The sequence below is a fragment of the Rhodanobacter spathiphylli B39 genome (assembly GCF_000264295.1).
GTDB lineage: Bacteria > Pseudomonadota > Gammaproteobacteria > Xanthomonadales > Rhodanobacteraceae > Rhodanobacter > Rhodanobacter spathiphylli.
Window position 1 is genome coordinate 1 of sequence record NZ_AJXT01000034.1, and the last position, 57671, is coordinate 57671.

At 67.4% G+C, this 57671-nt stretch carries 49 protein-coding genes and 1 tRNA gene (1 of these 50 running past the window's edge); 32 read left to right on the forward strand and 18 right to left on the reverse strand.

Annotated elements, in window-relative coordinates; translation table 11 throughout:
* Positions 1–165 precede the first annotated feature (165 nt).
* Positions 166–1161, forward strand: a complete 996-nt coding sequence (locus UU7_RS11275) for an integron integrase (RefSeq protein ID WP_050981448.1) — start codon at positions 166–168, stop codon at positions 1159–1161.
* Between the two features lie 161 nt (positions 1162–1322).
* On the opposite strand, the gene UU7_RS11280 is transcribed toward UU7_RS11275, so the two are convergent.
* From UU7_RS11280 to UU7_RS11305, 6 genes are all read right to left on the reverse strand, one after another.
* Entirely contained in the window at positions 1323–1568 is a 246-nt protein-coding gene (locus UU7_RS11280; RefSeq protein WP_007808351.1) for a hypothetical protein, read from the reverse strand.
* Between the two features lie 253 nt (positions 1569–1821).
* On the reverse strand, positions 1822–3792 hold the full coding sequence (locus UU7_RS11285) for a M1 family metallopeptidase (RefSeq protein ID WP_007808352.1): 1971 nt from the start codon (positions 3790–3792) through the stop codon (positions 1822–1824).
* A 28-nt stretch (positions 3793–3820) separates the two neighbouring features.
* Complete coding sequence (locus UU7_RS11290) at positions 3821–5062, reverse strand: AGE family epimerase/isomerase (protein WP_007808353.1); 1242 nt, start codon at positions 5060–5062, stop codon at positions 3821–3823.
* Complete coding sequence (locus UU7_RS11295; RefSeq protein WP_007808355.1) at positions 5059–6039, reverse strand: carbohydrate kinase family protein; 981 nt, start codon at positions 6037–6039, stop codon at positions 5059–5061. Before UU7_RS11295 ends, UU7_RS11290 begins: the two co-directional genes overlap by 4 nt.
* Entirely contained in the window at positions 6040–7368 is a 1329-nt protein-coding gene (fucP, locus tag UU7_RS11300; RefSeq protein WP_007808357.1) for an L-fucose:H+ symporter permease, read from the reverse strand.
* 21 nt (positions 7369–7389) lie between these two features.
* A complete protein-coding gene (locus tag UU7_RS11305; RefSeq protein WP_007808359.1) occupies positions 7390–8442 on the reverse strand; it encodes a LacI family DNA-binding transcriptional regulator in 1053 nt (350 codons plus the stop codon).
* 137 nt (positions 8443–8579) lie between these two features.
* Between UU7_RS11305 and UU7_RS11310 the strand changes: the two genes are divergently transcribed.
* The 4 genes from UU7_RS11310 (at position 8580) to UU7_RS11325 (ending at position 14863) form a co-directional block, all read left to right on the forward strand.
* Positions 8580–10865 (forward strand): GH92 family glycosyl hydrolase, encoded by a 2286-nt coding sequence (locus UU7_RS11310; protein ID WP_007808361.1) that lies wholly within the window; start codon positions 8580–8582, stop codon positions 10863–10865.
* Between the two features lie 116 nt (positions 10866–10981).
* Positions 10982–12775, forward strand: a complete 1794-nt coding sequence (locus UU7_RS11315) for a sensor histidine kinase (protein WP_007808363.1) — start codon at positions 10982–10984, stop codon at positions 12773–12775.
* Complete coding sequence (locus UU7_RS11320; RefSeq protein ID WP_007808365.1) at positions 12772–13218, forward strand: response regulator; 447 nt, start codon at positions 12772–12774, stop codon at positions 13216–13218. The genes UU7_RS11315 and UU7_RS11320 overlap by 4 nt, the downstream gene beginning before the upstream one ends.
* A 103-nt stretch (positions 13219–13321) precedes the next feature.
* Positions 13322–14863 carry a hybrid sensor histidine kinase/response regulator gene (locus UU7_RS11325; protein WP_040673330.1) on the forward strand — a complete coding sequence of 514 codons (1542 nt, stop codon included), beginning with the start codon at positions 13322–13324 and terminating at the stop codon, positions 14861–14863.
* A gap of 121 nt (positions 14864–14984) precedes the next feature.
* Here UU7_RS11325 and UU7_RS11330 read toward each other — a convergent pair whose 3' ends face one another.
* Both UU7_RS11330 and UU7_RS11335 read right to left on the reverse strand, forming a co-directional pair.
* On the reverse strand, positions 14985–16382 hold the full coding sequence (locus UU7_RS11330; RefSeq protein WP_007808368.1) for a sigma-54-dependent transcriptional regulator: 1398 nt from the start codon (positions 16380–16382) through the stop codon (positions 14985–14987).
* A gap of 57 nt (positions 16383–16439) precedes the next feature.
* A complete protein-coding gene (locus UU7_RS11335) occupies positions 16440–18089 on the reverse strand; it encodes a sensor histidine kinase (protein ID WP_007808370.1) in 1650 nt (549 codons plus the stop codon).
* A 224-nt stretch (positions 18090–18313) separates the two neighbouring features.
* Here UU7_RS11335 and sucC point away from each other — a divergent pair, with 224 nt between their 5' ends.
* From sucC to UU7_RS11350, 3 genes are all read left to right on the forward strand, one after another.
* Positions 18314–19540, forward strand: coding sequence for an ADP-forming succinate--CoA ligase subunit beta (gene sucC / locus UU7_RS11340; RefSeq protein ID WP_274378295.1), 1227 nt, complete (start codon positions 18314–18316; stop codon positions 19538–19540).
* A gap of 14 nt (positions 19541–19554) precedes the next feature.
* Complete coding sequence (gene sucD, locus UU7_RS11345) at positions 19555–20427, forward strand: succinate--CoA ligase subunit alpha (RefSeq protein ID WP_007808373.1); 873 nt, start codon at positions 19555–19557, stop codon at positions 20425–20427.
* Positions 20428–20503: 76 nt separating this feature from the next.
* Positions 20504–22255 carry an NAD+ synthase gene (locus UU7_RS11350; protein WP_007808375.1) on the forward strand — a complete coding sequence of 584 codons (1752 nt, stop codon included), beginning with the start codon at positions 20504–20506 and terminating at the stop codon, positions 22253–22255.
* Between the two features lie 58 nt (positions 22256–22313).
* Here UU7_RS11350 and UU7_RS11355 read toward each other — a convergent pair whose 3' ends face one another.
* Positions 22314–23144: an outer membrane protein assembly factor BamD gene (locus UU7_RS11355; RefSeq protein WP_157582180.1), complete on the reverse strand. Its 831-nt coding sequence runs from the start codon at positions 23142–23144 to the stop codon at positions 22314–22316.
* A gap of 104 nt (positions 23145–23248) precedes the next feature.
* Between UU7_RS11355 and rluD the strand changes: the two genes are divergently transcribed.
* Both rluD and pgeF read left to right on the forward strand, forming a co-directional pair.
* Positions 23249–24223: a 23S rRNA pseudouridine(1911/1915/1917) synthase RluD gene (gene rluD, locus UU7_RS11360; protein ID WP_007808378.1), complete on the forward strand. Its 975-nt coding sequence runs from the start codon at positions 23249–23251 to the stop codon at positions 24221–24223.
* A 70-nt stretch (positions 24224–24293) separates the two neighbouring features.
* On the forward strand, positions 24294–25043 hold the full coding sequence (gene pgeF / locus UU7_RS11365) for a peptidoglycan editing factor PgeF (protein ID WP_007808379.1): 750 nt from the start codon (positions 24294–24296) through the stop codon (positions 25041–25043).
* 3 nt (positions 25044–25046) lie between these two features.
* Here pgeF and otsA read toward each other — a convergent pair whose 3' ends face one another.
* From otsA to otsB, 3 genes are read right to left on the reverse strand one after another with little or no spacing between them, the layout of a single operon-like run.
* Positions 25047–26429 (reverse strand): alpha,alpha-trehalose-phosphate synthase (UDP-forming), encoded by a 1383-nt coding sequence (otsA, locus tag UU7_RS11370; protein ID WP_007808381.1) that lies wholly within the window; start codon positions 26427–26429, stop codon positions 25047–25049.
* Complete coding sequence (locus UU7_RS11375; protein ID WP_007808383.1) at positions 26429–28234, reverse strand: glycoside hydrolase family 15 protein; 1806 nt, start codon at positions 28232–28234, stop codon at positions 26429–26431. Before UU7_RS11375 ends, otsA begins: the two co-directional genes overlap by 1 nt.
* A complete protein-coding gene (gene otsB / locus UU7_RS11380; protein ID WP_007808385.1) occupies positions 28194–29033 on the reverse strand; it encodes a trehalose-phosphatase in 840 nt (279 codons plus the stop codon). Before otsB ends, UU7_RS11375 begins: the two co-directional genes overlap by 41 nt.
* Positions 29034–29181: 148 nt before the next feature.
* Between otsB and clpB the strand changes: the two genes are divergently transcribed.
* Positions 29182–31773, forward strand: coding sequence for an ATP-dependent chaperone ClpB (gene clpB, locus UU7_RS11385; RefSeq protein ID WP_007808386.1), 2592 nt, complete (start codon positions 29182–29184; stop codon positions 31771–31773).
* Positions 31774–31882: 109 nt separating this feature from the next.
* Here the strand turns inward: clpB and UU7_RS11390 are convergent, their stop codons facing one another.
* Complete coding sequence (locus UU7_RS11390; RefSeq protein WP_007808388.1) at positions 31883–32614, reverse strand: CsgG/HfaB family protein; 732 nt, start codon at positions 32612–32614, stop codon at positions 31883–31885.
* A 489-nt stretch (positions 32615–33103) separates the two neighbouring features.
* Positions 33104–35587: a TonB-dependent receptor plug domain-containing protein gene (locus UU7_RS11395; protein WP_007808390.1), complete on the reverse strand. Its 2484-nt coding sequence runs from the start codon at positions 35585–35587 to the stop codon at positions 33104–33106.
* A 277-nt stretch (positions 35588–35864) separates the two neighbouring features.
* On the opposite strand from UU7_RS11395, the gene UU7_RS11400 reads away from it, so the two are divergent.
* From UU7_RS11400 to UU7_RS11490, 19 genes are all read left to right on the forward strand, one after another.
* Complete coding sequence (locus tag UU7_RS11400; protein WP_007808392.1) at positions 35865–36191, forward strand: FmdB family zinc ribbon protein; 327 nt, start codon at positions 35865–35867, stop codon at positions 36189–36191.
* A gap of 105 nt (positions 36192–36296) precedes the next feature.
* Complete coding sequence (locus tag UU7_RS11405; RefSeq protein WP_007808395.1) at positions 36297–36860, forward strand: DUF3011 domain-containing protein; 564 nt, start codon at positions 36297–36299, stop codon at positions 36858–36860.
* Positions 36861–36980: 120 nt separating this feature from the next.
* Positions 36981–38735 (forward strand): aspartate--tRNA ligase, encoded by a 1755-nt coding sequence (gene aspS, locus UU7_RS11410; protein ID WP_007808396.1) that lies wholly within the window; start codon positions 36981–36983, stop codon positions 38733–38735.
* A gap of 89 nt (positions 38736–38824) precedes the next feature.
* The gene (locus UU7_RS11415) at positions 38825–39472 is read left to right on the forward strand and encodes an esterase/lipase family protein (RefSeq protein WP_040673331.1); all 648 of its coding nucleotides are present in this window, start codon (positions 38825–38827) and stop codon (positions 39470–39472) included.
* A gap of 84 nt (positions 39473–39556) precedes the next feature.
* Positions 39557–40279, forward strand: coding sequence for a YebC/PmpR family DNA-binding transcriptional regulator (locus UU7_RS11420; protein WP_007808398.1), 723 nt, complete (start codon positions 39557–39559; stop codon positions 40277–40279).
* A 151-nt stretch (positions 40280–40430) separates the two neighbouring features.
* The gene (gene ruvC / locus UU7_RS11425) at positions 40431–40949 is read left to right on the forward strand and encodes a crossover junction endodeoxyribonuclease RuvC (protein ID WP_007808400.1); all 519 of its coding nucleotides are present in this window, start codon (positions 40431–40433) and stop codon (positions 40947–40949) included.
* A gap of 37 nt (positions 40950–40986) precedes the next feature.
* On the forward strand, positions 40987–41583 hold the full coding sequence (ruvA, locus tag UU7_RS11430) for a Holliday junction branch migration protein RuvA (protein ID WP_007808402.1): 597 nt from the start codon (positions 40987–40989) through the stop codon (positions 41581–41583).
* Between the two features lie 15 nt (positions 41584–41598).
* Complete coding sequence (locus UU7_RS11435; protein WP_007808404.1) at positions 41599–43530, forward strand: potassium transporter Kup; 1932 nt, start codon at positions 41599–41601, stop codon at positions 43528–43530.
* A 203-nt stretch (positions 43531–43733) separates the two neighbouring features.
* Positions 43734–44783, forward strand: coding sequence for a Holliday junction branch migration DNA helicase RuvB (gene ruvB / locus UU7_RS11440; RefSeq protein ID WP_007808406.1), 1050 nt, complete (start codon positions 43734–43736; stop codon positions 44781–44783).
* Positions 44776–45189: a tol-pal system-associated acyl-CoA thioesterase gene (ybgC, locus tag UU7_RS11445; RefSeq protein ID WP_007808407.1), complete on the forward strand. Its 414-nt coding sequence runs from the start codon at positions 44776–44778 to the stop codon at positions 45187–45189. Before ruvB ends, ybgC begins: the two co-directional genes overlap by 8 nt.
* Before the next feature lie 31 nt (positions 45190–45220).
* Complete coding sequence (gene tolQ, locus UU7_RS11450) at positions 45221–45907, forward strand: protein TolQ (protein WP_007808409.1); 687 nt, start codon at positions 45221–45223, stop codon at positions 45905–45907.
* Between the two features lie 13 nt (positions 45908–45920).
* A complete protein-coding gene (tolR, locus tag UU7_RS11455) occupies positions 45921–46373 on the forward strand; it encodes a protein TolR (protein ID WP_007808412.1) in 453 nt (150 codons plus the stop codon).
* On the forward strand, positions 46360–47304 hold the full coding sequence (gene tolA, locus UU7_RS11460; RefSeq protein ID WP_007808413.1) for a cell envelope integrity protein TolA: 945 nt from the start codon (positions 46360–46362) through the stop codon (positions 47302–47304). The genes tolR and tolA overlap by 14 nt, the downstream gene beginning before the upstream one ends.
* A gap of 8 nt (positions 47305–47312) precedes the next feature.
* The gene (gene tolB, locus UU7_RS11465; protein ID WP_007808415.1) at positions 47313–48632 is read left to right on the forward strand and encodes a Tol-Pal system beta propeller repeat protein TolB; all 1320 of its coding nucleotides are present in this window, start codon (positions 47313–47315) and stop codon (positions 48630–48632) included.
* Positions 48633–48882: 250 nt separating this feature from the next.
* On the forward strand, positions 48883–49389 hold the full coding sequence (gene pal, locus UU7_RS11470; protein WP_007808417.1) for a peptidoglycan-associated lipoprotein Pal: 507 nt from the start codon (positions 48883–48885) through the stop codon (positions 49387–49389).
* Positions 49389–50252 (forward strand): tol-pal system protein YbgF, encoded by an 864-nt coding sequence (ybgF, locus tag UU7_RS11475; RefSeq protein WP_007808418.1) that lies wholly within the window; start codon positions 49389–49391, stop codon positions 50250–50252. The genes pal and ybgF overlap by 1 nt, the downstream gene beginning before the upstream one ends.
* Before the next feature lie 11 nt (positions 50253–50263).
* Positions 50264–50956 (forward strand): 7-carboxy-7-deazaguanine synthase QueE, encoded by a 693-nt coding sequence (gene queE, locus UU7_RS11480; RefSeq protein ID WP_007808420.1) that lies wholly within the window; start codon positions 50264–50266, stop codon positions 50954–50956.
* A 135-nt stretch (positions 50957–51091) separates the two neighbouring features.
* Entirely contained in the window at positions 51092–51778 is a 687-nt protein-coding gene (queC, locus tag UU7_RS11485) for a 7-cyano-7-deazaguanine synthase QueC (RefSeq protein WP_007808423.1), read from the forward strand.
* A gap of 72 nt (positions 51779–51850) precedes the next feature.
* A tRNA-Lys gene (locus tag UU7_RS11490) sits at positions 51851–51926 on the forward strand.
* Between the two features lie 49 nt (positions 51927–51975).
* Here UU7_RS11490 and UU7_RS11495 read toward each other — a convergent pair.
* The 4 genes from UU7_RS11495 to UU7_RS11510 form a co-directional block, all read right to left on the reverse strand.
* Entirely contained in the window at positions 51976–53874 is a 1899-nt protein-coding gene (locus UU7_RS11495) for an ATP-binding response regulator (protein WP_238530930.1), read from the reverse strand.
* A 130-nt stretch (positions 53875–54004) separates the two neighbouring features.
* Complete coding sequence (locus UU7_RS11500) at positions 54005–54721, reverse strand: TVP38/TMEM64 family protein (RefSeq protein ID WP_007808427.1); 717 nt, start codon at positions 54719–54721, stop codon at positions 54005–54007.
* Complete coding sequence (locus tag UU7_RS11505) at positions 54718–55278, reverse strand: nucleoside deaminase (protein WP_007808429.1); 561 nt, start codon at positions 55276–55278, stop codon at positions 54718–54720. Before UU7_RS11505 ends, UU7_RS11500 begins: the two co-directional genes overlap by 4 nt.
* Positions 55279–55290: 12 nt before the next feature.
* A complete protein-coding gene (locus tag UU7_RS11510; RefSeq protein WP_007808431.1) occupies positions 55291–57051 on the reverse strand; it encodes a glutamine--tRNA ligase/YqeY domain fusion protein in 1761 nt (586 codons plus the stop codon).
* Positions 57052–57161: 110 nt separating this feature from the next.
* On the opposite strand from UU7_RS11510, the gene UU7_RS11515 reads away from it, so the two are divergent.
* Together UU7_RS11515 and UU7_RS11520 are read left to right on the forward strand one after the other, a co-directional pair.
* Positions 57162–57437, forward strand: a complete 276-nt coding sequence (locus UU7_RS11515) for a putative signal transducing protein (RefSeq protein WP_007808433.1) — start codon at positions 57162–57164, stop codon at positions 57435–57437.
* A 36-nt stretch (positions 57438–57473) separates the two neighbouring features.
* Positions 57474–57671, forward strand: partial view of an adenine phosphoribosyltransferase gene (locus UU7_RS11520; RefSeq protein ID WP_007808435.1) — the beginning only. Its footprint extends 321 nt past the window's final position; 198 of the gene's 519 nt are visible here — the first part of the coding sequence; its start codon is at positions 57474–57476; the stop codon falls past the right edge of the window.

Consider the following 57671-nt stretch of genomic DNA (forward strand, 5'->3'; position numbering starts at 1 on the left):
TTCAACGCTAAGTAGACCCCAATAGTGGGGTGTTGCGCCGAGTATGCGGCGCCACTCCCGACCGCACAAGCGGCGAATTCCTACGTCCGATCATGGTCTTGCGCGGCTGCCTGGTGCGTGACGGGCGGGCATCCTGCCGTTGTTATCAGCGACTTTTGAGGGTGTATGAGTTACCGGGGCGAAAGTGAGGGTGTAACGGGGGCAAAAACACCGCGGTTGCTGGATCAGGTGCATGCGCGGTTGCGCTTGAAGCATTACAGCTTGCGGACAGAGCGGGCGTATGTCGGATGGATTCGGCGGTTCATCCTGGCCACCGGCAAACGACACCCACGCGACATGGGGGTGGCCGAGGTCGAGGGCTTCCTGAGCACACTGGCCGTCGAGGGCAAGGTTGCGGCGGGCACGCAGAACCAGGCGTTGTCGGCGCTGTTGTTTCTGTACAAGGAAGTGCTGTCGATCGAGCTGCCGTGGATGGAAACGGTGGTGCGGGCGAAGCGGCCGCAGCGGGTGCCGGTGGTGCTCTCGCGTGAGGAGGTGAATCGGCTGCTGGCGATGATGGATGGCCGCTTCGGCCTGATGGCCTCGTTGTTGTACGGGTCGGGCATGCGGCTGATGGAGTGCGTGCGCCTGCGCGTGAAGGATGTGGATTTCGAGCTCAATCAGATTTGCGTGCGCGACGGCAAGGGCGGCAAGGATAGGCATGTACCGTTGCCGCGGCGCCTGCGCGAGGCACTGCAGACACAACTGGAGCGGGTGCGCCTGATCCACCAGCAGGACCTGGCGGCGGGCCTGGGTGCGGTGTGGCTGCCGCATGCGCTGGCGCGCAAGTATCCGTCCGCACCACGCGAGCCGGGATGGCAGTACGTGTTTCCGTCAGATCAACTATCGCGCGACCCGCGTGACGGCGAGCAGCGGCGTCACCACCTGGATGAGGCCGGTCTGCAGCGAGCGGTGCGCAACGCGCGGATCAGGGCCGGCATCGTCAAGCCCGCCACCTGCCACACCTTGCGCCATTCGTTCGCCACGCACCTGCTTGAAGCCGGACACGACATTCGCACCATCCAGGAACTGCTCGGCCACAAAGATGTGGCTACCACCCAGATCTACACGCATGTGCTGAACCGCGGCGGCCATGGCGTGCTGAGCCCGCTGGATCGTTGATCGCCTGGGGAGCGCTTCGGTGCGCGATCAGCCTGCCCAGGGCCAGTTGAGTTCCACTTCGTGCTGCACGCCGTCGTCGGCCAGCGTGAGTTGTCCGTTGGGCTGCGGTTTGCCAGCGCAAGAACAGGGTCGTGCTCATTTGGTCGATGTTGGCGGCAAGCTCACTCCCCGTTGGATCCAGTGGCGTGGCCATCGACCACTGCACCGGGGTTTTGCCGGTCCACCGGGACCTGCACAACGTCGACGCCGAGGTTCCGCACGTCCCCGTCGAGGTTCCGAGCCTCCTCGCCGAGGTTGCACACGTCCTCGTTGACGTTCCGAACCTCCTCGTCGAGGTTCCAGACCTCCCCGTCGGGACTCCGGACCTCCCCTTTGAGGCTCAGGACGTTCCCGTCGAGGTTGGCCATGTCCTCGTTGAGGTTCCAGACCTCCCTGGGCAACGGGAGCGAAGAGCATCGCGCACAGAGTGCGCTCCTACAGATGGCACCGAAGGGAATATTGGAAGTATCGCCGAGCTGAACATCAGCACCCACGCATCGGCACCGCAGCAACCGACCAGAATAAACCTCGTCACGCCAGGGGCAACCGCGGAAAAGTTGTCAGGGACAATTCGTGGCCAGCTGCCACGACCAAAACTGTCCACCGACACCTTGGCTCCCCCTACGGCATTGCGAAACTGTTGTTGCCGCGATTGCCGTCAGGCAAAGCCCGCACCGGATCGATCGTGACGGACTTCAGCTTGCGCGTGCCATCCACGTGGACCACGTAGCTGCGGTGTTGCTGCCAGGTTTCCACCGGCACGCGCACGTCCTGCTTGCTGTCGTCGTCGTAGACCAGTTGCAGGGTGGCGGGCATGACCAACTGGTCCAGGTTGGCCACGGTGACGTCGACGCCCTTGCGGTAGTCGCCGTCGGTGTAGGCGGCTTTCTGCACGGCCAGGTCGAGCTGCCAGTTGTGGTCGAACCACCCGCGCCAGAACCAGCCCAGATCCTCGCCGGTCTCGCTTTCCATGAAGCGGAAGAAGTCGGACGGGCTGGGGTGCTTGTAGGCCCAGGTGGCGATGTAGCGGCGGAAGGCGGGGTCGAAGCGTTCCGGGCCGATGATCTGCTCGCGCAGCAGCACCAGGCCGAACGCGCCCTTGAAGTAGCTGATCGGGTGGCGGTATTTCTCCGGCACCATGTCGGCGCCCAGCAGCAGCGGCGGGGCGTCCTGGTCCTGCAGCACCTTGGCGATCTCGTCGGCCGGATTGCCCTTGCCCGGCGCGTATTCGCCGTCGCGCTTGGGCGCGTATTCGCCATGGTTGAACGCGTCGGCCTCGTAGACGTCGATGAAGGTGTTGAAGCCTTCGTCCATCCACGCATCGCGGCGCTCGTTGCTGCCCACGATCATCGGGAACCAGATGTGCCCGATCTCGTGGGCGATCACCATGTGCAGGCTGCGGCCCTTGGCCAGCTTGTGGTCGAAGGTGATGCCGGGATACTCCATCCCGCCGGCGGTGCCGGCTTCGTTGATCGCCACCGGCCAGGGGTACGGATACCACTGTTTCGAGAAGTATTCGGTGGAGGCCTTGAGGTATTCGGTGGCGCGGCCCCAGGCGGCGTCGCCGCCGCTTTCGGCCGGATAGACCGACATCGCCAGCGCGCTCTTGCCTGCGGGCAGGTTGATTCGCGCCGCGTCCCACACGAAGGCCTTCGAGGCGCCGAACGCCACGTCGCGGGTGTCGTGCATGGCGAAGTGCCAGGTCAGCGTGCCGCTCTGCTTTGGACGGCTGGACGGCTGGGTGACTTCGTCCGCGCTGCGAATCATCACGGTCTTGTCGCTGCGGCGCGCCTGTTCCAGTCGCTGCTGCTCGGTCCTGGTCAGCACGTCCTGCGGGTTCAGCAGTTCGCCGGAGCCGGCCACGATCATGTCCCACGGCACGGTGATCGCGTAGTCGAAATCACCGTACTCCAGATAGAACTCGCTGTTGAGGTAGGGCGCCGTGTCCCACCCGCGCAGGTCGTCGTAGACGGCCATGCGCGGATACCACTGGGCGATCTCGAAGATCTCGCCGTTCTTGCTGGGGTTGACGTCCATCCGCCCGCCGAACTCGCCGGGCACGGTGAAGCTCCAGGCGATGTGCAGTTTCAGCTGCCCGTCCTGCGCCTTCAGCGCGGTCGGCAGCTGCACCTGCATGCGCGTGTCGGAGACGATCCACTTCACCGGTTGCGTGCGGCCATGCGCGTCTTCGACCTCGACCGAGCTGATCCTGTAGCCGTCGGTGAATTCGGTGGGGAACGTGCTGGTGAAAGCGCCACGGGCGTCCTTGCGATAGCGGTTCTGGTCCAGCTGCAGCCACAGCACGTCGAGCGCGTCGGGGCTGTGGTTGGTGTAGCTGATTACCTCGCTGCCGCTCAGCAGCCGGGTGGCGGGATCGAGCGTGGCCTTGATCCGGTAGTCGGCGCGGTTCTGCCAGTACATCGGGCCGGGCTTGCCGCTGGCGGAGCGGTAGGCGTTGGCCGGTTGCGGGTAGCTGTACGGCGCGAACGTCTGCGCGGGATCGAAGCGCGCAGGCGCGGTGTCGGCGGCGAAGGCGGGCGCCAGCGAAAGCGCGGCGAAGGTGGCGGCCAGAGTGAGCGTGAGGTTGTTCATGCGAAGCCTTTGGGGAAGGGAAGACGCCTTACGGCTGGCCACCGCGACGGATCAGCGCCAGCAACTCGTGGCAGGCGCCCATCGTGTGGTAGTCGGTCTTGCCGGCGGGACTCTTTTCGTCGTCGTACTTGCGGTTGTCGCGGGTGAGGATGCGGTACCAGGCACCGTGGCGGTGATCGACGAAATGCTGCCACGCGTAGGCCCACAGCTTCACGTACCAGTCGTCATGGACAGCCAGTCCGCTGCGCTCGTGCAGCAGGGCGGCGGCGGCCAGCGATTCGGCCTGCACCCAGAAATACTTGTCGTCGTCGCAGACGCTGCCGTCCGGCGCGAAGCCGTAACAGATGCCGCCGTATGCGTTGTCCCAGGCGCGGGCCAGCGCGGTGTCGAACAGGTGCTGCGCGGTGGGCAGCATCCAGTCCGGCGCGGAGCCGCGTTCGCGCAACAGAGGCTCCATGATCAGCAGCAGCTTGGCCCATTCGGTCTGGTGGCCGGGCTGGAAGCCCCACGGGCGAAACAGGTGCTTCGGGTCGTCGCGGTGGTAGTCCCAGTCGATCGCCCAGTCGCGGTCGTGGTGTTCCCACACCAGGCCGCCGGCCAGCGCGGCCTGGCGACGGGTCATGTGATCGGCGAGGGTGTATGCGCGATCGAGGTAGCGTGGCTCGCGGCTGGCCTGGTAGGCGGCCAGCATCGCCTCGCACAGGTGCATGTTCGCGTTCTGGCCGCGGTAGTCGCTGAAGTGCCAGTCGGCGTCGGCCTCGTCGCGGTACAGCCCGGCGTCGGCATCCCAGTAGCGCTGTTCGAGCAGGTTCCAGGTTTCGTCCATCCAGGCGGCGGCTTCGGCGATGCCGGCTTTCACCGCGCTGGCGCAGGCGAGCAGCACGAAGGCGACGCCGTAGGCATGGTTGGTGCGGTCTTCCGGCTGGCCGTCGCGGATGGTCCAGGCGTAGCCGCCGCTGGCCGGATCGCGATGCACCTCGCGCAGGTAGCGCAGGCCGTGGCGGACGGCGTCGAGGTACTCGCCTCGAAGCGTCGCGTCGTCGCCGAACTCGATCGCCGCCATCGCGTAGTTGAAGACGAAGCGGGTGCTGCTGACCAGGTGCCGGTGGCTGCGGTCGTAGATCGTGCCGTCGTCGCGGAAGTAGTGGAAGAAGCCGCCCTGCGGGTCGATCGCGCGCGGGTGGTAGAAGGCCATCGTCTGCGCGATGTGTCCGCGCAGGAACCCGGCGGAACGGAAATCGGCGGAAGGGAGATCGGGACTGCCGTTCATGCCTGCTGTTCCATGAAGGCCAGCACCTCGTCGCCCCGCGGCATCGCGGCGAACGAACCCTGGCGGGTGACGGTCAGCGCGCCGCAGGCGGCGGCGAAGCGCAACATCGCGTGCAGGCGCGGCAGTTCGGTCACCAGGTGATCGAGTCGTTCGGCGCCCGCTTCGAGTTCGGCCAGGCAGCACAGCAGGCCGCCGACGAAGGCATCGCCGGCGGCGGTGCTGTCGACCACCTCGACCGGGTAGCACGGCAGCTCGCCCTCGGCGTCCGGGTGGAACCAGCGCAGCGGCTGCCCGCCGTCGGTCACCACCACCAGCCGGGTGCGGCCCAGCCACAGGCGGTCCAGCGCGGCCTGTTCGCCGTCGACCGCCAGCCAGGCGAATTCCTCGGCCGACAGCTTCACCACGTCGGCCAGGTGCAACGCGGGCCACAGCAGCGGGCGGGGATCGCTGTCGCGCGGCCACAGCGCCGGACGCAGGTTGAGGTCGAAGCTGACCAGGGCGCCGACGCCGTGTGCGCGCTGCATGCCTTCGCGGGTGGTTCCGGCCAGCGCGGGGTCGGTCATGCTGTTGGAGCAGACGTGGAACACGGCGATGTCGCGGAACGTGTCGGCGCGGAAATGCGCCGGCCGGAACAGCAGGTCGGCCGAGTTGTCGCGGTAGAAGCTGAAGCTGCGTTCGCCGCGGGCGTCGAGGGTGACGAAGGCCAGCGCGCTGTTCGCCGCATCGGTGCGCACGATGTCGTCGGTGCCGACACCGGCCTGCTGCAGGCTGTCCAGCAGGAAGTCGCCGAAGCGGTCGCGCCCCAGCATGCCGGCGAAACGGGCGGCGCCGCCGAGACGCGCCGCGGCGACCGCGACGTTGGCCGGCGCACCGCCCGCGAACGGCACGAAGCGGGCGGCGAAACCGTGGTCGTCGAAGCCGTCGGCGTGCAGGTCGATCAGCGCCTCGCCGAAGCACAGGATGGGATGGACGGCCATTCAGGCGCCCTTTTGCGAGGCGTCGACGGGCAGGCTGCGGATGCGCGAGCCGCGCAGGCCGTAAAACACGATGTACAGGTAGCACAGCAGCGGCAGGAAGAACGCGTGCTGCAAGCCGATGTGGTCGGCGAGCAGGCCCTGCAGCGGGGGGATGATCGCGCCGCCGACGATGGCCATGATCAGCAGGCTGGAGGCCTTGCTGGTCATCGACCCCAGTCCTTCGATGCCGAGCGCGAAGATGGTCGGGAACATGATCGAATTGAACAGGCCGATGGCGATGATGCTGAGCATCGCCACGTCGCCCGAGGTGAGCATGGTGGTCAGCACCAGCAACGCATTGATCGCGGCGAAGCCGGCCAGCAGCTTGCGCGGCGAGAACTTCGCCATCAGCGCCGAGCCGATGAAGCGGCCGATCATCGCGCCCAGCCAGTAGTACGACACGTACTTCGCGGCCTGCTGCTCGCTGACGTGGCCGATCTCGGGCATCGACAGGTAGTTCACCATGAAGCTGCCGATCGAAACCTCGGCGCCCACGTAGAAGAAGATGCCCAGCACGCCGAACAGCACGTGCGGGTGGCGCAACACCTCGGCGAAGCTGTGACGGTCGTGGTCGCCCCTGTCGGTGGCCTCGCTCAGCGCGGGCAGGCGGAACAGCCAGACGAAGACGGCGAGCAGGAACAGCACCACGGCCAGGCCGATGTACGGACCCTGCACGGCCTGCGCCTGCTGTGCCTGGTAGGCCAGGTGTTCGGCCGGCGGCAACGCGGCCAGTTCGGCCGGACTCTTCACCACGCTGGAGAGAATCAGCATGCCGCCGAACAGCGGCGCCAGGAAGGTGCCGAACGAGTTCAGCGCCTGGGCCAGGGTCAGCCGGCTGGAACTGGTGCGCTCCGGCCCCAGCAGCGCCACGTAGGGATTGGCCGCCACCTGCAGCACGGTGATGCCGGTGGCCAGCACGAACAACGCGGCGAGGAAGGCGGGATACAGTTGCAGCGTGGCGGCGGGCCAGAAGCCCAGCGCGCCCACGCCGGCAATCGCCAGTCCCGCCACGATGCCCTTCTTGTAGCCCAGCGCGGCGACCATCCATCCGGCCGGCAGCGCCATCAGGAAGTACGCGCCGAAGAAGGTGAACTGCACCAGCATCGCCTGGAAGTAGCCGAGCTGGAACACCGACTTCAGATGCGGGATCAGGATGTCGTTGAGGCAGGTGAGGAAGCCCCACATGAAGAAGATGGTGGTGAGCACGCCCAGCGCCATCGGGTAGGGGGTGTAGGGCTCGCGTTTCCCGCCGGGACTGGCGGCGGCTTGGGTCGGGGCGGCAAGGGCCATGGCGTTTCCTGAGGGCTGGGGTCAGATGGAAGGTGGCGGGCAACTGCTGGCGCGGGTGACCAGTTGCACGGAGGCGATGGTGCGACGTGTTTCGGCGCCCGGTTCGCGCAGGCGTTGCAACAGCATGTCGGCCGCTTGCCGGCCCCGCGCCCGCGGCATGGCGGTGAGCGTGGTCAGCGCAGGCATGCACAGCGCGGCTTCGGCGATGTCGTCGAAGCCGGTCAGCGCCACGTCGTGGCCGGGCCGCAGGCCGCGACGGTTCAGCCCGAGCATCAGGCCCATCGCCACCGCGTCGTTGTAGCAAACCACGGCGGTGGGCGCCGGTTCGGCAGCGAACAGGCTGGCGGTGGCGGCGGCCGCATCGACGCGCGTGGGAGCGCACTCGACTCGCCATGACGGCGCCATCGACAGCTTGGCCGCCTGCAGCGCATCGACGTAGCCGGCATGGCGTTGCCGGCAGGAACTGGAATCCTTGTGGCCGCCGAAGAAGGCGATCCGGCGATGGCCCTGGGCAATCAGGTGTTCGGTGGCCAGTTGCGCACCGTGGCGGTTGTCCAGCGCCAGCGAGTCCCAGTGGGCGTATTCAGGCAGGTCGCCGCCGAGTTCGCGGTTGAACAGCAGCACCGGCGTGCGCGCACCCACCGCGGCCAGCACCTGGGCGGCGCTGCTGCCTTCGGCGGGCGACAGGATGATCCCGGCCGGGCCGTGTTCGATCAGCGATTCCAGCACGGCCTGCTCGCGCTGCGGCGATTCGCTGGTGCAGCCGAGCAGGGTGACGAAGCCGGCGGCGGCCAGCGCCTCGTCCACGCCGGCGGCGAATTCGGCGAAGAACGGGTTGGCCAGGTCGTTCAACACCAGGGCGATGCTCGATGAGGTCTGTCGACGCAGGTTGGCGGCCGCGCGGTTGTAGACATAGCCCTGCTTGCGCAGCTCCTCTTCGACGCGGGCGCGGGTGCGCTTGTTCACCAGCGGGCTGTTGCGCAAGACCAGCGATACGGTGGCGCGCGACACGCCGCAGCCGGCGGCGATGTCGACCAGGGTGATCTTGCGGCGGATCGGGGTGGCGCGGTCCATCGGAGGCCCTGGTTTGGAACGATCCAAATGTAGCCGATTCTCCCGCTCCGCCATCCTGCGCCGCAGCATGCGCGGAGGCCGCTGCGATGCTAGCGTGCCGCATTTGGAACGATCCAAATTTTCCGGAGAGCCGCCCCATGCCCCGTCCCTGGCTGATTCCGCTGGTCGTCGCGACCGCCTTCGCTCCGGCTCTTGCCATGGCCACGCCGGGCCACGCCGGCGCGGTCGATCCACGCATCGGCACCGGCGGCGACGGCCACACCTTTCCCGGCGCCACGGTGCCGTTCGGGATGATCCAGCTGTCGCCGGACACCGCGATGCCGGACTTCAAGCATGCGTACAAATGGGCCGCCGGCTACCAGTACGGCGACAGCAGCATCCTGGGTTTCTCGCACACCCACTTCTCCGGTTCCGGCCATTCGGACCTGGGCGACGCGCTGGTGATGCCGATCGCCGGCGACGTGCGGCTGGACCCCGGCGATCCGGCCACGCCCGGCAGCGGCTACCGCTCGCGCTTCTCGCACGACAGCGAAGTGGTGCAGGCCGGCTACTACGCGGTGACCCTGAGCGATTACGGCGTGCGCGCCGAACTCACCGCGGGGCGCCGGATCGGCTGGCATCGCTACACCTTCCCGGCCGGCAAGCCGGCGCACCTGCTGCTGGACCTGCGCCCGAGCATCTACGACTACGCCGGCAAGGTCCTCTGGGCCAGTCTGCGCGTGCGTGACGACGGCACGGTCACCGGCTGCCGCACCACCCACGGCTGGGCGCCGGGACGCGAGTTGTGTTTCGCGATGCGTTTCTCGCAGCCGATGACCTCGCGCGAGTTGTTGAACCGCGAGACCGACGCGACCTACAAGGGCTTCGCCGGCCCGGGCAACCAGGCCGCGGATCACGACGCGCAGAACGGCCGCGCCCTGGTCGGCGTGTTCGACTTCGGCAAGCTGAAGCGGCCGCTGGAAGTGAAGGTGGCGATCTCCACGGTGAGCGAGGCGAACGCGATCGGCAACCTCGACCACGACGGCGCAGGCTGGGATTTCGATGCCCGCCGCGCGGAGGCCACGGCCGCGTGGGACAAGGCGCTGGCGGTGGTCGACATCGACGCGCCGAAGACCGCCCGCACGCAGTTCTACACCGCGCTGTACCACGCCATGCTGTCGCCCACGTTGAGCATGGACGTCAACGGCGACTACCGCGGCCCCGACCACGCCGTGCACAAGGCGGACGGCTACGAGTTCTACTCGACCTGGTCGCTGTGGGACGTGTATCGGGCGCAGCAGCCGCTGATGGTGCTGCTCAATCCCCAGCGCAGCACCGACTTCATCCGCTCGCTGATCGCCGCGCGCGAGGCCAGCCCGTTCGGCATCCTGCCGGTGTGGGCGTACCAGGGCCTGGAGACCTGGTGCATGATCGGCTACCACGCGGTGCCGGTGATCGCCGACGCGTACATCAAGGGCGTGCGCGGCTTCGATGCGGACAAGGCGCTGCAGGCGATGGTGGCCAGCGCCACCTACGCGCCATACGGGGATCTGGCCGATTACATGAAGCTCGGTTACGTGCCGATCGACAGGGAACCCGAAGGCGCCTCGAAGACGCTCGAATACGCCTACGACGACTGGTCGCTGGCGCAGATGGCGAAGGCGATGGGCAAGACTGATGTCGCGGCCACCTTCGAACGACGCGCCGGCAACTGGAAGAACGCGTGGGACCCGCAGACCGGCTTCATGCGTGCCCGGCTTGCCGACGGCACGTTCCGCGCGCCATTCGACCCCACCGCGGCGGGCTACGGCAGCGACTTCACCGAAGGCAACGCCTGGCAGTATTCGTGGTACGTGCCGCAGGACGTGCCCGGCCTGGTCGCCGCGATGGGCGGCGAGGCGAAGTTCGTGGACAAGCTCGATGCGCTGTTCGACGCCAGGGTCGATCCGGCGCACTTCAAGCATGTCGAGGACATCACCGGCCTGATCGGCTGGTATGCCCACGGCAACGAACCCAGCCATCACATCGCCTACCTGTACGACTACGCGGGCGCGCCGTGGAAGACCCAGCAGCGGCTGAAGCAGATCATGGACAGCCAGTACGCGGCGCGACCGGATGGCCTCTCCGGCAACGACGATCTTGGCCAGATGTCGGCCTGGTACGTGTTCACCGCGCTGGGTTTCTATCCGGTCACGCCGGGCAGCGACGAGTACGCACTCGGCCGGCCATTCGTGGCGCGCGCGACGATCCACCTGGGTGGCGGCCGAACCTTCACGGTCACCGCCGCGCCGCTGGATGACGCGCATCCCTACGTGGGCTCGGTGACGTTGAACGGCCGGCCGCTGGACCGGCCGATGCTGCGCCACGGCCAGATCGTGGCCGGCGGCGAACTGCACTTCACCATGCAGGCCCGGCCCGCCGGACAGTCGTCTGCAACACACTGATTGTCGTGCCAATGTGAAGCGCGGCAGGGCGCATCGGCGGCGCTCTGGTCGTCGCGCAAACATGCAAGAATGACCGGAATGCCCAGCGGTGGCGGTCGATCGAGGTTGCTGGCCGGATGAAAGAAAGTGCACTTCCGCGCTGGCGCACGGCCGGCCTGCTGCTGGCCGTACTGGTCATCGTGGCGCTGCCCTATGCGGTGACCCGGACCAGCATCGAGGACACGCAGCGGGCGGCCGCGTGGGTCGCCCATTCCAGCGAGATCAAGGCGGTGACCTATCAGCTGGCGTATCTGGCGCGCGATGGCGAGAGCGCCAGTTATCGCCTGCTGGCCGGTGATGCCGACCAGCCGACGCAACGGCGTGCGCTGGCCGCCGACCAGCAGATTCCCGCGTTGATCCGCCAGTTGCGGGCGATGACGCGGGACAACCCGGACCAGCAGGCGCTGATCGGCGCGCTCGACAATGCGCTGACCGGTCGCATCGTCCTGATGAAGGAAGCCCGGGCAAGAATTGCCCGCGGCGATGTTGAAGGCGCGCGGCAGTCGCTGCGCAGTGCCGGCGATCTGTTCGGGGTCAGCGCGGAGATCGACGAAATCGTGCACACGGAAGACGGCCTGCTCGCCAGTCGCCAGGCGGCCGCGCGGGAGAAGGCCGCGGACGGTCGCGTGGTGCTTGCGGTGACCGCGCTGGCGCAGCTGTTCCTGCTTGCCGTGATCGTGTGGATGTCGGAGCGGCAGATCGGCCAGCGCCGGCTGGCGGAGAGTCGCGAAGGGCGGGCCGTGCAGCGCTCGCGGATGATCTTCCAGGCCGTGCGCGAGCCGATCGCGCTGTTCGACGGCAATCTCAAGTCGCTGCTGGTCAACAATGCCTTCGGCGAACTGTACGGACTGGACCCGGCGGAAAGCGCCGTGCCGTTGACCGAGATCGGCGACGGCGCGTGGCGCGACAGCGTGCTGCTGCAGCGCCTGAACGACGTGCTGCTGCGTGACCGCGAACTGTGGGACTACGACATGATCCAGCGCACCGCCGACGGCATGGAGCGGAACGTGGTGATCAATGCGCGGCGCCTGCAGCAGCAGGACAGCGACGTGCCGGCGCTGCTGCTGACGGTCAGCGACGTCACCACCCGTGCGCTGGCCGAGCACCAGGTGAACGAGCTCAACCGCCAGCTCGAGGGCAAGGTCACCCAGATTTCCGATGTCAACCGCGAGCTGGAGGCGTTCAGCTATTCGGTTTCCCACGACCTGCGCGCGCCGCTGCGCCACATCGCCGGTTTTGCGCGCAAGCTGGAGCAGCAACTGGGCGAGCGCATCGACGAGAAATCGGCGCATTATCTGGCCGTCATCGGCGACTCGGCGCAGCGCATGGCGCTGCTGATCGACGACCTGCTGGTGTTCTCGCGACTCGGCCGCGGCGCCTTGCGGCTGCAGGGGGTGGACATGCAGTCGCTGGTCGACGAGGCCCGCGCGCTGGCCGAGTCGGGCACCGAGGGGCGGCGCATCGTGTGGACGATCGCGCCGTTGCCGATGGTGATCGGTGACGAGAACATGTTGCGCACGGTGTGGCAGAACCTGCTTGGCAATGCGGTGAAATACACCGGACAGTGCGAGGTGGCGAAGATCGAGGTGAGCGTGCGGCAGGGGCGCCACGGCAATTACGAATTCACCGTGAGCGACAACGGCGCGGGCTTCGACATGCAGTACGCGGACAAGCTGTTTGGCGTGTTCCAGCGCCTGCATCGCGCTTCGGAGTTTCCGGGCAACGGCATCGGGCTGGCCAACGTGCGGCGCATCGTGGCCCGCCACGGTGGCCGGGTCTGGGCCGAGGCCGAGCCAGGCCAGGGCGCCCATTTTCATTTTTCCCTGCCGGCTACCGACGCGGCAGGCGCAAGCACCGGGAGTGAAGCATGAACAGGAAAGACCTGCGCACGATTCTTCTGGTCGAAGACAGCATGGCGGACGCCGAGATGGCGATGGATGCACTGGGCGAGGCGCATCTGGCCAACCCGGTGGTGCACGTCGAGGACGGCGTGGAATGCATGGACTATCTGTTCCAGCGCGGCGCGTGGGCCGGGCGCGAACCGGGCAACCCGGCGGTGGTGCTGCTGGACATCAAGATGCCCCGGATGAACGGGCTGGACGTGCTGACCGCGATGCGCGCCGACGAGCGGGTGCGACGCATCCCGGTGGTGATCCTGTCCTCGTCGCGCGAGGAAAGCGACCTGGCGCGCAGTTGGGATCTTGGCGCCAACGCCTACGTGATCAAGCCGGTCGACGTCGACCAGTTTTTCGATGCGGTGCGCACGCTGGGCCAGTTCTGGGCCCTGTTGAACCAGGCGCCGGAAAACGGCTGAACGAAACCGTGGAGCGATACCCCCGTGACGGCCGAACGGCCGTCGCGATGTCAGGGCAAGGAAAGGAACGAGGAACACCATGCCAAACCGGCAGCAGCGAAACATGCCGACCGTGCGCATCCTGCAGGTCGAGGACAGCGAGCTCGATGCCGAGCTGGTGCTGGCCGAGCTCGACGCCGACGCGATCGCCTACGAGGTGCGCCTGGTCGACGACGAGGAGCGCTATCTTGCGGCGCTCGAAGAATTCCACCCGGACATCGTGCTGTCCGATCTGAGCATGCCCGGGTTTTCCGGCATGCGTGCGCTGGAGCTGCTGCGTCAGCGCGACGAGGACACCCCCTTCATCTTCGTTTCGGCGACGCTGGGCGAGGAGGCGGCGATCGGTGCGCTGCGCAACGGCGCGACGGATTACATCCTGAAGCAGAATCCGGCGCGGCTGGCGAGCGCGGTGCGGCGCGCGCTGGACGAGGCGGAGGCGCATCGGGCCAATCGTCGCGCCGAGTCGGAGCTGATCCGGGCGCAGCGCTTCGAGAGCCTGGCGATGCTGGCCGGCGGCCTCAGCCACGACCTGCGCAACCTGTTGCAACCCCTGTTGCTGGCCGGCGACAGCCTGCAGGACTACCAGGACGATCCGCGCCTGGCACGACTGGGCAAGCTGGTGCGCGATTGCGGCCGGCGCGGGCTGGACATGGTGCACTCGATGCTGTCGTTCGCCCGCGGCGCCCGTCGCGCGGAGCAGGTGAAGCTGGGCACCCTGTTCAGCGCGTTCGATCTGCTGATGCAGGGCAGCGTGCCCCGCAGCGTGGCGATGGAACTGGTCATCGACGACCCGGAACTGTCGTTCGAGGGCAATCACACCGAGCTGCAGCAATGCCTGCTCAATCTTTGCCTGAATGCGATCCAGGCGATGCCCGATGGCGGCAAGCTGCACATCGAGACGTCGCAGACCACGCTGGACGATGACTTCTTCCTGCCCGAGGAGCAGCCGCGCAATGGACGCTACCTGTGCATCAGCGTGAAGGATGACGGACCGGGCATGGAGCCGGCCGTGCTGGAGCACATGTTCGAGCCGTTCTTCACCACCAAGGAAACCGGCACCGGCCTCGGGCTGCTGTCATGCAAGCGCATCGTGGGCAGCCACGGCGGCGTGATGCGGGTGGAGAGCGAGCCGGGCCGCGGCACCCGCTTCGACCTGTATATCCCGCTGGAGGAAGTCGTGTCCGACGCATTGGGCGCCGGGGACGACGACGAGCTGGAAGGCGCGGCCGAGCGGGTCCTGGTGGTGGTGGAGGAGGCTGGCCAGTTGTCCCTGCTGGCCGACACGCTGGACGCCTATGGCTACCAGGCGCACGCCAGCCAGAGCGGTACGGCTGCATTGCAGTGGATCGAGGCTGGCGGCCTGCCCGACCTGGTGGTGCTGGATGCGGACATGAACCTGTTCACCGGCGTGCGCACGCTGTCGGCGCTGATCGATCAGGGCTATGCCGGCCCGGTGATCCTGCTGACCCGTCCGGGCGCGGTGCCGGACATGCAGGAACTGCCGCCGCTGCAACACCTGCACCTGGTCGAGAAGCCGGTCACCACCCAGGTGTTGCTGCGCAGCCTGCGCAAGGCGCTCAATGCGGCGAGCTCCGGCACCGCTTGAGCGCGTCCGCCGGTCGCGGTTCCCGTGCTCGTGAGTGGCGCTTGCGGAAACGTTTGCGGAGCGAACCCGCGCAACGCGCGGGTTCATCGCGCACCGGGCGCGCTCGCGCGGTCTCCAGCCTTCAGTCGATACCCAGCTTCTTGAGCTTGTAGCGCAGCGCGCGGAAGGTGATGCCGAGTTTGCGGGCGGCCGCGGTCTTGTTGTACCGGGATTCTTCCAGCGCCTTGACGATCGCGGTCCGCTCGAGGTTGCTGATGTAGTCGTCCAGGCCGCCATCCGCGCCCGCGGCAGCGGGAACCGGGGTGGCCGCCGTCGCCGTGGTGGTGCCGGCCAGTGGCTCGGTGCCGACGCGGGCGCTGCGCTGGGGCAGCATCAGGTCGACCGCCTCGATGGTGTGGCCGTCGCACATCGCCATCGCGCGTTCGAGCACGTTCTCCAGCTCGCGCACGTTGCCGGGGAAGTCGTAGGCGGCCAGTGCATCGCGTGCGGCCGGCGCCAGCTGGCCCACCGGCTCGCCGCTCTTGCCGGCCAGCGCCTTGAGGATGAAGGCCGACAGCTGCGGCACGTCGCCACGGCGCTCGCGCAGCGGCGGCACGCGCAGTTCGATCACGTTGATGCGGTAGAACAGGTCCTGGCGGAACTGGCCCTGCTCGACCAGCTGGCCCAGGTTCTTGTGGGTGGCCGAGAGGATGCGCACGTCGACCGGGATCTCGTCGCGGCCGCCGATCGGGCGCACCGCCTTTTCCTGGATGGCGCGCAGCAGTTTCACCTGCATGTGCAGCGGCAGCTCGGCCACCTCGTCGAGGAACAGCGTGCCGCCCTGGGCGGCCTGGAACAGGCCTTCCTTGTCGGCGCTGGCGCCGGTGAAGCTGCCCTTGCGATGGCCGAAGAACTCGCTTTCCATCAGTTCGGACGGAATCGCGCCGCAGTTGACCGGCACGAACGGGCCGCTGGCGCGGGGACCCTGCTCGTGGATCAGCCGGGCAACCAGTTCCTTGCCCACGCCGGATTCGCCGGCGATGTAGACCGGCGCCTGGTTGCGCGCGAGCTTGCCGATGGTGGCGCGCACCTGCTGCATCGCCGCCGAATCGCCGATCAACCGGTTGCCGCCATCGCCGGGCGCGGCAGTCGCGCCGCCGTTGCGCTTTTCCTCGGCCAGGCGCAGGGCGGTGCGGACCAGTCCGCGCAGCATCTGGATGTCGACCGGCTTGGAGACGAAGTCGAAGGCACCGGCCTTCAGTGCGTTGACTGCGGCGTCGACGTTGCCATAGGCAGTGATCATCGCCACCGGCATGTCCGGATGTTCGCTGGCGATCAGCTCGATCACTTCCTGTCCGTTGCCGTCGGGAAGGCGCATGTCGGTGAAGCAGAGATCGTACGTGCGCTCGGCCAGGGCGCGGCGTGCATCGCCGACCGTACCCACTGCGTCGACCTGCAGGTCCATGCGGCCCAGCGTGATCGTCAGCAGCTCGCGAATGTCGCGTTCATCGTCGATGACCAGTACGGTCTGTGCGGTCATAGGAGATCCATGTTTCCCGAAGCAGGCTGTTGAAGGGTACTAGGGCGGGGCAAAAGGTCAACGCGTGGCGGTCTGCGCCACCTCGCTGGTTTCCGCCGGGCTGCGGGCCGGCGGCGTCAGCACCAGCCGGAAGCAGCTGCCGCCACCGGCCACCCGCACGTACTCCAGCGCCGCCTGGTTCGCATCACTCATCTGTCGCGCGAGATACAGGCCCAGCCCGGTGCCGTATTCGTGGGTGGTGTAGAACGGCTCGAAGATCTGCGCGGCCACCTTGGGCGCGATGCCGGGGCCGCGGTCGATCACTTCCAGGATCGGCACGCCGTGTTCGCCCTGGCGGGTCACCACCATCACCCGCGCCGGCTCGCCGGGCAGGCGGCCGTAGCGCAGCGCGTTCTGCACCAGGTTCCACACCACCTGCTGCAACTGCTGCGGGTCGGCCACCGCAGCCACCGGCGTGCCGCTGCTGGCGATCGCCCGCAGCGAATCGGCGCCCAGGTCGTTGCCCTGCACGTACTCCTCGACGAAGGCCTGGGCCCAGTGGCCCAGGTCCAGCGTTTCCGGCCGCGAGCGCTCGCGGCGCGACAGCTGCAGTATGTTCTCGATGATCTCGTTGAGCCGGATGCAGTGGTTGTTGATGATCTCCACCATGCGCTGGTCGGTGGCATCCATGCTGTCCGATTCGGCCAGCAGCTGCGCGGAGTAGCGGATCGCCGCCAGCGGGTTGCGGATTTCGTGCGCGATCGAGGCGGACAGCCGGCCCAGCGAAGTCAGCGTGAGCTCCTCGGCGCGCCGCGACAGCAGCGAGGTGTCGTCGAGGAAGATCAGCACGTGGGAGTCGTCGTTCGGCGCCAGCCGGGTGAAGCGCGGCACCACCTCGGGCACGCCGTCGGCGAGCTGGGTGGCGGTCTCGTCCAGCTTGCCCGAGGTCATCCAGTGGTACAGGCGGCGCGACAGCTCGGGCGCCAGCTGGCCCAGGTCGCGCTGGTCGGCGCCGGGGTTGCCCATCAGCATCCAGGCGGACTCGTTGATCTGGTGGATGCGGTTGGCATCGTCGACCAGCAGCACGCCGGTCTTCATGCGACGGATGATCAGCTCGTTGACCTGGGCCAGGTTGGCCAGGTCGGTGCTGCGCTGCTCGGCCAGCGCCTCGGTGGCGCGCAGCTGGCGGCCCAGCACGTTGCACAGGCTGGTGGTGGCGAAATAGGCCAGGCCGAACAGCCCTGCCTCCAGCAGGTCCCGGTCGCCGGGATTGCTCGCCGAATCGCCGAAAAAGGTGTGGCCCAGAATGCCCAGCGTGGCCAGCGCGGCGAAGAAGCTGGACAGTCGCAGCGGCAGGATCAGGGCGCCGGCACTGAGGTTCACCGCCAGCATCATCGCGATGCCGATGCGGGCGTCGTGCATGGCGGCGATCGCCATCACCGCCACGGCGATGTCCACCACCAGCGTTGCACCCACCACGACCAGGGCGTGGGGCATGCTGCGCCGGTTCAACAGCAGCATGACCAGGGCGAACACCAGATACAGGGTGACCATGCCATGGGCGAGGTCGGGGGCGTTCAGTTGCGGCCAGCCCAGCCCCGGCGGACTGAAGGCCAGGCCCGCGTAGACCAGCGCCTGCACCACCCGGAACGCGTTGAGGAACGACAGCTCGTGGCGAATCGTCGCAGTGGCGGCAGGGGTGGCGACGAACGGGGCGCTGTTGGGCACTTGGGCTACTCCCTGGCGATTCCGGGCGAGTATAGACGGGCTGATTGGCGCTGTGAGCCACCGCGAAAGCGCGTGGGAGCGGGCCGCGCGGCCGTTTCGGGCAGGCGGCCCTTTCCATCGGGGCCGGCTTCCGCGAAAATGGGCGGCCGCATGGCGCGGTATGCCCGGCTCCATCCGGCAGGCGCACTGCCTCCGGCAGCGCACTCCTCCGCCGTCCGACCTTCCTGACCCACGCATCACGACACGCGTGCGGCCGCCATCGTTTTTCCGTTCGCTCGAGGTATCGAATGAATTTCCACGAATACCAGGCCAAAGAACTGTTCGCGCAGTACGGCATTGCCGTGCCGCCGGGCAAGGTCGCCAACTCCCCCGACGCCGCCGTCGATGCCGCCAAGGCGCTCGGCGGTTCCCAGTGGATGGTCAAGGCGCAGATCCACGCCGGCGGCCGCGGCAAGTCCGGCGGCGTCAAGTTCTGCCGCAGCTTCGACGACGTGCGCGCCGCCGCCAAGGGCATGCTGGGCACCCACATGGAAACCTACCAGTCGGCCGGCCGCGCGCTGCCGGTGAACCTGGTGCTGGTGACCGACGCGACCGACATCGCCCGCGAGCTGTACCTGTCGATCCTGGTCGATCGCGATTCCAAGGCCGTCTCGTTCATCGCCTCCAAGCACGGCGGCGTGGACATCGAGCAGGTGGCGAAAGAGACCCCCGAAGACATCCACACCATCGTGGTCGACTTCGTCGAAGGGCTGCAGCCGTACCAGTGCCGCCAGCTCGGTTTCGCGATGGACCTCAACAACAAGCAGGTCAACCAGCTGACCAAGATCATGCTGGGCCTGTACAAGCTGTTCAACGAGCAGGACCTGGCCCTGGTCGAGCTGAACCCGCTGGCCGTGCTGGAAGACGGCAACCTGGCCGCGCTGGATGGCAAGGTCAACTCCGACGACAACGCCGAATACCGTCACCCGAACCTGGCCGCGATGCGCGACCTGACCCAGGAAGACGCCGCCGAAGCCGCCGCGCAGCAGAGCAACCTCAACTACGTGACGATGGACGGCAACATCGGCTGCATGGTCAACGGCGCCGGCCTGGCGATGGCCACCATGGACGTGATCAAGCTGGCGGGCGGCGAGCCGGCCAACTTCCTCGACGTGGGCGGCGGCGCTACCAAGGAGCGGGTGACCGAGGCGTTCAAGCTGATCACCTCCTCGGACAAGGTCAACTGCATCCTGGTCAACATCTTCGGCGGCATCGTCCGCTGCGACATGATCGCCGAGGGCATCATCGCCGCGGTCAAGGAAGTGGGCCTGAAGATTCCCGTGGTGGTGCGCCTGCAGGGCACCAATGTCGATCAGGGCCGCGAACTGCTGGCCAACTCCGGCCTGGCGATCACGCCGGCGGATGATCTCAACGACGCGGCGCAGAAAGCCGTGGCTGCGGCCAAGGCCTGAGGAGCAATCGAAACATGAGCGTTCTCGTAAACAAAGACACCAAGGTGCTGGTGCAGGGCTTCACCGGCCAGCAAGGCACCTTCCATGCACAGCAGTGCATCGACTATGGCACCAAGGTTGTCGGTGGCGTGACCCCGGGCAAGGGCGGTTCCGAGCACATCGGCCTGCCGGTGTTCAACTCGGTCGATGAAGCGGTGCTGGAAACCGGCGCCGACGCCTCCGTCATCTTCGTGCCGCCGCCGTTCGCGGCCGACTCGATCCTCGAGGCGATCGACGCGGGCATCAAGACCATCGTGGCGATCACCGAAGGCATCCCGGTGCTGGACATGCTGCGCGTGAAGAACGTGCTGCAGCAGCATCCGGAGATCGTGCTGATCGGGCCGAACTGCCCCGGCATCATCACCCCCGGCGAATGCAAGATCGGCATCATGCCCGGTCACATCCACAGCAAGGGCCGGGTCGGCGTGGTCTCGCGCTCCGGCACGCTGACCTATGAGGCGGTGTTCCAGACCACCAACGAAGGCCTCGGCCAGAGCACGGTGATCGGCATCGGCGGCGACCCGATCAACGGCCTCAACTTCATCGACTGCCTGAAGCTGTTCCAGGACGATCCGCAGACCGAAGGCATCATCATGGTCGGCGAGATCGGCGGCAGTGCCGAGGAAGACGCCGCCGAGTTCATCGGCGAATACGTCAAGAAGCCGGTGGTCTCGTTCATCGCCGGCGCCTCGGCCCCGGCCGGCAAGCGCATGGGCCATGCCGGCGCGATCATCTCCGGCGGCAAGGGCACCGCCGCGGCGAAGTTCGCCGCGCTGGAGAAGGCCGGCGTCACCACGGTGAAGTCGCCGGCCGACCTGGGCAAGACGCTCGCGAAGCTGATGAAGTAAGTCAGTACCGACTGCTCTAAAATGCGAAGGCCGCGACCCATGTCGCGGCCTTCGTCATTTCAGGAGCACACGCTACATGGCAAGGCTGCGTCTGGCACTGGCCCAACACGATTTTTCGGTCGGTGCGGTGGCGGCGAATGCCGCCAGGGTCGGCGAGCTCATCGCCAGCGCACGCGCTGGCGGCGCCGCACTGGTGGCGTTTCCCGAGCTGACCCTGAGCGGCTATCCACCCGAGGATCTGCTGCTGCGGCCGAGTTTCCTCGCCGCCTGCGACAGCGAGCTGGCGGCGCTGGCGACAGCGACCCACGGCGTCGCCGCCCTGGTCGGTCATCCGCACAGCGAGGGCGAGGTGTTCAACGCCGCCAGCGTGCTGCGTGACGGCCGGGTCGAGTGCACCGCGCACAAGCAGGCGCTGCCGAATTACGGCGTGTTTGACGACAAGCGCTATTTCCGCCCGGGTCATGCCTCGACCACCACGGTGATCGAGGGGATCTGCGTCGGCCTGCTGATCTGCGAGGACGTGTGGCAAGCCGAGCCGGCGGCGCAGGCCGCCGCCGCGGGCGCCGAGCTGATCGTGGTGATCAACGCCTCGCCGTGGGACGCGCGCAAGCAGGTGGAGCGCGAGGCAGTGCTGCAGGCGCGGGCGCGGGAAACCGGTTGCGCGATCGCCTACCTGAACCTGGTGGGCGGGCAGGACGAGGTGGTCTACGACGGCAGTTCGATGCTGGTCAATGGCGACGGTTCGATTGCCGCGCGCGCCCCGGCTTTCGTCGATGCGTTGCTGTGGGCCGAATTCGATCCGGCCACGCGCACGCTTGCGGCGCAGGACTGGCCGGCCGCGGTCGACGAATCACCGGAGGCCACGCTGTACGCCGCCCTGGTGCGCGGCACCCGCGACTACATCGACAAGAACCGCTTTGCCGGCGTGCTGCTGGGGTTGTCCGGCGGCATCGACTCGGCGCTGACATTGGCACTGGCGGTGGACGCGCTGGGCGCCGACCGTGTCACCGCGGTGATGATGCCCACGCGCTACACCTCGCAGCTGTCGCTGGACGGCGCGCGCGTGCAGGCGGAGAAACTCGGCGTCGACTATCACGTGATCGACATCGAACCGACCTACCGCTCGTTCGTCGACGCGCTGACTCCCGCGTTCTCCGGCAAGCCCGCGGACACCACCGAGGAAAACCTGCAGTCGCGCACCCGCGGCGTGATGCTGATGGCGCTGAGCAACAAGCATGGCCGGCTGCTGCTGGCCACCGGCAACAAGAGCGAGATGGCGGTGGGCTACGCCACCTTGTACGGCGACATGTGCGGTGCCTATGCACCGCTGAAGGATGTCTACAAGACCGTGGTGTATCGGCTGGCCCGGTGGCGCAATGAGGCGGGGAACAGGGAGCGGGGAACGGGGAACGTGAGCTATCCGGGACTATCTGGCGGACGCGCTTCGGGTGCGGATTCCAGCCGGGTTGTCCCGGATCGCATCACCGCCGATGTTCCCCGTTCCCCGTTCCCTGTTTCCCGCTCCTGGACCATTCCCCCCGAGGTCATCGAACGCCCGCCCTCCGCCGAGTTGCGCGACAACCAGACCGACCAGGACTCGCTGCCGGCCTATGACGAACTGGACGCGATCCTCGAGCGTTTCATCGAGCGCGAGCAGTCGCAGGCGGAGATCGTGGCGCAGGGCTTTGCGGCCGAGACGGTGCGCCGGGTGGTGCGGCTGGTGCTGCTGAACGAGTTCAAGCGCCGGCAATCCGCTCCGGGGCCCCGCGTGACCACCCGCGCGTTTGGGCGCGAACGACGTTATCCGATCACTTCCGGCTGGCATTGAGCGGGCATGAAAAAAGCCGGCGATCGCTCGCCGGCTTTCCTGCTGCATTCGCCTCGACTCAGTGATGGCCCGAGAACGGCACCATCTTGCGCAGGGTGGACGGTGCATGCGGCCACTTGGCGTCGGTGAGGTAGGGGTGATTCGGGTAGTTCATGGCCAGCACCTGGCGGCTCTGCTCGGCCAGCGCCTTCTGGTCCAGCGCCAGGTAGCTGCGGGTAAGGATGGCCAGGGCGTCGCCGGTCTGCGGCGCCTGCTGGTAATGCTCGACCACGTACTGGGCACGGTCGGCGGAGGCGACGTACGCCTTGTTGCGCAGGTAGAACTCGGCCACGTTGATCTCGTACTGGGCCAGGATGTTGCGCAGGTAGATCATCCGCTGGCGGGCATCGGCGGTATAGGCGCTGTCCGGGAAACGACGCGACAGCTCGGAAAAGTCGTCGAACGACTGCAGGTTGTAGCCCTGGTCGCGGCGCGAATCCTTGTCCGAGCGGGGGAACCAGCGCTCCAGCACGGTGCCGGTGCGATCGAAATTGATCAGACCGCGCAGGTAATAGGCATAATCGACGTGTTTGTTGGCCGGATAGGTCTTGATGAAGCGGTTCACCGTCGACAGGGCATCATCGGGCTGGTTGTCCTTGTACTGCGAGTAGGCCAGGTCCAGCTGGGCCTGTTCGTTGTACTCGCCGGACGGGAAGCGGGCGATCAGGCGCTGGTAAGCCTTGGTGGCCGCAGCGTAATCTGCGTTTTCCAGCGAGTTGTGCGCGTTGTCGTACAGCGCCTCCAGCGGCATCGTGTCGATGTTCTGCTTCGACTTGAACATCGAGCATGCGCTCATCGACATCGCGGCCACCAGCAGCACGAGCAATTTCATCACGGTCATTTTGGACATCGGCAGCTTCGGCGAGTCGATTGTTGGGCGCATAAGGAAGGAATTCAGATGTTTGAGCGAACAGGCATGATAGCCGAAACCGGCCGTCCCCCGCGGATGCCCGCATGACCACGATCCGGCACGAGGCACAGGTCCCGCTGACTGCGGCAGGACGCAGGTTCGACCAGGCTTTGGCCGAGATGTTCCCCGACTACTCGCGCTCGCGGCTCAGCGGCTGGATCAAGTCCGGCGCGGTCAGTCTCGACGGTGCGCAGGTGGCGGCGCGACAGCTGCTGCGGGGCGGCGAACTGGTGCGGCTGGAGGTGGAACTGGAGAACGAGGTGTCGAGCGCCCCCGAGGCGATGGCGCTGGAGATCGTGCACGAGGACGAGCACCTGCTGGTGCTGGACAAGCCGGCCGGGCTGGTCGTCCATCCGGGCGCGGGCAACCCGGTGGGAACCCTGCTCAACGGACTGCTGCACCATGATCCGAAGCTGGCCGAGCTGCCCCGTGCGGGCATCGTGCATCGGCTGGACAAGGACACTTCCGGCCTGATGGTGGTGGCCAGGACCCTGCCCACCTACACCGCGCTGGTCGACCTGCTGTCGCGGCACGAGGTGGAGCGCCAGTACGAGGCGGTGGTGCTGGGCACGATGGTGGCCGGCGGCACGGTGGACGAACCGATCGGCCGCAGCATGGGTGACCGGCTGCGCCAGGCGGTGCGCGACGAGGAAGACGGCAAGCGGGCGGTCACCCATTACCGGCTGCGCGAGCGCTTCCGCGCCCACAGCCTGCTGCAATGCCAGCTGGAGACCGGCCGCACCCACCAGATCCGGGTGCACATGGCGCATATCGGCCACCCGCTGATCGGCGATCCGCTTTACGGCGGCGGCCTGAAGCTGCCCAGGGGAGCCAGCGCGGAACTGATCGCCACCTTGCGCGGTTTTCGCCGGCAGGCACTGCACGCCGAAAAGCTGTCCTTCATCCACCCGGCCACGGGCGAGGACATGTCCTTCAGCGCCGAACGTCCCGCTGACCAGCGCCAGCTGATCGAGGCCTTGCGGGAGGATCTGGCCGTGCACGGGTCGGAGCACTATTGAGCAGCCGCGGGAACGGGTGCGGCGAGTATGCGATGCTTCATGGCTCCCCCGTTTCCCGATACCTGGCCCGATGACTGAAAGCTGGATCTTCCCTGATTGGCCCGCGCCACCCCAGGTGCGGGCCGCGATCACCACCCGGCTTGGTCCCGGCATCTCGGCGCCGCCGTTCGATCGCTTCAATCTCGGCTTGCGCAGCGGCGACGCCGCCGACGCGGTGACTGCCAACCGCAGCGCCTTGCTGCAGTCGCTGCGCCTGCCGGCCGAGCCGCGCTGGCTGCAGCAGGTGCACGGCTGCGAGGTCGCCGAGCTGGGGCCGCTGCCCGGCAAGGCCGAACCCCAGGCGGACGCGGCGGTTTCGCACATCCCCGGCACCGTGCTTTCGATCCTCACCGCCGACTGTCTGCCGGTGCTGTTCTGTGCCGAGGATAGCAGCGAGATCGGCGCCGCCCACGCGGGCTGGCGTGGCCTGGCCGGCGGCGTGCTGGAGGCCACGCTGGGCCAGATGATCATGCCGTCGTCGCGACTGCTGGCATGGCTGGGGCCGTGCATCGGCGCCGCCTCGTACGAGGTGGGGGCCGAAGTGCGCGCCGCCTTCGTGGCGCACGATGCGGCCGCGGCCGGATGCTTCGTGGCGACGCGGCCCGGCCACTGGCTGTGCGACCTGGCCGGCCTGGCGCGCCAGCGGCTGGCCGCGGCCGGCGTGGCACGCATCCACGGCGGCGGGTTCGACACCTTCGCCGATGCGCGGTTCTACTCGTACCGTCGCGACGGCGCGCGCAGCGGGCGCTTCGCCAGCCTGGTCTGGCTCGACCGCAGCTGATCGCTAGGCGCGCAGCGTGCCCAGAAAATTCCTGCGCCACAGCGTGATGTCGTTGGTGCGCAGCACGTCCATCATCGCCTCCCAGCGGCGGCGACGCTCGGCCAGCGGCATCTTCAGGGCCAGTGCCAGCGCGTCGGCGACTTCCTCGGTGTCGGCGGGGTTCACCAGCAGGGCGTCTTCCAGTTCCAGCGCGGCGCCGGCGAAGCGGGACAGCACCAGCACGCCGGGATCGGCCGGGTCCTGGCAGGCCACGTATTCCTTGGCCACCAGGTTCATGCCGTCGCGCAGCGGCGTCACCAGGCCGACCCGGGCGCTGCGGTAATAGCCGGCCAGCAATCGGTGCGGAAACGACTTGTTGATGTAGCGGATCGGCGCCCAGTCGGGCGTGGCGTACTTCCCGTTGATGTGGCCGGCGCTGCGCTCGAGTTCGTGGCGGATCGCGCGATACTCCAGCACGGCGCCGCGCGAGGGTGGCGCGATCTGCAGGAAGGTCACCTGCTGGTGCAGTTCGGGATGGCGCTCCAGCAGCCGCGCATAACCCTCGAATCGTTGCGGCAGGCCCTTGGAGTAGTCCAGCCGATCCACGCCGATGATCAGCGCGCGTCCTTCGAGGCTGTGTTGCAGCTGGGTGATCTCGCGGATCGAGGCCGCCTTGGCCGCCACGTCGGCGATGCCCCGGGTGTCGATGCTGATCGGGAACGCACCGGCGCGGAACTGGCGGCCGTTCGGCATGCGCATGCGCCCGGCCAGGCGCATCACCGCGCCGGCTTCATGCAGGAAATAGTCTTCCAGCGCGCGCAGGTCGCGGCGGGTGTGCACGCCGACCAGGTCGTAGCTGGCCAGGGTTTCCAGCAGCTCGCGGTGATTCGGCAGGGCGATCAGCAGGCCGGCGGCGGGCAGTGGCGTGTGCAGGAAGAATCCGATGCGGTTGTGCACGCCCCGGGCCCGCAGCATCGAGGCGAGCGGGATCAGGTGGTAGTCGTGCACCCAGATGACATCGTCCGGCTTGATCAGCTGCTGCAGTTTTTCCGCGAACATCTCGTTGACGCGCAGGTAGCCGGCCAGGTGGCTGCGCCGGTAGTCGACCACGTCGGGCCGGTAGTGCAGCAGCGGCCACAGCGCGCCGTTGGCGAAGCCGGTGTAGAAATCGTCATGGTCGGTGCGGGAAAGATCGATGGTGGCGTAGTCGATCTTGCCCTCCTGCTGCTGATGCAGTTCCGCGGCCGTCTCGCCGGCCACCTTGCCGCTCCAGCCGAACCACAGGCCACCATGCTCGTCGAGCGCCGCATGCAGCGCCGATGCCAGCCCGCCGGGCGCGCCCTGGCGCGGCAGCGCCACCCGGTTGGAAACGACCACCAGCCGGCCGCCAGCCTTGCGCGCCGTCATCACAGGGCCTCCTCCCAGCGCCGCGACAGGCGCATCGCCGCCTGGATCAGGCCGACCAGGGAATACGTCTGCGGGTAGTTGCCCCAGTGTTCGCCGGTGGCCGGGGCGAGGTCCTCCGACAGCAGGCCCAGTACGTTCCGCTGTTTCAGCATGTGCTCGAACAGCGCCCGTGCCCGTTCCCTGCGTCCGGTGGCGGCCAGCGCCTCGATGTACCAGAACGTGCAGATGTTGAAGCTGGTTTCCGGCGCGCCGAAATCATCCGGTGCGATGTAGCGGAACAGGTAGTCGCCACGGCCCAGTGCCACGCCGATCGCGTCGACCGTGGCCACGAAGCGCGGATCGGCAGCCTCGATGAAGCCGATGTCGGCCAGCAGCAGCAGGCTGGCGTCCAGGTGCTCGCCATCGTAGGCGTCGACGAAGTGGCCGAGCTTTTCGTTCCAGGCGCGAGCCTCGATGCGTCCGTGCAATTGCACGGCCTCCTCGTGCCAGTAGCGCGCGCGCTCGGCCAGCCCCAGCTCGGTGGCGATATGCGCCAGCCGGTCGCAGGCCGCCCAGCACATCGCCGCCGAGTAGGTGTGGACGGCTGCCCGGCCGCGATATTCCCACAGCCCGGCGTCGGGCTGTTCGGCCACCCGCAGCGCCATCTCGCCCATCCGCTCGAGCCGGCGAAAGGTCACTTCGTCGCCGCGATGTTCCAGCCGGCGGTCGAAGAACAGCTGGGTCGACGCGAGTACCACCGAGCCGTAGACATCGTTCTGGCGCTGCCGCCACGCATCGTTGCCCACCCGTACCGGGCCCATGCCGCGGTAGCCGGCGAGCGTCTCCACCTGGCGCTCGGGCAGCTCGCTCTCGAAGGTGATGCCGAACACCGGGCCGAGTTCGCCTTCATCGAGCTGGGCGACCAGGTTGAAGGTGTAGCGGATGTACTCCTCCATCGTGCGGGTCGCGCCGAGGCGGTTCAGCGCGCGCACGGTGAAGGCGGCGTCGCGCAGCCAGCAGTAGCGGTAATCCCAGTTGCGCGCGCTGCCGGCCGATTCGGGTATCGACGTGGTCAGCGCCGCCACGATCGCACCGGTGGCTTCGTACTGGCAGAGCTTCAGGGTGATCGCGGCGCGGATCACCGCTTCCTGCCATTCGTAGGGAATCGACAGGTAGCGGGCCCACTCGCGCCAGTAGTCCAGCGTCCGTTCCAGTGCCAGGTGGACGAAGTCGGCCACGTTCGTGTCGAGGGTCTCGTCGGGGCCGAACACGAAGTGGGCCGGCCGGTCGAGCCCGAACGGCAGCTGGCGTTCGACCAGAAGCGGTGCGATATCGGTGGTCAGGCGCTGCACCACGTCGCTGAGCAGGTAGCGGATGTGGTTGCTGCCTGCGGTGGTGGCCGGCGCACGTGCGCCGTACTCGCACAGCGGGCGCAAGCGCACGCGGATGCGTGGCGAACCCGCGATGGGCGCGACCCGGCGCACCAGCATCTCCGGGTGATAGAAGCGGCCGTTCAGTCGATGTCGCGGCGCGAAGTCAGTGATCTCGATGGCACCGCCGTGGCGGTCGAACAGGCGGGTCACCAGTACCGCGGTGTTGGCCAGGTAGAACTGTTCGACGTGATCGAAGTCCTCCAGCTCGATCGCCCAGTCGCCACCCCCGCTGGTGGGCGAAAGCAGGCTGCAGAAACTGGCGTCGGCATCGAAGCGTGGCAGGCAGCACCACACGATGCGCGCATGCGGGTCGATAAGCGCGGCAACGCTGCCGTTGCCGATCACGCCAAGCTCAAGGCTGGCGTGCAGGGCCTCCGTGGGGAAGTCGGGCATGGGTAGGGGCTCCGTGCGTCAGTGCGTGCAGGACGCGGGTCAGCCAGGCCTCGGTGGCGGCCGGGCCGGGCAGGGTGAAATGGGCGGCGCTGGGTTCGCGCTCGCCAATGCGGATGCTGAAGCCACCACGACGATTGACCGCGTCGAAAGCGTGCTCGTCGGTGAGGTCGTCACCGAGGTAGACCGGGGTGCGGCCGGCAAACGGCGCGCGCTGCAGCAGCTCCGTCACCGCCCGTCCCTTGTCCATGCCCGCCGGCTTGAATTCCAGCACCTGGTGGCCGGGCTGCAACTCGTAGCCGGGCAGGCGCGCCATCAGTTCGGAGGCGGCGCCGTGCAGGCGGGCCAGCTGCTCCGGCGCGCGGCGACAGTGCAAGGCGACCGCCAGCTGCTTGTCTTCCACCTGCACGCCCTCGAATCGCGCCGCCAGGGCGCGCACCTCGCGGTGCATGTGATCCTGCCCGGCCTGCGGCACGATGACGCGGCGAAAGCTGCCGCTGGCCTGGCGCAGCTCCAGCCCGTGCAGGCCGATCGCCGCCCAGCGCGGGCGCTCGAAGAGCCGGTCGAGGTCGTCCAGTTCGCGTCCGCTGACCAGGGCCATCGCGCCCTCGGTTGCCGCATGCACGTCGTGGAGCAGGGCCAGCAGGGCGGGGCTGACCCGCACCGAACCGGGGTCGTCGGCAAAATCGAGCAAGGTCCCGTCGACGTCGAACAGCAGCGCCCAGCCGGCGCCGGCGGCGGGAAGCGGGGGAGCCGGCAGGACCGGGCGCGTCGGTGTGGTGGAGGGGCGTGGAGTCGACATCGCATCCACCGTAACAAGCCGAATGTGAAAAGCTGGGCATGCCGGTCAGGTCATCGCCGTGGACGGCCCAGCTTGAATCGGGCTGCACCGTCCGCATTTTTGCGTCAGTGGCGGATGCACCGCCAAACCAGCCTCGGGGATCTTCGACATGCGGATGGACAAACTCACCTCGCGGTTCCAGCAGGCGCTGGCCGACGCGCAATCGCTGGCCGTGGGCCGCGACAACAACATGCTTGAGCCGGTGCACGTGATGGCGGCGCTGCTGGGCCAGCAGGGCGGCTCCACGGCGCCGCTGCTGACCCAGGGCCAGGTCAACGTGCCGATGTTCACGCAGCGGGTGAACGAGATGCTCGAGCGCCTGCCGCGGGTCAGCGGACAGGAAGGCAACATCAACCTCGGCAACGACCTCAATCGCCTGCTCAACCTCACCGACAAGCTGGCCCAGCAGCGCGGGGACCAGTTCATCGCCAGCGAACTGTTCGTGCTGGCCGCGCTGGAGGACAAGGGCGAGCTGGGCGCGGCGCTGAAGGCGGCCGGCGCGAACAAGGCCAACCTCGAAGCGGCGATCGACAAGCTGCGGGGCGGCGAGAAGGTGCAGAGCGAGAACGCCGAGGAGCAGCGACAGGCGCTGGAAAAATATTGCATCGACCTCACCGAACGCGCCGAGCGCAACAAGCTCGACCCGGTGATCGGTCGCGACGAGGAAATCCGCCGCACCATCCAGGTGCTGCAGCGGCGCACCAAGAACAATCCGGTATTGATCGGCGAACCCGGCGTGGGCAAGACCGCGATCGTCGAGGGCCTGGCCCAGCGCATCATCAAGGGCGAGGTGCCCGAGGGCCTGCGCGACCGCCGCGTGCTGGCGCTGGACATGGGCGCGCTGATCGCCGGCGCGAAGTTCCGCGGCGAGTTCGAGGAGCGGCTGAAGGCCGTGCTCAGCGACCTCTCGAAACAGGAAGGGCGGGTGATCCTGTTCATCGACGAGCTGCACACCATGGTCGGCGCCGGCAAGGGCGAAGGCTCGATGGATGCCGGCAACATGCTCAAGCCCGCGCTTGCGCGCGGCGAGTTGCACTGCATCGGCGCCACCACGCTCGATGAATACCGCAAGTACATCGAGAAGGATGCCGCCCTGGAGCGGCGCTTCCAGAAAGTGTTCGTGGGCGAGCCCAGTGTCGAGGACACCATCGCGATCCTGCGCGGCCTGAAGGAGCGTTACGCGGTGCATCACGGCGTGGAGATCACCGACCCGGCGATCGTCGCCGCCGCCACCTTGTCCAATCGCTACATCGCCGACCGCCAGCTGCCGGACAAGGCGATCGACCTGATGGACGAGGCGGCCAGCCGCATCCGCATGGAGATCGACTCCAAGCCGGAGGAGCTCGACCGTCTCGAACGGCGGCTGATCCAGCTGAAGATCCAGCGCGAGATGCTGAAGAAGGAGAAGGACAGCGAGTCGAAGCAGCGCCTGGCCGATCTGGAAACCGACATCGACAAGCTCGAGCGCGAGTTCTCCGACCTCAACGAGATCTGGAAGTCCGAGAAGGCGTCGCTGCAGGGCACGACCAGGGTCAAGGAGCAGATCGAGCAGGCCCACCAGGAGCTCGAATCCGCCCAGCGCCGGCAGGATTACGCAAAGATGAGCGAGATCCAGTACGGCAAGCTGCCGGAACTGGAAAAGCAGCTCGCCGCGGCGCAGGCCGCCGAGACGCAGGATTTCAAGCTGGTGCAGACCAAGGTCACCGCCGAGGAAATCGCCGAGGTGGTGGCGCGCTGGACCGGCATCCCGGTCAGCAAGATGCTCGAAGGCGAACGCGACAAGCTGCTGAAGATGGAAGACGAGCTGCACAAGCGCGTGGTCGGCCAGGACGAGGCGGTGCACGCGGTGGCCGACGCGATCCGTCGCTCGCGTGCCGGCCTGTCCGATCCGAACCGGCCGAACGGTTCGTTCCTGTTTCTGGGTCCTACCGGCGTGGGCAAGACCGAACTGTGCAAGGCGCTGGCCGAATTCATGTTCGACACCACCGACGCGATGGTGCGCATCGACATGAGCGAGTTCATGGAGAAGCACTCCGTCTCGCGCCTGGTCGGTGCGCCTCCGGGCTACGTCGGTTACGAGGAAGGCGGCTACCTCACCGAGGCGGTGCGCCGCCGGCCGTACAGCGTGATCCTGCTGGACGAGGTGGAGAAGGCCCATCCGGACGTGTTCAACATCCTGCTGCAGGTACTCGACGACGGCCGCCTCACCGACGGCCAGGGCCGCACCGTGGATTTCCGCAACACCGTCATCGTGATGACCTCGAACCTGGGCTCGCAGATGATCCAGGACGCCTCGGAGAACGGCGGCGACGCGGAGGAGCAGTACACCCAGATGAAGGCGTCGGTGATGGGCGTGGTGCAGGCGCACTTCCGTCCCGAGTTCATCAACCGGCTCGACGAGATCGTGGTGTTCCGTCCGCTGGACAAGGCCCAGATCCGCGCCATCGCGAAGATCCAGCTGCAGTATCTGGAGCGGCGACTGGCCGAGCGTCAGCTGAAGCTCGACGTGGCGGACGATGCGCTGGCGCTGCTCGGCAACGTGGGCTTCGATCCGGTCTACGGTGCGCGGCCGTTGAAGCGGGCGATCCAGCAGCAGCTGGAGAATCCGCTGGCCAGGCAGATCCTGGAAGGACAGTTCCAGCCGGGCGATACGGTCGGGGTGTCCGCCGAGGGCGGGCAGCTGGTGTTTCGCAAGTCCTGATGCGGCGCCGGCAGCCCGGCTCCGCCTGAACGAAGCAGGGCCATCCTGGACGGATGGCCCTGCTGTTTTTGCGAGGCTGCCTTTGGTGCCGAGCGGCCTTCGTCCGGACTCACTCGAGGTCGAGTACCTTTTTGTCGTTGTCGCGGCGGCGCTGTTCCTTCTGCTGGTAGCGGGCCTCGCAGCCGTCGCGCTTGACCATCACGCAATCCAGATAATCGGTGGCCTCGATCAGCGCGGCGCGCACGGCCTTGCTGGCCGGCGTCTTCTTCGAGTGGCCGAAGTCACCGCCCACGCCATGGGTGAAGCCGCTGAGGCTGACCCCGCCGCCGGAGCTGTTGCCCTCGACCGTGCGCGAGTACACCACTTCGGACGTTTCCGCGTCGATCACGCGCAGATCGATCGCCACGTAAGCCTGGGATTTGCCGCCGCCCACGCGGAAGCCCGCGATGTTGAGGCCGCCGCCCGTCTTGGACGTGTCTTCGGTGTAAGCGGCAACGCTGCCGGTGACCAGGTACTGTGCGCCGGTGATGTTGCCGGTGTGCGGCGTGCTGCCCGGACGCATGCGTGAGGAGGCGGCGAGATCCTGCTCGGCGAGCACGGCGTCGATCTTCTGTCGCTCGATCACCTTGAAGTCGCCGGTGGCGCTCAGTTCGTTGCTGAGCACATCGGCCAGCTGGTTGCCGACGTCGCCGTTCCACCAGCTGGCCGAGCTGGTCTGGTTGGTGAAGTCGATCACGGCGACGGTCATCGTCGGCGCTTCGCGGGCCATGGCGGCACCGCCTGCGGTCAATGCCAGGGCCAGCGCTGCGCCCAGCAGGCCCGTGTGGTTTGCGAGTTTCATCAAGTCCCCTCCAGTCATTGGCGTGATACCCGTCCGATCGACGCGCGATGCCGCGGCGAAAGTACGGGTGTGGTGTCGTGCCAGGGTGCAGTCCCCCCGCAATCCCCCTGGATTCCGGCTGCCGAGTGTCGCGGGCGGCGCAGGCGTTTGCCGTTGCGCGATCACGCCGGATGCTGGTCGTGCGGGATTGGCCTTGTCAAGCGGTCCCTGCACGGGTGCACTCCCCGGTGCAGGGCGGCACCCTGTGCGGCGATTATCCGGGGGCGGCCCCGGGCCGGCTGTCAGCGCGGACGGCAGGTGGTGTAGGGCAAACCCGTCAATGCCTGGCGGCGGGGACGACAGGGCAGCCCGGCCGTGCGGGAGCTGTCGGGGTGGCGACGCCGGGATGGAGGCCTCGGGCGGTCAACGAAGTCGGTCGAGAGCGATGGGGCCGGGACGCAGCCCCGGGCGAACCGGGGCTGCGTGTTGCCGTGGCGGTGCCGCGTTCGCTCACTGCCAGCTGTAACGCACCTTGCCGTAGACGTAGGCGCCGTTGTAGCCGAACGGCGAGAAGGTCGAGTAGGGCAGGGTGCCGTTGTTGGTGTTGTTGGCGATGTTCCTGTCCGGATGGGCGTCGAGCGCGTTGTCCGCGCCCACGGTGAAGGTCCAGTCATGGAGGTTGTAGTTCACCGCCAGGTCGAGCACCCACTTGGGTGTGAAGGTCTGGTCGATCACCGGCGGCGTGGCGTTCGGGTTGTAGCTGGCCAGGCTGCTGACATAGCTGGTGTAACGGCCATAGCGTGTCAGCGTGCCGGTCACGCCCCAGTTGCCCACGTTGTATTGCTCGTTGAGGATGAGCTTGCTGCGCGGGCTGGAATTGCCCAGGTATCCCTGGATGTCCTGGCGGTTCAGGCGGACGAAGCTGACGCCCAGGTTGTCCAGCACCGTCGGGTTCGGCTTCACGTCGGTGACCGTGTTCTGGTTATAGTTCGCGCTGAGCGTGGTGGCCAGGGTGCCCGCGTTGCCGAGGTCGGCCAGGTAGCTGCCCACGAAATCGACGCCACGGGTGCGCGTGTCCGCCGCGTTGGTAAAGTAGTTGACGCTGCTGTAGCCGAGATCGCTGATGCCGTTGGCGGCCAGGTAGCTGACCACCGCGGGGGTGGTGGTCGAGATCGCGCCGGACAGCGCCACGCGGTCGCGGATGTTGATCTGGTACACGTCCAGGCTGAGGGTCAGCGCATCGGTGGGGCTCCACACCGTGCCCAGGGTGTAGTTCCTGGACTTCTCGGGCTTCAGCGCTTCGGCACCCAGCAACTGGGCGATCTGGCTGCCGACCGGTACCAGTCCCCGGTTGTAGATGCCTGCCGGCAGGCCCGGCAGACTGCCGGCGCCGTAGAACAGCGAGGAGATCTGCGAGAAATACTCCTGCCCCAGCGAGGGCGCGCGGAAGCCGGTGGAGGCGCTGCCGCGGATGGCGAAGCTGTCGGTGAAGTCGAAGCGACCCGACAGCGAGCCGGACGTGGTGTTGCCGAAGTCGTTGTAATGCTCATGCCGCACCGCAGCCGCCACCCCAAGCCGGTCGGTGAGGTTGGTTTCGAGGTCGAGGTAGGCGGCCACGTCGTGGCGGGAGGCGTCCACCGCGTTCGCCGGTTGCCAGCCGGCAAAGCCCTGTGCGCCGCCGGAGACGCCGGAGGTGCCCACGTACCAGGACGGCAGCGAGCCGGCATCGATGGCGTAGGTCTGCCGCAGATACTGGGCGCCGAACGCCACCGTGAGCGAATTGGGCAGCCCGCCCGCCTGGATGTCCTTGGCGACGTCGAGATCCAGGCTCTGCTGCTCGGCGCTGAGGATGCCGTCGCTGAAGACGCTGGGCGCGCTGCCGAAGTCGTTGAGGTAGGCGTAGTTGGTGCTGTTGCGTGTTTCGTAGGAAACCCGGTTGCGACCGTAGTTGCCGCTCAGGTCCCAGCGCCAGCCGCCGATCTTGCCACGCAGGCCCGCCACCAGCGAGGTGTCGGTGGAGTCGGCATGTTCGAGCGGCAGGAAGCCGTCCGGATACACCTGGCCGATCAGTGCATTGTTCGGCTTGGGCGAATTGGTGCCATAGCGGAAGAACGCGGGTGACGTGCTCTGGCGGCGACCGTAGTGCCCGAAGCTGTAAAGCTGCACGTCCGGGGTGATGTCGTACTGCGCATTCAGCAGCAGGTTGTTGTCATGCACGTCCGGGTCGCCCTGGCGGAAGTTCACGCCCAGCTGCGGGAAGCCGGGGCGATTGTCCGGCCCGGCGCGGTTGGTGTGATCCTGGTTGCCACTCTGCAGTGCAAGCCGCAGCCAGCCCTTGTCGCCGCCCAGCGGGATGCCGAAGTTGGCCGAGCCCTGCCACTGCCTGCCGTCGCCCGCGGAGTACTGGCCGCCAGTGACCTGCACGTCGCCGCCCTTGGCGCCCTGTTTCAGGATGACGTTGATGACGCCGGCGATCGCGTCCGAGCCGTACTGGGCGGACGCGCCGTCGCGCAAGACCTCGATGTGGTCGATGGCGGACATCGGGATGGTATTCAGATCCACCGGCTGCGAGCCGCGGCCGATCACGCCGTTGTTGAGCAGGATGGCGCCCGGATGCCAGCGCTTGCCGTTCACCAGCACCAGCACTTCGTCGGGTGACAGGCCGCGCAGCTGGGCGGGACGCTGCGTGTCGGCCGAGTCGGCGGCGGCCGGGCGCGGGAAATTCAGCGAGGGAATGATGCGCGCCAGCGCTGTGGACAATTCGCTGGTGCCGGTCTGCTGCAGGACCTTGGCCGACACCACGTCGATCGGGGTCAGCGAGCTGCTTTCCGTGCGGTTGTCGGCGCGGGTGCCGGTGACGATCACGGCACTGAGGTCGCGGGCCTTGGCGGGTGCCGGTGCCTGTGCTTCCTGCGCCGCGGCATTGCCGGCCAATGCCAGCAACACCGCGGCAGGAAGCCATGCCGACGCGGTCGTACGGGTACGCTTGCTCATGAGGTTCTCCGGATGGGGATGTTGCCGTGCAGCAATCACAGACTAGTGGTGCAGGTAGTGGCCGTCAATAGACGTATAGACGTCTATACGTCCATAGCCCATGCGTCGATCCCGGCGCGCGGGCGTCTGGCGGGTCGGTCACGCCCGGTTCCGATCACGAGGCTACTACCCGCCCGCGCGCATCGCCATGAGCGGTCCGGCACGTTGAAATCCGCCGGTCAGCGCCGATAATGGCCAGTTGCCGGCTCGCGTGCCGGCGGGATTTTCCGGAGCCTCCATGCCCATCTACGAATTCGAATGCAGCCAGTGCGGTCACCGTTTCGACCGCCTGCAGAAGTTGTCCGACACCGACCCGGTGGTCTGCCCCGCGTGCAGCACCCCGAACCTGCACCGGCGGGTCAGCGCGCCGTCCTTCCGGCTGGCTGGCAGCGGCTGGTACGAGACCGACTTCAAGAAGGACGGCGACAAGAAGCGCAACCTGGTCGATGCATCACCGGGCGAGGCCAAGCCCGCCGCCGGTGCGCCGGTCGCTGCGGCCGCAGCCCCCGCCCCCGCTGCCAGCCCCGCGCCGGCGGCAGGCGGATCGGGCAACAGCGGAAGCTGAACCACGGAGCGGCGGCGCAGTTTCCTGCGCGGCTTCGCAAGATATGCTGACCTCCGGAGACGGCGGCGATCCCGCTGCCGCCACTGCCAGCGAGGAGCAAGACCGATGCGCGCAATCAGCGGATGGACCAGTGGAATAGTCATTGCAGGACTGCTGGGCAGCCTGCTCGGGATCGCGTCGCCGGTGCGCGCGCAGTCGGATGCGCCGGTGCGCTGCGTGAGCAAGGACGGGCACTATGCCCGCTGCGCCGTGCCGTGGCGCCGGGTCGAACTCTACAAGCAGGAGTCCAAGGGCGCCTGCATCGAGGGCCAGAGCTGGGGCATGGATCACGGCACCTTGTGGGTCGACCGGGGTTGCCGCGGCCTGTTCGGTCCGGCCGGGCGCGGTGGCTACGGTGACTACCGTGGTGATCGTGGGGGACATGGCAACCCGCACGGCGGCTGGCAGCCAGGCCCGGACTGGAATCGCCGGATCAGCCTGCAGTGCGACAGCAACAAGAAGAAGTACCAGATGTGCCAAGTCGACGTGGGCCGCAACGGCAGCGTGCGACTGGCACGCCAGCTCTCCGATGCCCGCTGCACCGAGGGCTACAGCTGGGGCTGGAACCGCGCCGGGGTGTGGGTGGCGCACGGTTGCCGCGGCCAGTTCCTGGTCGATCGCCGCTGGTGATGCGGGCCGGGCCGGTGGCGGTCGTCCGCCGCCGGTCCGCCGCGGCGCGCGGCGGTGGTAAACTTGGCGGTCTTTTCCCCTGCCTGAAGTCGCCCCGCGGCGACGCCGGAGTTCCAACGCATGCGCACGCATTACTGCGGCCTCATCGATGAGTCGCTGATCGGCCAGTCCGTCACCCTGTGCGGCTGGGTCAACAAGATTCGTCTGCAGGCCCACGTCGCCTTCGTCGACCTGCGCGACCACGAGGGTCTGGCGCAGGTGGTGGTCGACCGCGACAACGCTGCGGCCTTTGCCGTGGCCGGCGAGATCGGCAACGAGTATTGCCTGCGTGTCACCGGCACCATCCGTGCGCGCGTGTCGGTCAACGACAAGCTGAAGACCGGCACGGTCGAGCTGTTGGCCGACACGGTGGAGATCCTCAATGCCGCGAAGGATCTGCCGTTCGCACTGCACGAGAATCCGAACGAAGACATGCGGATGACCTACCGCTACCTCGACCTGCGCCGCCCGGAGATGCAGGCGATGATGCGCAAGCGGATCAGGCTGGTGCAGGCGCTGCGCCGCTACCTGGACGAGCGTGGCTTCCAGGACATCGAGACGCCGATCCTGACCAAGGCCACCCCCGAAGGTGCGCGCGATTACCTGGTGCCCAGCCGCGTGCACCCGGGCCAGTTCTACGCCCTGCCGCAGTCGCCGCAGCTGTTCAAGCAGATCCTGATGATGGCCGGCTTCGATCGCTACTACCAGATCGCCCGCTGCTTCCGCGACGAGGACCTGCGCGCCGACCGCCAGCCGGAATTCACCCAGCTCGACCTGGAGTTTGCCTTCGTCGAGGAAAAGGACGTGCAGGATTTCGTGGAGGAGCTGATCCGCCACGTGTTCCGCGAGGTGCAGGGCGTGGAGCTGGACGCCGCGTTCCCGCGCATGACCTGGGCTGAGGCGATGCGTCGCTTCGGTTCGGACAAGCCGGACCTGCGCATCGCGCTGGAGCTGGTCGACGTGGCCGCTGCGCTGAAGCACATCGAGTTCAAGGTGTTCGCCGAGCCGGCCAATGCTCCGGATGGCCGCGTGGCGGCCTTGCGCGTGCCCGGCGGCAGCACGCTGTCGCGCAAGGACATCGACGGCCTGACCGAATACGCCTCGCGCTACGGCGCGAAGGGCCTGGCCTGGCTCAAGGTCGAGGATCTGGTCAGGGGTCGCGAGGGCATCAACTCGCCGGTGGCGAAGTTCCTCGACGACGTGGCGCTGGACGGCGTGCTGAAAGCCACCGGCGCGCAGACCGGTGACATCGTGTTCTTCGGCGCCGGCGCGTGGAAGACCGTCACCGACTTCATGGGCGCGGTGCGCCTGAAGGTGGGCAAGGATCGTGGCCTGGTCGAGGAAGGCTGGAAGCCGCTGTGGGTCACCGACTTTCCGATGTTCGAATACGACGCGGAAGAACAGCGCTACGTCGCCCTGCACCATCCGTTCACCGCGCCGAAGATCGACGACATCGCCGACCTGAAGAGCCACGCCGCCACCGCGGTGAGCCGGGGCTACGACATGGTGCTCAACGGCAACGAGATCGGCGGCGGTTCGATCCGTATCCACCGGCCGGACATGCAGAGCGCGGTATTCGAGTTGCTGGGCATCGGCGCGGACGAGGCCGAGGCGAAGTTCGGCTTCCTGCTCAAGGCGCTGAAGTTCGGCGCGCCGCCCCACGGCGGCCTGGCCTTCGGCATCGACCGCATCGCCGCGCTGATGGCCGGCACCGAGTCGATCCGCGACGTGATCGCCTTCCCCAAGACCACCAGCGCGCAGGATCTGATGACCGACGCGCCGTCGCCGGTCGGCGATGCGCAGTTGAAGGAACTGCACGTGGCGGTGCGGGCTTAGGAGCGTGGGCGGCTTCGGGCGGTTGTCCATGCCGGCCGCTTCCACGTTTTCGATTCCCGGCTCCCCGGCCACCCTTCCCGGCGCTCGCCATGTCTGAACATGTGATCCTGCTGCACGGCCTGTGGATGCGCGGTTTTGCGTTGTCCATGCTGCATCGCCGGCTGATGGAGGCGGGCTTTCGCGTGCATCGCTTCGACTACCTCAGCGTGGCGGCCACCGAGCAGCGCATCCTGGACCAGTTGCATGCACGCATGACCGACTTGCTCGGCGAAGCCGATGCCCAGGCCGTGCACCTGGTCGGGCACAGCCTGGGCGGGCTGCTCGCGCTGCGCGCCTGCCATGACGCCGCCGCATTGCCGTCCGGTCGCATCGTCTGCCTCGGTTCGCCGCTGCGTGGCAGTGCGGCGGCGCGCAGCTTTGCCCGCTGGGGACGTGGTGGCGAGGTATTGCTGGGGCACAACCGCGAGCTGCTGGAGCAGGGGCTCGAACGCTGGGATGGCCCGCGCGAGGTGGGCATGATCGCCGGCTGCACGCCGCTGGGACTGGGCGCCATGCTTGGTCATTTCCAGGGCGAACACGATGGCACCGTGGCGGTCGAGGAGACCCTTCTGCCGGGGCTTGCCGACCATTGCGTGGTCGAAACCAACCACACCGGCCTGCTGTTTTCGCCCGAAGTGGCGCAGCTGACTGCCGGTTTCCTGCGCCACGGGCGTTTTTCGCCACCGCAGCCGCGTTGAGACGCCGCACCCCGCGATCCGGCACACAGGTTCAATTCAGGTAAAATTCCCGGCTTGTCCAACCGCCGTCGTGCAGGAATCGTCATGGGTAGAGGTCCGTCCATCGAAGGTCGCAAGAACGCCGAAGACGCCAAGCGCGCCAAGGTGTTCACCAAGCTGATCCGCGAAATCACCGTCGCCACCCGCGCCGGAGTGGCAGACCCTGGCGGCAACCCGCGCCTGCGCGCGGCGATCGACAAGGCCTTGTCAGCCAACATGACCAAGGACACCATCGAGCGCGCGATCAAGCGCGGCTCCGGTGCCGATGGCGGCGCCGACATGCAGGAACTGCGCTACGAGGGCTACGGCCCGGCAGGCACCGCGCTGATCATCGAAAGCTTCACCGACAACCCCACCCGCACCGTGGCCGACGTGCGCTATGCGCTGACCAAGCACGGCGGCAACCTGGGCACCAGCGGTTCGGTGGCGTTCCAGTTCACCCGTTGCGGCGAGCTGGTGTTTGCCACCGGCGGCGACGAGGCGGCCGAGGAGAAGGTGCTGGAGGCAGCACTGGAAGCCGGCGCCGATGACGTGGTCAACGAGCACGGCGAAAGCACCGTGCTGTGCGCGCCGGAAAACTTCGAGGCGGTGCAGCAGGCGCTGGTCGACGCGGGGCTGAGCGCGCTGCACGCCGGCGTGGTGATGCGTCCCAACAACCGCGTCGAGGTGCCGGAAGAGGCGCTGGAACAGCTGATGGACCTGCTCGAGAAGCTGGACTCGCTGGACGATGTGAGCGAGGTGTCCCACAACGCCCTGCTGCCGACGTGAAGCAGGGAATGGGGAATCGGGCATAGGGAATGGACAGGACCGCGCAGTCCCGGGTGATCTTCATCCGCGGCCGAGCTCAATCATGAGCAAGGCCTCCGTCGCTGGGTGCGCAGCTTCCGATTCCCGACTCCCGATTCCCGATTCCCGTGCCGTGCGCATCATCGGCATCGATCCGGGCAGCCAGCGCACCGGCGTGGGCATCATCGACGTGGATGACACGGGCAAGCTGAGCCATGTGTTCCATGGTGCGCTTGCCGTGGCGGGCGAGGCGACCTTCCCGCTGCGGCTCAAACGCATCTTTGACGAGCTGTGTGACATCATCGCCACGCATCGGCCGGCCGAATGCGGGATCGAGCGCGTGTTCATGGCGCGCAACCCCGACTCGGCATTGAAGCTGGGCCAGGCGCGTGGCGCCGCCATTTGCGCAGTGGTCAGTCAGGGGATCGTGGTGCACGAATACGCGGCAACCGAAGTGAAGCAATCCGTGGTCGGCAGTGGCCGCGGCGACAAGACCCAGGTGCAGCACATGATCGGCGTCCTGCTTGGCCTGAAAGGTCCGCTGCAGGCTGACGCCGCCGATGCGCTGGCGATCGCCGTGACCCATGCGCATACCCGCGCCAGCCTGGCCCGGGTCGGCATTCCGCGCACCGCCTGGAGGCGACGCCGATGAAGGCGTCGCGGATGAAGAAGACCGCGAGGCGGCGCCGGTGATCGGGCGGCTGCGCGGCACCCTGATCGGCAAGCAGCCGCCGTCGTTGCTGGTCGACGTGGGCGGGATCGGCTACGACGTCGAGGCGCCGATGTCGACCATCTACGACCTGCCGGGCCTGGGCAAGGAAGTGGTGTTGCTGATCCATCATGCGGTGAAGGAAGACGGCATCACTCTTTATGGCTTCCTGCACGAGACCGAGCGCGCGCTGTTCCGCAACCTGCTCAAGGTCAGCGGCATCGGCGCGAAGATCGCCTTGTCCGTGTTGTCCGGCGTGTCCACCGACCACTTCGCGCGGCTGGTGCAGGCCGGCGACGTGGTGGCGCTGACCAAGATTCCCGGCATCGGCAAGAAGACCGCCGAACGCATCGTGGTGGAACTGCGCGACCGGCTCGACGGCGTGGCCGGCGTTCCCGGCGTGCCGTCGCAGCGGGCCAGCGCGCCACTCGATGCGGCCGGCGAGGCGACCGTGGCGCTGCAGCAGCTGGGCTACAAGCCAGCCGAAGTCAGCCGCCTGGTGCAGAAAGTGGCCGCGGAAGGCGATACGGCCGAAGCCATCATCCGCAAGGCGCTGCGCGCCGCTCTGGGCAGCTAGCTCGCCAGGACTTCAATGAATACACAAGCAGACAACCCGGCCCAGCCATCGGCCCACGGTGACACCGCCCACGTGCGTGGCGCCAAGTCGACGCTGATCCTCGGCGCGATCGGCGTGGTGTTCGGCGACATCGGCACCAGCCCGCTGTACACCATGCACGAGACCTTCCTGCCCGAGCACGGCCTGCATCCCCGGCCGAGCACGGTGCTGGGCATCCTGTCGCTGGTGACCTGGTCGCTGATCATGGTGGTGGCGGTGAAGTACGTCAGCCTGGTCATGCGAGCGGACAACAAGGGCGAGGGCGGCATCATGGCGCTGATGACGCTGGCGCAGCGTGCCAGCGGCAAGTCCGTGGCCACGCGTCGGGCGGTGATGCTGATGGCCTTGCTGGGGGCGGCGCTGTTCTTCGGCGATGGCGTGATCACGCCATCCATTACCGTGTTGTCCGCGATCGAGGGCCTGCAGGTGGCCGCGCCGTCGCTGTCGCATTACGTGGTGCCGGTGACGGTGGCGGTGCTGGTGGGCCTGTTCTGGCTGCAGCGGCATGGTACGGCCAAGGTCGGCGCGATCTTCGGGCCGGTGATGGTGGTGTGGTTCCTGGCACTGGGGGTAATCGGCGTATGGAACATCATCCAGGCACCGGAAGTGCTGCGTGCACTGAATCCATGGCATGCGGTGCAGTTCTTCATGACCCATGGCAAGACCTCGATCCTGGCGCTGGGTTCGGTGGTGCTGTGCGTGACCGGCGCCGAGGCGCTGTATACCGACATGGGCCACTTCGGCCGGGTGCCGATCCGCGCCGCGTGGTTCTTCTTCGTGATGCCGGCGCTGCTGCTGAATTACTACGGCCAGGGCGGCCTGCTGCTGGTGCATCCGGAGACCATCGCCAACCCGTTCTATCACTCGGTGCCGGAGTGGGCGCTGTATCCGATGATCGCGCTGGCCACGATGGCGGCGGTGATCGCTTCGCAGGCGGTGATCTCCGGCGCTTTCACCGTGTGTCGGCAGGCGATCCAGCTCGGCTTCCTGCCCCGCATGCAGGTGGTGCACACCTCGCGCGAGGCGATCGGGCAGGTCTTCCTGCCGTGGATCAACCGCGCGCTGATGGTGGCGGTGATCGCCACCGTGGTCGGTTTCGGCTCGTCCAACGCGCTGGCCGGCGCCTATGGCATCGCCGTGACCGGCACGATGGCGATCGACACGGTCCTGGTGATGATCGTGGCCCGCCGCATGTGGCAGTGGAGCCGTCTGCTGGTGATCGGCCTGGGCGTGATCCTGCTGGCGATCGACCTCAGCTACTTCGGCGCCAATACGCTGAAGATCCTGCAGGGCGGCTGGTTCCCGCTGGTGCTGGGCCTGCTGATGTTCGCGGTGATGACCACCTGGCGCCGCGGTCGCGAGCTGGTGGTGCGCGAGATCAAGCAGGGCGGCCTGGCGCTGGCGCCGTTCATCGAGAACATGGCTGCGCATCCGCCATTGCGCGTGCCCGGCACGGCGGTGTTCCTCACCGCCAACCTCAGTGCGGTGCCGCATGCCCTGCTGCACAACCTGAAGCACAACAAGGTGCTGCACGAGCGCAACGTGCTGCTCACCGTCGGCATCCTGGAAACGCCGGTGGCCGAGGCCGATGAGCGCATCCAGCTCACCGCGCTGTCGTCCGGCAGCGACGACTTCTACGCGCTGGAGCTGCGCTTCGGCTTCGCCGAGGACCCGAACATCCCGCAGGCGCTGTCCCAGTGTTCACGCGAAGGACTCGCCTTCGACATGATGGACACCACCTTCTTCCTGTCCCGCGAGAGCATCGTGGCGGACGAGCGTCGTCCCGGCATGGCGCTGTGGCGCGACAAGCTGTTCGCCTTCATGTCGCGCAACGCGTTGCCCGCCACCGCGTTCTTCCAGATCCCCGGCAACCGGCTGATCGAGCTGGGGGCGCAGGTGGAGATCTGATCCGCGCGGCGGATCGGATCTCCACCGCGGCCCACGGATGGGCCGCTCCAATGCCGATCGTTTTGGCGATCGGCATTCGAAGCAGGGTCGGGCAACGCCCGATCCTGCGAGCCGGGAAAGTGCAGGAAATCACTTTCCCGGCATGAAGGGCTGCCTTTGCCGGTGATTCCCGCTCCGTTTCATCCGCCTGCCATAATGCAGGCATGACCGAAGCCCGCATCATCACCGCCGCCGCCCAGCTCGACGACGAGGCGCTGGAAGCCACCATCCGGCCGAAACGCCTGACCGAATACCTCGGCCAGCAGGCGGTGCGCGAACAGCTGTCGATCTACATCGAGGCGGCCAGGAAGCGGGGCGGGGCGCTGGACCACGTGCTGATCTTCGGCCCCCCCGGCCTGGGCAAGACCACGCTGAGCCACGTGATCGCCAACGAGCTCGGCGTCAACGTGCGTTCCACCTCAGGCCCGGTGCTGGAACGCGCCGGCGACCTCGCCGCGCTGCTGACCAACCTGGAGGCGAACGACGTGCTGTTCGTCGACGAGATCCACCGGCTGTCGCCGGTGGTCGAGGAAGTGCTGTACCCGGCGATGGAAGACTTCCAGATCGACATCATGATCGGCGAGGGCCCGGCCGCCCGTTCGATCAAGCTGGACCTGCCGCCGTTCACCCTGATCGGCGCGACCACCCGCGCCGGCATGCTCACCGCGCCCTTGCGCGACCGTTTCGGCATCGTGCAGCGGCTGGAGTTCTACACCACCGACGAGCTCACCGCGATCGTGCGCCGGGCGGCGAGGATCCTCGGCATCAGCTGCGCGCCGGAAGGGGCGCAGGAAATCGCCCGCCGTTCGCGCGGCACGCCGCGCATCGCCAACCGCCTGCTGCGCCGGGTGCGCGATTACGCCGAGGTGCGCGCCGGTGGCGAGATCACCCTGGCTGCGGCGCAGGCGGCGCTGGACATGCTGAAGATCGACCCGCAGGGGTTCGACGAACTGGACCGGCGCCTGCTCGGCCTGATCATCGAGAATTTCGACGGCGGTCCGGTCGGCGTGGAGTCGCTGGCCGCCGCGCTGAGCGAGGACCGCGGCACGCTGGAAGACGTGGTCGAGCCGTACCTGATCCAGCAGGGTTATCTGGTGCGCACCGCCCGCGGCCGCATGGTCAGCGCGAAGGGCTGGCGTCACCTGGGGCTGACCCCGCCGCCGCGCCAGGCGCAGGCGGCCGACCTGTTCGATGCGGGGGCCGGCGATGTCTGAGCCGGCCGCGCAACTGCCTTTCAGCTGGAAGGTCAGGGTCTACTGGGAAGACACCGACGCCGGCGGCGTGGTCTACCACGCCGGCTACCTGCGTTTCATGGAACGTGCCCGCAGCGAGTGGATGCGTGCGCTGGGCGTGGACCAGCTGGCGTACAAGCAGGCCACCGGGCTGGCCTTCATGGTGCGCGACATGCACATCGACTTTCTCAAGCCAGCCCTGCTGGATGATGAACTGACGGTAACGGTGGACGTCAAAGAACGGCGCGCTGCCAGTATCCTGTTCACCCAGACGATCATGAAGGCGGACGGCAGTTGCCTGATCCGCGCCAGCGTGCGGGTGGCCTGCGTCGATCTCCAGCGCATGCGGCCGGCTCCGATTCCGGCCGACCTGATTCCTCAAGAATAACCAAGCCGAACCGGCGGAGTACCTGCAAGCAATGAACGGTGGACTGAACATTTTCACGCTGATCGCGGATTCGAGCCTGCCGGTGAAACTGGTGCTGCTGGTATTGCTGGTGTTCTCGTTCCTGTCCTGGGTCATCATCGTGCGCAAGTATTCGCAGACCAAGGCGGCGATGGAGAACGCCGAGGAATTCGAGGAGCGCTTCTGGTCCGGCGGCGACCTGGCCCAGCTGTTCCGCGAGGTCAGCAGTCGCCAGGGCGGCACCGGCGGCATCGAGAACATCTTCGAGTCCGGCTTCCGCGAGTTCGCCCGCCAGCGCCAGCGCAAGACTCATGACACGCGCAGCGTGATCGAGGGTTCCGAGCGCGCCATGCAGGTCGCCGGCACGCGCGAGATCGGCCTGCTCGAACGCAACCTGGAATTCCTCGCCAACGTCGGCTCGATCAGCCCGTACGTGGGCCTGTTCGGCACGGTGTGGGGCATCATGGGTGCGTTCCAGGGCTTGGGCGAGATGAAGGACGTCACCATCGCGGTGGTCGCCCCGCACATCTCCGAGGCGCTGATCGCCACCGCCATGGGCCTGTTCGCCGCGATCCCGGCGCAGTGGGCGTACAACCGCTACGCCACCAAGGTCGAGCGCATCGCCTCGCGCTACGACGTGTTCCAGGAGGAGTTCTCCTCCGTGCTGCAGCGGCAGATCCAGACCGACGACGTCGCCTGAGCGGAGAGCACTCATGCGAACCTCCGGCCGTCAGCGGCGCTACAAGCTCAAATCCGAAATCAACGTGGTGCCCTACATCGACGTGATGCTGGTGCTGCTGATCATCTTCATGGTCACCACGCCGATGATGAAGTCCAACGTGGACGTGAACCTGCCGCAGGCCGACGCCAAGTCGCTGCAGCAGAAGAAGGACCCGGTCATCGTCACGGTGAAGCAGGACGGCCAACTGTTCCTGACCCTGCCCGGCGCCGAGAAGGAGCTGCTCGACGCGGCGGCGCTGCAGACCAAGGTCGGCGCGTTCGTGCGCACCAATCCGGACGTCAACGTGCTGGTGGCCGGCGACGACCAGGGGCACTACGGCGGCGTGGTCCAGGTGCTGGCCGACCTGCAGCAGGCCGGCGTCTCCAAGGTCGGCCTGATGGCCCAGCCGGTGCAGGGCAAGAGCACGTCCGATGGACGAAAGTAAGGCGACGCCGAAGGCGGTCGTAGTCTCCGCCATCCTGCACATCGGCATCGTGGGGTTTCTGTTCCTCGCGGTCCTGCCGTGCTCCAGTTACGAGAATTTCTTCAACGCGCTGCATCTGCCGGCGTGGATGAACCCGATTGCCTGCGCCAAGCCGCTGGAGCTGCAGGGGCCGATCATCGAGGCGACCCTGATCGGGCGCACCGGCAGCCCGCCACCGAAGGCGGTCAAGGCCAAGCCTGTGCCCGATTCCACCCCGCCGCCGCCGACCATCCCGCCGCCGACCCCGCCACCGCCGGTGACCCCGCCGGTAAGCCAGCTGCCGCCGCCGCCCAAGCATGTCGACGTCAAGGACCAGGAACGCGTGGTCGAGGACGCCGCCAAGCAGGCCGAAGACGCCAGGCAGTTGCAGGAAGAAAAGGAGCGCCAGCGCCAGTCCGAGCTGGATGCCGAGGCGGCGAAGAAGAAGGCCGAGGAAAAGAAGAAGCTGGACGCGCTGTTCGCCAAGATGGATGCGGCTTCGGCCCAGACCAGGCAACTGGACAACAAGGCGAAGCAGGCGAAGCAGCAGCTGGAGGACCTCAAGAACGCCCAGGACGACGGTCAGCCCGACCTGCCGGCCGCCGACCAGCGCCAGACCGGCAACAACAGCCCGAACAGCAACCTGGCCGACGAATACGCCGCGGCCATTCAGAATGCGGTCACGCCCAATTGGTTAAGGCCGGATAACATAGCGGCGCTCCCCTGTCAGGTTCACATCGTGCAATCGCCCGGTGGCGACGTGATGAGTGCGACCGTCGATTCCAGCTGCCCGTACGACGACGCAGGTCGGCGTTCGGTCGAAAATGCGGTGCTGCGCACCAAGACCCTGCCGTACAAGGGTTTTGAAAGCGTGTTCCAACGCAACCTTACCTTCACATTCAGGCCGCAATGATCAAGCCCATGCGCAAATTCAGCTCAAGCTTCGCCATCGTCCTGCTGGCCGCCGTGGCCTTGTTCGCCGGTCCTGCCGCGGCCCAGTCGCTGAATGTGGACATCGTCGGTGGCGTCAAGACCGCCACCCCGATCGTGGTCGTGCCGTTTGCCCAGGCCGGCGGCGCCCCGCTGTCGACCGATGTCGCCGACGTGATGCGCAACGATTTCAACCGCTCGGGCAAGTTCCGTTCGCTGGCCAAGAGCGACATCGTGGAGTTCCCTTCGAAGGGAGCCGACATCAAGTTCCCGACCTGGCGCCTGCTCAAGCAGGACTACATCGTGGTCGGCAGCATCCGGGACGCCGGCAACGGCATGGTCCAGGTCGAATACGAGCTGTGGGACGTCAACAAGCAGCAGAGCCTGCTGCACCAGCAGATGCCGCCGGCGCCCGCCGGTGACCTGCGCAGCGTGGCGCACCAGATCGCCGACGTGATCTACGAGAAGATCACCGGCGTGCGTGGCGCCTTCTGGACCCGCATCGCCTATATCACGGCCGTCGGCCTGGGCAACAACACGACGTATTCGCTGCTGGTGGCCGACTCGGACGGCTACAACCCGCAGGTGGTGGCGCGTTCGCGCGAGTCGCTGCTGTCGCCGGCCTGGTCGCCGGACGGCAAGAAGCTGGCCTATGTGTCGTTCGAGAGCGGCAATTCGAACATCTACGTGCAGGACATCACCACCGGCTCGCGCCAGCTGGTGGAGTCGCACCCGCGCGGCATCAATGGTGCGCCGGCGTGGTCGCCGGACGGCAGCAAGCTGGCGGTGGCCCTTTCCTACGTGGGCAACCTCGAGCTGTTCGTGCTGGATCTGGGCAGCCGCCATGAGACCCGGTTGACCAACAGCCTGTCGATCGACACCGAGCCGGTCTGGTCGGCGGACGGCCAGAGCATCTATTTCACCTCCGACCGTTCCGGCCGGCCGCAGATCTACCAGGTCCCGGCCAGCGGCGGATCGCCGCAGCGGATCAGTTTCCAGGGCCAGAACAACGCGAACGCCTCGGTGAGCTACGACGGCAAGCAGATCGCGATGGTGCAGGGCAATGGGAACGTGTATCGTATTGCCATCATGGACCGCAGCCTGGGTGACCAGGTGCGATTCCTCTCGCCGGGCCCGATTGACGAGTCCCCGAGTTTTGCTCCGAATGCCAGCATGCTGCTCTATGCCGCTACCGAAGGACGTCGCGGCGTGCTGTACGCCGTATCGGCCGACGGTCAGGTTCGCCAGCGCCTCGTACTTTCCGATGGCGACGTGCGCGAACCGGCCTGGGGGCCATACCGGCAACGATGATATTTTCATGCTGCTGCGCGAAAGTGCGGCAGCATGATGCCCAGGGATTGGGCCCGAACAGCGCCGGCAAGGCGCGTTTCGGTTTCCGGTGACGGCGCTTGTCGCGTCGAGAGCCAGTCAGGTGGATGGTGCAGGCTCACGCACCATCGATCTTTCAAGTGTCAAAATAACAGCCGGTCAACCGGCGTCAGCTGTCCCGCAATTCCCATCGTCATTGTTTGTCGGAACTCAACCCGTAAGGAACGTCACCATGAATAAGACCGTTCGCGTCGCCCTGGTTGCCCTGCTCTGCGTAGGCGCGGCCGCTTGCTCCAAGAAGCAGGAAGTCAAACCGCAGCCGGCTCCGGAGCAGGCTGCTCCCGCGCAGGCGCCCGTCTCTGACGGCAAGTACACCCCTGCCGATCTCGATACCGATGCCTGCCTGCGTCAGCGCGTCGTGTACTTCGACTTCGACAAGACCGAGATCAAGCCGGAATTCCAGCAGATCATGGCGTGCCACGCCAAGTACCTGCAGGATCGCCCGATGTCGCACATCCGTCTGGAAGGCAACACCGACGAGCGCGGCACCCGCGAGTACAACCTCGGCCTCGGCGAGCGTCGTGGCAATGCCGTTTCCGACGCGCTGCAGGCCAATGGCGGCCAGGCCAGCCAGCTGGAAGTGATCAGCTATGGCAAGGAAAAGCCGGTTTGCCGTGAGCACAACGAGGATTGCTGGAGCAAGAATCGTCGCGTCGAGATCGTCTACACGGCGCAGTAATGATGAAGCGACTGGCTAACAGCTTTGCAGCCAGGATCAGCACGGCGGGCGCCATCGCGTCCGCCGTGCTGTTCGCGTTCCCGGCTTTCGCGCAGGACTCCCGGTTGAGCCTCGCCGATCGTGTCGCGCGGCTGGAACAGCAGGCACAGAACAAGGACCAGTCCGGCACGGGCATGGTCAACCAGATGCAGCAGTTGCAGGCCCAGGTGCAGCAACTGCAGGGTCAGGTCGAGGAACTGCAGCACCAGCTGCAGACGCTCGACGACAAGAACAAGGCCCAGTACACCGATCTCGATGCCCGGCTCGGGCGTCTGGAATCGGGCGGTGCGGGCGCGGCGCCCGGCGCCGGCAATCCGCCAGCGGCGGCCGCGGGCAGCCCCGCTGCTGGCGCCAATGCGAATGTGCCGGCAGCAGCGGCCGCCGGCAACGCTCCGGCGCCCGCAGCCAGCGCGGCTGTCGCCGCGGGCGATCCCGCGGCGGCGCAGGCGGCCTACGACGTGGCGTTCAAGGCGATCCGCGGCGGCAATTACGTGGAAGCCTCGCGCGAGTTCCGCAGCTTCATCCAGCAGTTCCCGAATCATCCGCTGGTTCCCAACGCCTGGTACTGGCTGGGCGAGTCGTACTACGCCACCACCAACTACCCGGTGGCGCTGGAGTCGTTCCAGCAGTTGCTGAGCCAGTTCCCGCAGAGTGACAAGGCGCCCGACGCCCTGCTCAAGGTGGGTTACAGCCAGCTCGAGCTGAAGAAGAGCGCCGAGGCCAGGGCCACGCTGACCCAGGTCACCACGAAGTACCCGGGCTCCAAGGCGGCCAGCCTGGCACAGGAACGCCTGCAGCGCCTGCAACTGCAGTCGGGCAACTGAGTCCCGCGGCGATGAGCGGCCATGACGCGCAGCAGGCGTCGGCGACGCCTGCCGCAGCCGTTCCCGAGCGGCTGCGCATTACCGAGATCTTCCACTCGATCCAGGGTGAAGCCGACGCGATCGGCTGGCGCACCGTGTTCGTGCGCCTCACCGGCTGCCCGCTGCGCTGCGTCTGGTGCGACACCGAATATTCGTTCCACGGCGGCGACTGGCACGGCATCGACGAGATCCTGGCCGAAGTCGCCTCGCATGGCGCGCGGCATGTCTGCGTCACCGGCGGCGAGCCGCTGGCGCAGAAGCGCTGCCTGATCCTGCTGCAGCGCCTGTGCGATGCCGGCTACGAGGTGTCGCTGGAGACCTCGGGCGCGCTGGACGTTTCCGCCGTCGATCCCCGCGTGCGCAAGGTGATGGACCTGAAGGCACCCGGCTCGGGCGAAAGCGCGCGCAACCTGTGGTCGAACCTCGATCACCTGCTGCCGCACGACCAGATCAAGATCGTCATCGCCAGTCGTGAAGACTACGAGTGGTCATGCGCCATGCTGGCCGAGCACCGCCTGGCCGATCGCTGCATGGTGCTGTTCTCGCCGGTCTGGGGCAAGGTCGAGCCGCGCGAACTGGCTGAGTGGATCATCGCCGACAGGCTGCCGGTGCGCTTCCAGTTGCAGCTGCACAAGCTGCTGTGGAATGACGCCGCCGGGAGATAGTTTGCTGCGCCCGCCCGGGGCGCGGGAAGGGGACGGCCATCGGTGGCCGGACCCTGCAACGAACATCGCGCGCCGGCCTGTGTTGCCGGTGGCGCTTTCCGGCCGGTGACCGGTCGCACTCCGTGGATGCAAAACATGTCTGAACATTCCCCCCGCAAGGCCGTCGTACTCGTTTCCGGCGGCATGGATTCGGCGGTCGTCATCGCCATGGCTCGTGAACAGGGCTATCAGGTGCACGCGCTGAGCGTCTCCTATGGCCAGCGCCATCATTCGGAACTGGCGGCGTCCGACCGCGTGTCCAGCATGCTGGGTGCGGTCGAGCACAAGACGGTGGGCATCGACCTGCGCAGCATCGGCGGTTCGGCGCTGACCGCCGACATCGACGTGCCGCTGGATGCGGCGGATGCCAGCGCCATCCCGGTCACCTACGTGCCGGCGCGCAACACCATCATGCTGTCGATTGCGCTGGGCTGGGCCGAGGTGCTGGGCTCCAGTGACATCTGGTGCGGCGTCAACGCGGTCGACTATTCGGGTTACCCCGATTGCCGCCCGGCCTTCATCGACGCTTTCGAACAGCTGGCCAATCTGGCGACCAAGGCCGGCGTCGAGGGCGCCGGTATCCGTGTCCACGCGCCGCTGATGCGCATGAGCAAGGCCGACATCGCCCGCGAAGGGCAGCGCCTGGGCGTGGATTTTTCCGCCACGGTCAGCTGCTACCAGGCCGACGACGACGGTCGCGCCTGCGGACACTGCGACGCTTGCCGCCTGCGCGCCCAGGGCTTTCGCGAGGCCGGGCTGGCCGATCCCACGCGTTATGCGTGATCCGGCCGCGGGGCGCTTGCTTGTGCCCTTGCCACGCAGCCCGTAAAATTGATCGCTTGAGTTTTCAACGAGGGGTCGTTAGCTCAGTTGGTAGAGCACTGGACTTTTAATCCATTGGTCCCGGGTTCGAATCCCGGACGACCCACCAGTTTTCAGAGCGCCCGTCCGGGCGCTCTTTTTTTGCGTCCAGCCCGCAATCACCGGCCGGCGCGGCTGCTGGTCCACGCCGACATCATCGCGCTGCGCAACTGGGGTGGCGACACGGGCTTGTACAGCAGCGGAATGTTCGCCGCGATGATCTCGCGCAGATGGTCGACGCGGGTCTCGCCGGTGACCAGCAGTCGCGCGAACGGCGTGTCGCCGTCGCGCTGGTAGTGCTGATCGAGCGCGGCGAACAGTTCCATGCCGCGGGTGCCGCCGCGCAACTGCAGGTCGCTGATCACGATGTCCGGCGGACCGGGCCAGTTCTCGACGGCCTCCATCGCCTGCAGGCGATCCTCGGCCACCTCCACCTCGCAGCCCCAGCTGCGCAGCAGGAAACGCACCCCGGAGAGAATGGCCGGGTCGTCGTCCACCACCAGCACCCGCTTGCCGCTGAGGTCGACCGGCGTCTCCTGGGGCGCCAGCGATTCATCGGGGCTGGCGTCGGCGGTCGGCAGGCGGAAGTGGAATACGCTGCCGCGACCGAGCCGGGACTTCACCTGCACTTCGGTGTCGAGCCGCTCCGCCAGTCGCTGCACCGTGGCCAGCCCCAGTCCGAGGCCCGATTGCGAGCCATCGTCCAGCCCGGCGTCGGCACGGTCGTCGATGCGGTAGAACTCGTCGAACACGTTGGGCAGGTGTTCCGGCGCGATGCCGCTGCCGGTGTCCCAGACCTCGATGCGGATCAGCCCGTCCCCGCACCGCCGGGCACCGAGCAGCGCGCCGCCATGATGGGTGAAGCGCAGCGCATTGCTGACCAGGTTGTTGAGGATGCGGCTCAGCATGGTGCGGTCGCTGCGTACCCACAGCCGGGTCGGGTGGATGAGCAACTGCAACTCGCGCTGCTCGGCGACCATGTCGAAGTTGCGAGTGACTTCGGCAAAGACCTGGGCCAGCGGGAACTCGCTGATCTCGACCTGCACCGCCCCGGTCTCCAGCCGCGACAGGTCGAGCAGTTCGTTGAACAGATGGTCGAGCGACTGCACGCATTCCTGGATGTGGGCGATGCGGTCCAGCTGTTCCGGCCGGCTCTCGTCGACGCTCAGCGCGGAGGAAAACAGCGTCAGCGCGTAGAGCGGCTGGCGCAGGTCATGCGAGGCTGCGGCCAGAAAGCGCGACCGGGCCAGGCTGGCGGCTTCGAGCGCGGCATTCTTGTGCGCCAGCTCCCGCGTCGCCTGTTCGATCTGCTGGCGCATGCCGCTCTGTATGTCATGCAGCGCGGCGGCGGCATGGTTGAAACCCTGTTGCAGTTCGCCGATTTCCGTGCGGTCGGTCACCGGCACCTCGACCGGCCGATCGCCGATCCCCAGCTGATGCACGGCGCCGGCAAGGTGGCGCAATGGCGCACTGATCCAGCGCGCCGCCTGCCACGCGAGTACCCCGGCGAGCAGCAGGCTGACCAGCAGCGCGATCAGTGCGTGGCGCAGGCTGGCGCGCTGCATGGCGATGGCTTCATGCAGGCTGACGTCCACCCGCACCGAACCTTCGGCCACGCCGCCGGGCTGGTCGCGGTCGACCATCTCGCGCACCACGGTGAGGACCTCCGCCGGCTTGCGGTTGCCGTCGAGCTCGTTGTGGTCGGCGAGGATCTGGCCGGCGCCGCTACGTATCTGCACCCGGATGACATGCGGCAGGTCGCCCACCGAGTCGGCGATGCGGTTCAGCTCGCGCAGCTGCATGTTGCGCAACGGCTGCAGGCTGATCGAGGCGGCCTGGGTGGCGATGGCGTCGGCATTGCTGCGGGCCATCTCGCGCAGGTTGACCAGTTGGCGCTGGGCCAGGAAGGCCGCCAGCAGGGCGGCGGTGATCAGGGCGGGCATCAGGGCCACGAAGGCCATGCGCTGCATCAACGACCGGCGTTGCCACAGTCGTTTGGGCCAGGAGTCAGCCGCCATGTCCATCCGTCCCGTCTCCCATCGCGCGTCGCGGACCGATGGGCATTGATGCCGGGCCCGAGGTGCTGCCGGTTGTCCGGTGGTCACACTAGCGCGAAACGGCTCGGCTTGGCAGCTGCCGCGATCCGTTTCACTCCGGCGGGAATCGGCGCTGACGCCGGCGCCGGGTCATGCGTTCGATCAGCAGGGGCAGCAGGGCCAGCAGGGCGATCGCGCCCAGTGGCAACAGCACCCCGCGGTGCAGGAACAGGCCCAGCCCGAGGCTGTCGCTCTGGCTCATCGCGTCGCCAAGACCGGCGCCGATCGAGGTTTCGAAGATCAGCGCGACCGTGCCGCCCAGCCAGCTGGCGCCCAGGAACAGCCACAGCGGGCAGCGCAGCCAGGCCAGCGCCACCGTGACCGCGCCGAACGGCACGATCGGAATGAAGCGCAGGAACAGGGTGTAGCTGACCGGGTGCCGCTCGAAGCCATGGTGCAGCCGCGCCACGATGGCCGGCGGCTGGCGGCTGCCCGGGCCGAAGGCATAGCGGCTGGCCAGGAACAGGATCAGTGATCCCAGGGTCAGCCCCAGCGACGAATACAGCGTGGCGTCGAACACCCCGAAGGCGAAGCCGCCGGCCAGGATCACCACGATGGTGCCGGGGATGCCGGTGGCCACGGTCAGCGTCAGCAGTCCGGTGAAGGCCAGCCGGCTCAACCACGGGTGGTCATCGATCTGCGCATGCAGGCTGGCCTGGTTGGCCAGCAGCCGGTGCGGGGTCAACTGGTCCAGCGAGCCGGAGGCGAACAGCACGACGCCGGCCAGCACCAGCAGCACCAGCGGCAGCGTGGCGCGCCAGCGGCTCAATACGGCGTGCCGCTGGCGCCGTAAGTGGCCAGTACCGCACGGGCCTGGTCACGCAGGATGTCGCGCCGAACCGAGATGTTGCGGCGCTCGAGTTCGCCGATCCAGTCGGCCGGCAGCGGGCCTTCGTCGAAATCGGTCAGCTCTTCCACGTCTTCGGAACGCGCGCCGATCAGCAGTTCATCGATGCCGGCCCAGACGCTGGCGCCGTAGCACTGGCAGCACGGCTGCGAGCTGGTGGCCAGCACGTAGTGGCCGCCGTCCTCGTTCAGCCGGTGCCGGCTCAGCCGCTGCTGGGCGATCATGATCACCATCATTTCCGCGTGCGCCACCGAGCAGCTCTGCGGCACCACGCGGTTCACGCCCACGGCGACCAGCCGGCCGCTGTGGTTGTTGAACACGGCCGCTCCGAACGGACCGCCGCCGCCGCGCTCGACGTTCTGTCTCGACAGCTCGATCGCCAGCCCGACGCGTTCCTCGTCGCTCTGGTAACGCCGGTTGGCATCGGCCACGTCGCCGATCCACGGCGGCAGGGTCAGATGGATTTGCAGGGGCAACATGCGGTTCTCCGTTTACTGGCCAGCGGCCCTGGCCCAGACGTCGCGCAAGGTCACCGTGCGATTGAACACCGGAGCCTCGGCGCGATGGTCGACGCGGTCGGCCACGAAGTAGCCCAGGCGCTCGAACTGGAAGCGCTGTTCGGGTTCGACACGGGCCGCGGCCGGTTCCAGCCACGCCTGCACCACGCGCTTGGCGTCGGGGTTGATGTGATCCAGCCAGGTCTTGCCGTCTTCCTCGTTGTCGGGCGCGGGCACGCTGAACTGGCGGTCGTACAGGCGCACCTCGGTGGCCACCGCGTGCTTCGCGCTGACCCAGTGGATGGTGCCCTTCACCTTGCGGTCGGCGCCGGGCAGGCCGTGGCGGGTTTCCGGGTCCAGCGAGCCGTGCAGCTCGGTGACGTTGCCGTCGGCGTCCTTGACGATGTCGGTGCATTTCACGATGCCCACGCCGCGCAGGCGCACTTCGCCGTCGGGCTTCAGGCGATGGAAACCCTTCGGCGGCACCTCGGCGAAATCGTCGCGCTCGATCCACACCTCGCGGGAGAACGGCACCTCGCGGGTGCCGAAGCTCTCGTCCTTCGGATGGTTGGCGAAGCCCAGCGTTTCCTCGTGGCCTTCGGGCAGGTTGGTCAGCACCAGCTTCAGCGGGTCGAGCACTGCCATGCGTCGCGCCGCGGTGGCGTCCAGGTCCTCGCGGATGCAGCCTTCGAGCACGGCGTAGTCGATCACGCTGTTCTGCTTGCTCACGCCCAGCCGCTCGATCAGCAGGCGCAGTCCGGCCGGGGTGAAGCCGCGGCGGCGCAGTCCGCGCAAGGTGTTCATCCGCGGGTCGTCCCAGCCGTCGACGAAGCCGTCGCTGACCAGCTGGGCCAGCTTGCGCTTGCTGGTGATGCAGTAGCTGAGGTTGAGTCGGGAGAACTCGATCTGGCGCGGCTTGGCCGGCTGCGTGGGCATCCCCGCGGCGAGCAGCGGCTGCCACAGCTGCGGATGGTTCGGCAGGTCGACCTTGTCGACGAACCAGTCGTACAGCGGGCGGTGGTCCTCGAACTCCAGCGTGCACAGCGAGTGGGTGATGCCTTCCAGCGCGTCGGACAGGCAGTGCGCGTAGTCGTACATCGGGTAGATCGGCCACGCGTCGCCGGTGTTCTGGTGGGCGATCTTGCGCACCCGGTAGATCGCCGGGTCGCGCATGTTGATGTTGCCCGAGGCCATGTCGATCTTCGCGCGCAGGGTCTTGCTGCCGTCGGCGAATTCACCCGCGCGCATGCGCGCGAACAGGTCGAGGTTCTCTTCCACCGAGCGCTCGCGATACGGCGAATGGCGGCCCGGCTCGGTCAGCGTGCCGCGGTACGCGCGCATCTGCTCGGCGTCGAGGTCGTCGACATAGGCCACGCCGTCGGTGATCAGTTTGCACGCCGCCCGGTAGAACACCTCGAAGTAGTCCGAGGCGTGGCGCAGCTCGTGCCATTCGAAGCCGAGCCAGCGCACGTCGTCCTTGATGCCCTCGACGAATTCGGGGTCTTCCTTGCCCGGGTTGGTGTCGTCCAGGCGCAGGTTGCACCAGCCGCCGAATTCCTTCGCGATGCCGAAGCTGAGGCAGATCGCCTTGGCGTGACCGATGTGCAGGTAGCCGTTCGGCTCCGGCGGAAAGCGGGTGTGGATCGCCGAGTGCTTGCCCGAAGCGAGGTCGTCGCGCACGATCTGCCGGATGAAATCCTGGGGTGCCGCGGCCGGCGGCTGGGCGGGTGCGGCGGCGGGCTGATCGGTCGACATCGGGCTGTGGCTCACGGACGGTGGTGGAAACGTGCAAGTTTACCCTGTCACCGTGATCGGGGCAGGGCGACCGGCTTGCCCCGCGCTGCCGTGCGGGTTAGCGTGCGCCCATGCACATCGTGTATCGCGCCGAGAACCTGTTCGATGCCCATCTGGTCAAGGATGCGCTGGAAGGCGGCGGCATCCCCGCGTTCATCGCCGGCGAGTACCTGACCGGCGCGGTGGGCCAATTGCCGGCGATGGACTACATCGCGGTGATGGTGCCCGAGGCCGCGCTGGCCGACGGCCAGGCCATCGTGGCCGGGGTCGAGTTGCAGCTGAGCGAAGCGCGCGAAGCGATCCGCAACGACGAACTGCCTGGCGAGCCGCTGCCGCTGCCGTGCTGAGCGGCGCTTCACGACGTGGATTCCCGGGGAAACGACATGCATGAACTCGCCGCGCTGATTCGCGCCGTGCCCGACTTTCCGCGCGCCGGCGTGGTGTTCCGCGACGTGACGCCGCTGCTGGCCGACGCCGCAGGCTTCGCCCGCTGCATCGATGCGCTGGCCGAGCCATGGCTCGGCCACGGCGTGCAGGCGGTGTGCGGGATCGAGGCGCGCGGCTTCATCTTCGGCGCGGCG

Bases quoted from the DNA above. Each gene is read 5' to 3' on its own strand.
- UU7_RS11275 (WP_050981448.1), top strand. From the start codon at position 166: ATGAGTTACCGGGGCGAAAGTGAGGGTGTAACGGGGGCAAAAACACCG.
- UU7_RS11280 (WP_007808351.1), bottom strand. From the start codon at position 1,568: ATGGCCAACCTCGACGGGAACGTCCTGAGCCTCAAAGGGGAGGTCCGG.
- UU7_RS11285 (WP_007808352.1), bottom strand. From the start codon at position 3,792: ATGAACAACCTCACGCTCACTCTGGCCGCCACCTTCGCCGCGCTTTCG.
- UU7_RS11290 (WP_007808353.1), bottom strand. From the start codon at position 5,062: ATGAACGGCAGTCCCGATCTCCCTTCCGCCGATTTCCGTTCCGCCGGG.
- UU7_RS11295 (WP_007808355.1), bottom strand. From the start codon at position 6,039: ATGGCCGTCCATCCCATCCTGTGCTTCGGCGAGGCGCTGATCGACCTG.
- fucP (WP_007808357.1), bottom strand. From the start codon at position 7,368: ATGGCCCTTGCCGCCCCGACCCAAGCCGCCGCCAGTCCCGGCGGGAAA.
- UU7_RS11305 (WP_007808359.1), bottom strand. From the start codon at position 8,442: ATGGACCGCGCCACCCCGATCCGCCGCAAGATCACCCTGGTCGACATC.
- UU7_RS11310 (WP_007808361.1), top strand. From the start codon at position 8,580: ATGCCCCGTCCCTGGCTGATTCCGCTGGTCGTCGCGACCGCCTTCGCT.
- UU7_RS11315 (WP_007808363.1), top strand. From the start codon at position 10,982: ATGAAAGAAAGTGCACTTCCGCGCTGGCGCACGGCCGGCCTGCTGCTG.
- UU7_RS11320 (WP_007808365.1), top strand. From the start codon at position 12,772: ATGAACAGGAAAGACCTGCGCACGATTCTTCTGGTCGAAGACAGCATG.
- UU7_RS11325 (WP_040673330.1), top strand. From the start codon at position 13,322: ATGCCGACCGTGCGCATCCTGCAGGTCGAGGACAGCGAGCTCGATGCC.
- UU7_RS11330 (WP_007808368.1), bottom strand. From the start codon at position 16,382: ATGACCGCACAGACCGTACTGGTCATCGACGATGAACGCGACATTCGC.
- sucD (WP_007808373.1), top strand. From the start codon at position 19,555: ATGAGCGTTCTCGTAAACAAAGACACCAAGGTGCTGGTGCAGGGCTTC.
- UU7_RS11350 (WP_007808375.1), top strand. From the start codon at position 20,504: ATGGCAAGGCTGCGTCTGGCACTGGCCCAACACGATTTTTCGGTCGGT.
- UU7_RS11355 (WP_157582180.1), bottom strand. From the start codon at position 23,144: ATGTCCAAAATGACCGTGATGAAATTGCTCGTGCTGCTGGTGGCCGCG.
- rluD (WP_007808378.1), top strand. From the start codon at position 23,249: ATGACCACGATCCGGCACGAGGCACAGGTCCCGCTGACTGCGGCAGGA.
- pgeF (WP_007808379.1), top strand. From the start codon at position 24,294: ATGACTGAAAGCTGGATCTTCCCTGATTGGCCCGCGCCACCCCAGGTG.
- otsA (WP_007808381.1), bottom strand. From the start codon at position 26,429: ATGACGGCGCGCAAGGCTGGCGGCCGGCTGGTGGTCGTTTCCAACCGG.
- UU7_RS11375 (WP_007808383.1), bottom strand. From the start codon at position 28,234: ATGCCCGACTTCCCCACGGAGGCCCTGCACGCCAGCCTTGAGCTTGGC.
- otsB (WP_007808385.1), bottom strand. From the start codon at position 29,033: ATGTCGACTCCACGCCCCTCCACCACACCGACGCGCCCGGTCCTGCCG.
- clpB (WP_007808386.1), top strand. From the start codon at position 29,182: ATGCGGATGGACAAACTCACCTCGCGGTTCCAGCAGGCGCTGGCCGAC.
- UU7_RS11390 (WP_007808388.1), bottom strand. From the start codon at position 32,614: ATGAAACTCGCAAACCACACGGGCCTGCTGGGCGCAGCGCTGGCCCTG.
- UU7_RS11395 (WP_007808390.1), bottom strand. From the start codon at position 35,587: ATGAGCAAGCGTACCCGTACGACCGCGTCGGCATGGCTTCCTGCCGCG.
- UU7_RS11400 (WP_007808392.1), top strand. From the start codon at position 35,865: ATGCCCATCTACGAATTCGAATGCAGCCAGTGCGGTCACCGTTTCGAC.
- UU7_RS11405 (WP_007808395.1), top strand. From the start codon at position 36,297: ATGCGCGCAATCAGCGGATGGACCAGTGGAATAGTCATTGCAGGACTG.
- aspS (WP_007808396.1), top strand. From the start codon at position 36,981: ATGCGCACGCATTACTGCGGCCTCATCGATGAGTCGCTGATCGGCCAG.
- UU7_RS11415 (WP_040673331.1), top strand. From the start codon at position 38,825: ATGTCTGAACATGTGATCCTGCTGCACGGCCTGTGGATGCGCGGTTTT.
- UU7_RS11420 (WP_007808398.1), top strand. From the start codon at position 39,557: ATGGGTAGAGGTCCGTCCATCGAAGGTCGCAAGAACGCCGAAGACGCC.
- UU7_RS11435 (WP_007808404.1), top strand. From the start codon at position 41,599: ATGAATACACAAGCAGACAACCCGGCCCAGCCATCGGCCCACGGTGAC.
- ruvB (WP_007808406.1), top strand. From the start codon at position 43,734: ATGACCGAAGCCCGCATCATCACCGCCGCCGCCCAGCTCGACGACGAG.
- ybgC (WP_007808407.1), top strand. From the start codon at position 44,776: ATGTCTGAGCCGGCCGCGCAACTGCCTTTCAGCTGGAAGGTCAGGGTC.
- tolQ (WP_007808409.1), top strand. From the start codon at position 45,221: ATGAACGGTGGACTGAACATTTTCACGCTGATCGCGGATTCGAGCCTG.
- tolR (WP_007808412.1), top strand. From the start codon at position 45,921: ATGCGAACCTCCGGCCGTCAGCGGCGCTACAAGCTCAAATCCGAAATC.
- tolA (WP_007808413.1), top strand. From the start codon at position 46,360: ATGGACGAAAGTAAGGCGACGCCGAAGGCGGTCGTAGTCTCCGCCATC.
- tolB (WP_007808415.1), top strand. From the start codon at position 47,313: ATGCGCAAATTCAGCTCAAGCTTCGCCATCGTCCTGCTGGCCGCCGTG.
- pal (WP_007808417.1), top strand. From the start codon at position 48,883: ATGAATAAGACCGTTCGCGTCGCCCTGGTTGCCCTGCTCTGCGTAGGC.
- ybgF (WP_007808418.1), top strand. From the start codon at position 49,389: ATGATGAAGCGACTGGCTAACAGCTTTGCAGCCAGGATCAGCACGGCG.
- queE (WP_007808420.1), top strand. From the start codon at position 50,264: ATGAGCGGCCATGACGCGCAGCAGGCGTCGGCGACGCCTGCCGCAGCC.
- queC (WP_007808423.1), top strand. From the start codon at position 51,092: ATGTCTGAACATTCCCCCCGCAAGGCCGTCGTACTCGTTTCCGGCGGC.
- UU7_RS11495 (WP_238530930.1), bottom strand. From the start codon at position 53,874: ATGGCGGCTGACTCCTGGCCCAAACGACTGTGGCAACGCCGGTCGTTG.
- UU7_RS11505 (WP_007808429.1), bottom strand. From the start codon at position 55,278: ATGTTGCCCCTGCAAATCCATCTGACCCTGCCGCCGTGGATCGGCGAC.
- UU7_RS11510 (WP_007808431.1), bottom strand. From the start codon at position 57,051: ATGTCGACCGATCAGCCCGCCGCCGCACCCGCCCAGCCGCCGGCCGCG.
- UU7_RS11515 (WP_007808433.1), top strand. From the start codon at position 57,162: ATGCACATCGTGTATCGCGCCGAGAACCTGTTCGATGCCCATCTGGTC.